General features: G+C 74.4%; 42 protein-coding genes. 19 read left to right on the forward strand and 23 right to left on the reverse strand.

Features of this window, described 5'->3' with window-relative positions; all coding sequences use genetic code 11:
* Window positions 1-509: 509 nt before the first annotated feature.
* Together ACZ4VL_RS29665 and ptsP are read left to right on the forward strand one after the other, a co-directional pair.
* Entirely contained in the window at window positions 510-959 is a 450-nt protein-coding gene (locus tag ACZ4VL_RS29665) for a PTS sugar transporter subunit IIA (RefSeq protein ID WP_468205911.1), read from the forward strand.
* Between the two features lie 78 nt (window positions 960-1,037).
* Window positions 1,038-2,708, forward strand: a complete 1,671-nt coding sequence (gene ptsP, locus ACZ4VL_RS29670; protein WP_468205914.1) for a phosphoenolpyruvate--protein phosphotransferase — start codon at window positions 1,038-1,040, stop codon at window positions 2,706-2,708.
* 110 nt (window positions 2,709-2,818) lie between these two features.
* On the opposite strand, the gene ACZ4VL_RS29675 is transcribed toward ptsP, so the two are convergent.
* Together ACZ4VL_RS29675 and ACZ4VL_RS29680 are read right to left on the reverse strand one after the other, a co-directional pair.
* A complete protein-coding gene (locus ACZ4VL_RS29675; RefSeq protein WP_468205916.1) occupies window positions 2,819-3,817 on the reverse strand; it encodes a hypothetical protein in 999 nt (332 codons plus the stop codon).
* 63 nt (window positions 3,818-3,880) lie between these two features.
* Window positions 3,881-5,875, reverse strand: coding sequence for an acetoacetate--CoA ligase (locus tag ACZ4VL_RS29680; RefSeq protein WP_468205918.1), 1,995 nt, complete (start codon window positions 5,873-5,875; stop codon window positions 3,881-3,883).
* A gap of 209 nt (window positions 5,876-6,084) precedes the next feature.
* Here ACZ4VL_RS29680 and ACZ4VL_RS29685 point away from each other — a divergent pair, with 209 nt between their 5' ends.
* Both ACZ4VL_RS29685 and ACZ4VL_RS29690 read left to right on the forward strand, forming a co-directional pair.
* Entirely contained in the window at window positions 6,085-8,568 is a 2,484-nt protein-coding gene (locus ACZ4VL_RS29685; RefSeq protein WP_468205921.1) for a glycoside hydrolase family 31 protein, read from the forward strand.
* A gap of 199 nt (window positions 8,569-8,767) precedes the next feature.
* Window positions 8,768-9,019: a hypothetical protein gene (locus ACZ4VL_RS29690; RefSeq protein ID WP_468205924.1), complete on the forward strand. Its 252-nt coding sequence runs from the start codon at window positions 8,768-8,770 to the stop codon at window positions 9,017-9,019.
* A 42-nt stretch (window positions 9,020-9,061) separates the two neighbouring features.
* On the opposite strand, the gene ACZ4VL_RS29695 is transcribed toward ACZ4VL_RS29690, so the two are convergent.
* Window positions 9,062-9,571, reverse strand: coding sequence for an NUDIX domain-containing protein (locus tag ACZ4VL_RS29695; protein WP_468205927.1), 510 nt, complete (start codon window positions 9,569-9,571; stop codon window positions 9,062-9,064).
* Window positions 9,572-9,600: 29 nt separating this feature from the next.
* Between ACZ4VL_RS29695 and ACZ4VL_RS29700 the strand changes: the two genes are divergently transcribed.
* From ACZ4VL_RS29700 to ACZ4VL_RS29710, 3 genes are read left to right on the forward strand one after another with little or no spacing between them, the layout of a single operon-like run.
* Window positions 9,601-10,290 carry a M15 family metallopeptidase gene (locus ACZ4VL_RS29700; RefSeq protein ID WP_468205929.1) on the forward strand — a complete coding sequence of 230 codons (690 nt, stop codon included), beginning with the start codon at window positions 9,601-9,603 and terminating at the stop codon, window positions 10,288-10,290.
* A 39-nt stretch (window positions 10,291-10,329) separates the two neighbouring features.
* Entirely contained in the window at window positions 10,330-10,845 is a 516-nt protein-coding gene (locus ACZ4VL_RS29705) for a Zn-ribbon domain-containing OB-fold protein (protein WP_468205932.1), read from the forward strand.
* Entirely contained in the window at window positions 10,842-12,038 is a 1,197-nt protein-coding gene (locus tag ACZ4VL_RS29710) for a lipid-transfer protein (RefSeq protein WP_468205935.1), read from the forward strand. The genes ACZ4VL_RS29705 and ACZ4VL_RS29710 overlap by 4 nt, the downstream gene beginning before the upstream one ends.
* Window positions 12,039-12,273: 235 nt before the next feature.
* Here ACZ4VL_RS29710 and ACZ4VL_RS29715 read toward each other — a convergent pair whose 3' ends face one another.
* The 4 genes from ACZ4VL_RS29715 to ACZ4VL_RS29730 all read right to left on the reverse strand — a co-directional run bounded on the left by ACZ4VL_RS29715 (window position 12,274) and on the right by ACZ4VL_RS29730 (window position 16,645).
* Entirely contained in the window at window positions 12,274-12,900 is a 627-nt protein-coding gene (locus ACZ4VL_RS29715; protein ID WP_361091207.1) for a GTP-binding protein, read from the reverse strand.
* Window positions 12,881-13,300 carry a DUF742 domain-containing protein gene (locus ACZ4VL_RS29720; protein WP_468206001.1) on the reverse strand — a complete coding sequence of 140 codons (420 nt, stop codon included), beginning with the start codon at window positions 13,298-13,300 and terminating at the stop codon, window positions 12,881-12,883. Before ACZ4VL_RS29720 ends, ACZ4VL_RS29715 begins: the two co-directional genes overlap by 20 nt.
* An 88-nt stretch (window positions 13,301-13,388) precedes the next feature.
* On the reverse strand, window positions 13,389-13,826 hold the full coding sequence (locus ACZ4VL_RS29725; RefSeq protein ID WP_468205937.1) for a roadblock/LC7 domain-containing protein: 438 nt from the start codon (window positions 13,824-13,826) through the stop codon (window positions 13,389-13,391).
* Window positions 13,823-16,645 carry a sensor histidine kinase gene (locus ACZ4VL_RS29730; RefSeq protein ID WP_468205940.1) on the reverse strand — a complete coding sequence of 941 codons (2,823 nt, stop codon included), beginning with the start codon at window positions 16,643-16,645 and terminating at the stop codon, window positions 13,823-13,825. Before ACZ4VL_RS29730 ends, ACZ4VL_RS29725 begins: the two co-directional genes overlap by 4 nt.
* A 419-nt stretch (window positions 16,646-17,064) precedes the next feature.
* On the opposite strand from ACZ4VL_RS29730, the gene ACZ4VL_RS29735 reads away from it, so the two are divergent.
* Window positions 17,065-17,544 carry a hypothetical protein gene (locus ACZ4VL_RS29735; RefSeq protein WP_468205943.1) on the forward strand — a complete coding sequence of 160 codons (480 nt, stop codon included), beginning with the start codon at window positions 17,065-17,067 and terminating at the stop codon, window positions 17,542-17,544.
* Window positions 17,545-17,599: 55 nt separating this feature from the next.
* Here the strand turns inward: ACZ4VL_RS29735 and ACZ4VL_RS29740 are convergent, their stop codons facing one another.
* From ACZ4VL_RS29740 to ACZ4VL_RS29755, 4 genes are all read right to left on the reverse strand, one after another.
* Window positions 17,600-22,285: a hypothetical protein gene (locus tag ACZ4VL_RS29740; protein WP_468205947.1), complete on the reverse strand. Its 4,686-nt coding sequence runs from the start codon at window positions 22,283-22,285 to the stop codon at window positions 17,600-17,602.
* 76 nt (window positions 22,286-22,361) lie between these two features.
* A complete protein-coding gene (locus ACZ4VL_RS29745; protein WP_468205950.1) occupies window positions 22,362-23,261 on the reverse strand; it encodes a hypothetical protein in 900 nt (299 codons plus the stop codon).
* Window positions 23,258-23,452 carry a hypothetical protein gene (locus ACZ4VL_RS29750; protein ID WP_468205952.1) on the reverse strand — a complete coding sequence of 65 codons (195 nt, stop codon included), beginning with the start codon at window positions 23,450-23,452 and terminating at the stop codon, window positions 23,258-23,260. Before ACZ4VL_RS29750 ends, ACZ4VL_RS29745 begins: the two co-directional genes overlap by 4 nt.
* Window positions 23,449-24,954: a hypothetical protein gene (locus ACZ4VL_RS29755; protein ID WP_468205955.1), complete on the reverse strand. Its 1,506-nt coding sequence runs from the start codon at window positions 24,952-24,954 to the stop codon at window positions 23,449-23,451. Before ACZ4VL_RS29755 ends, ACZ4VL_RS29750 begins: the two co-directional genes overlap by 4 nt.
* Window positions 24,955-25,089: 135 nt before the next feature.
* Between ACZ4VL_RS29755 and ACZ4VL_RS29760 the strand changes: the two genes are divergently transcribed.
* The 4 genes from ACZ4VL_RS29760 to ACZ4VL_RS29775 all read left to right on the forward strand — a co-directional run bounded on the left by ACZ4VL_RS29760 (window position 25,090) and on the right by ACZ4VL_RS29775 (window position 27,781).
* The gene (locus tag ACZ4VL_RS29760) at window positions 25,090-25,851 is read left to right on the forward strand and encodes a LamB/YcsF family protein (RefSeq protein WP_468206004.1); all 762 of its coding nucleotides are present in this window, start codon (window positions 25,090-25,092) and stop codon (window positions 25,849-25,851) included.
* Window positions 25,848-26,465, forward strand: coding sequence for a 5-oxoprolinase subunit B family protein (locus tag ACZ4VL_RS29765; RefSeq protein ID WP_468205958.1), 618 nt, complete (start codon window positions 25,848-25,850; stop codon window positions 26,463-26,465). The genes ACZ4VL_RS29760 and ACZ4VL_RS29765 overlap by 4 nt, the downstream gene beginning before the upstream one ends.
* Window positions 26,462-27,394 carry a 5-oxoprolinase subunit C family protein gene (locus ACZ4VL_RS29770; RefSeq protein ID WP_468205960.1) on the forward strand — a complete coding sequence of 311 codons (933 nt, stop codon included), beginning with the start codon at window positions 26,462-26,464 and terminating at the stop codon, window positions 27,392-27,394. Before ACZ4VL_RS29765 ends, ACZ4VL_RS29770 begins: the two co-directional genes overlap by 4 nt.
* Before the next feature lie 75 nt (window positions 27,395-27,469).
* A complete protein-coding gene (locus ACZ4VL_RS29775) occupies window positions 27,470-27,781 on the forward strand; it encodes an RNA polymerase sigma factor (protein WP_468205963.1) in 312 nt (103 codons plus the stop codon).
* Window positions 27,782-28,489: 708 nt separating this feature from the next.
* On the opposite strand, the gene ACZ4VL_RS29780 is transcribed toward ACZ4VL_RS29775, so the two are convergent.
* Entirely contained in the window at window positions 28,490-29,887 is a 1,398-nt protein-coding gene (locus tag ACZ4VL_RS29780) for a HEAT repeat domain-containing protein (RefSeq protein WP_468205964.1), read from the reverse strand.
* A 352-nt stretch (window positions 29,888-30,239) separates the two neighbouring features.
* Entirely contained in the window at window positions 30,240-30,662 is a 423-nt protein-coding gene (locus ACZ4VL_RS29785) for an ankyrin repeat domain-containing protein (protein ID WP_361091244.1), read from the reverse strand.
* Window positions 30,663-30,931: 269 nt separating this feature from the next.
* Between ACZ4VL_RS29785 and ACZ4VL_RS29790 the strand changes: the two genes are divergently transcribed.
* Window positions 30,932-31,126, forward strand: a complete 195-nt coding sequence (locus ACZ4VL_RS29790; RefSeq protein ID WP_030162614.1) for a hypothetical protein — start codon at window positions 30,932-30,934, stop codon at window positions 31,124-31,126.
* A 39-nt stretch (window positions 31,127-31,165) separates the two neighbouring features.
* Window positions 31,166-32,839 carry a P-loop NTPase family protein gene (locus ACZ4VL_RS29795; protein WP_468205967.1) on the forward strand — a complete coding sequence of 558 codons (1,674 nt, stop codon included), beginning with the start codon at window positions 31,166-31,168 and terminating at the stop codon, window positions 32,837-32,839.
* Window positions 32,840-32,843: 4 nt separating this feature from the next.
* On the opposite strand, the gene ACZ4VL_RS29800 is transcribed toward ACZ4VL_RS29795, so the two are convergent.
* Complete coding sequence (locus ACZ4VL_RS29800; RefSeq protein WP_468205968.1) at window positions 32,844-34,346, reverse strand: SCO1417 family PLP biosynthesis transcription factor; 1,503 nt, start codon at window positions 34,344-34,346, stop codon at window positions 32,844-32,846.
* Between the two features lie 254 nt (window positions 34,347-34,600).
* Between ACZ4VL_RS29800 and ACZ4VL_RS29805 the strand changes: the two genes are divergently transcribed.
* The 3 genes from ACZ4VL_RS29805 (at window position 34,601) to ACZ4VL_RS29815 (ending at window position 37,542) form a co-directional block, all read left to right on the forward strand.
* The gene (locus ACZ4VL_RS29805) at window positions 34,601-35,371 is read left to right on the forward strand and encodes a glycerophosphodiester phosphodiesterase family protein (RefSeq protein WP_468205971.1); all 771 of its coding nucleotides are present in this window, start codon (window positions 34,601-34,603) and stop codon (window positions 35,369-35,371) included.
* Between the two features lie 67 nt (window positions 35,372-35,438).
* Window positions 35,439-36,821: an MFS transporter gene (locus ACZ4VL_RS29810; protein WP_468205974.1), complete on the forward strand. Its 1,383-nt coding sequence runs from the start codon at window positions 35,439-35,441 to the stop codon at window positions 36,819-36,821.
* Between the two features lie 346 nt (window positions 36,822-37,167).
* Window positions 37,168-37,542 (forward strand): RNA polymerase-binding protein RbpA, encoded by a 375-nt coding sequence (locus ACZ4VL_RS29815; protein ID WP_007262928.1) that lies wholly within the window; start codon window positions 37,168-37,170, stop codon window positions 37,540-37,542.
* Window positions 37,543-37,741: 199 nt separating this feature from the next.
* On the opposite strand, the gene fxsA is transcribed toward ACZ4VL_RS29815, so the two are convergent.
* The 4 genes from fxsA to ACZ4VL_RS29835 form a co-directional block, all read right to left on the reverse strand.
* Complete coding sequence (gene fxsA, locus ACZ4VL_RS29820; RefSeq protein WP_468205976.1) at window positions 37,742-38,326, reverse strand: FxsA family membrane protein; 585 nt, start codon at window positions 38,324-38,326, stop codon at window positions 37,742-37,744.
* Between the two features lie 115 nt (window positions 38,327-38,441).
* Window positions 38,442-39,233 carry a polyprenol monophosphomannose synthase gene (locus ACZ4VL_RS29825; RefSeq protein WP_468205979.1) on the reverse strand — a complete coding sequence of 264 codons (792 nt, stop codon included), beginning with the start codon at window positions 39,231-39,233 and terminating at the stop codon, window positions 38,442-38,444.
* A gap of 296 nt (window positions 39,234-39,529) precedes the next feature.
* Complete coding sequence (locus tag ACZ4VL_RS29830) at window positions 39,530-41,179, reverse strand: amidohydrolase (RefSeq protein ID WP_468205982.1); 1,650 nt, start codon at window positions 41,177-41,179, stop codon at window positions 39,530-39,532.
* Window positions 41,180-41,347: 168 nt separating this feature from the next.
* Complete coding sequence (locus ACZ4VL_RS29835) at window positions 41,348-41,788, reverse strand: Lrp/AsnC family transcriptional regulator (RefSeq protein WP_179178588.1); 441 nt, start codon at window positions 41,786-41,788, stop codon at window positions 41,348-41,350.
* A gap of 218 nt (window positions 41,789-42,006) precedes the next feature.
* On the opposite strand from ACZ4VL_RS29835, the gene ACZ4VL_RS29840 reads away from it, so the two are divergent.
* On the forward strand, window positions 42,007-42,444 hold the full coding sequence (locus ACZ4VL_RS29840) for a hypothetical protein (protein WP_468205985.1): 438 nt from the start codon (window positions 42,007-42,009) through the stop codon (window positions 42,442-42,444).
* A 72-nt stretch (window positions 42,445-42,516) separates the two neighbouring features.
* Here ACZ4VL_RS29840 and ACZ4VL_RS29845 read toward each other — a convergent pair whose 3' ends face one another.
* Complete coding sequence (locus ACZ4VL_RS29845; RefSeq protein WP_468205988.1) at window positions 42,517-43,626, reverse strand: phosphotransferase family protein; 1,110 nt, start codon at window positions 43,624-43,626, stop codon at window positions 42,517-42,519.
* A 35-nt stretch (window positions 43,627-43,661) separates the two neighbouring features.
* Entirely contained in the window at window positions 43,662-44,795 is a 1,134-nt protein-coding gene (locus ACZ4VL_RS29850) for an Rv3169 family protein (protein ID WP_468205990.1), read from the reverse strand.
* A gap of 219 nt (window positions 44,796-45,014) precedes the next feature.
* Between ACZ4VL_RS29850 and ACZ4VL_RS29855 the strand changes: the two genes are divergently transcribed.
* Window positions 45,015-45,242: a hypothetical protein gene (locus tag ACZ4VL_RS29855; RefSeq protein WP_468205993.1), complete on the forward strand. Its 228-nt coding sequence runs from the start codon at window positions 45,015-45,017 to the stop codon at window positions 45,240-45,242.
* A gap of 41 nt (window positions 45,243-45,283) precedes the next feature.
* Here the strand turns inward: ACZ4VL_RS29855 and ACZ4VL_RS29860 are convergent, their stop codons facing one another.
* The 3 genes from ACZ4VL_RS29860 to ACZ4VL_RS29870 form a co-directional block, all read right to left on the reverse strand.
* On the reverse strand, window positions 45,284-47,776 hold the full coding sequence (locus ACZ4VL_RS29860; protein ID WP_468205996.1) for a DUF6185 family protein: 2,493 nt from the start codon (window positions 47,774-47,776) through the stop codon (window positions 45,284-45,286).
* 165 nt (window positions 47,777-47,941) lie between these two features.
* Complete coding sequence (locus ACZ4VL_RS29865) at window positions 47,942-49,114, reverse strand: acyl-CoA dehydrogenase family protein (protein WP_468205998.1); 1,173 nt, start codon at window positions 49,112-49,114, stop codon at window positions 47,942-47,944.
* 429 nt (window positions 49,115-49,543) lie between these two features.
* Window positions 49,544-49,696 (reverse strand): SCO1431 family membrane protein, encoded by a 153-nt coding sequence (locus ACZ4VL_RS29870; RefSeq protein WP_404238706.1) that lies wholly within the window; start codon window positions 49,694-49,696, stop codon window positions 49,544-49,546.
* Between the last annotated feature and the right edge of the window lie 211 nt (window positions 49,697-49,907).

Consider the following 49,907-nt stretch of genomic DNA (forward strand, 5'->3'; position numbering starts at 1 on the left):
TGAGTTCTCAAGGAACGGACGCTTCCTTTGTACTCACCCTCTCGGGCTTTCCTCCGGGCTTTCGTTCTTGCGTTTCCCACTCTATCAGAGTGTTTTCCGCTCGCTTTCCGGGTGTTCGCTTTCGCGTTTTCCCTTTCGGCGATTCCGACCTTATCAGTGCCTTTCCCGTGCTCTGCAACTCGGCCGGTTCATCGCGATGACGCAACGGCAGAGCAAATGAGCTCAAGATCGGTAGTGAAGGTTGGTTCCCCGTCCATCGTCCGTTCGTGAGAAGTTCACGTGGGACGTCCTGGCGGGAGTCACGACAGTACAGGCCTGGTGGTTCACAGGCAAATCGAATCAGGCGTATGGTCTAGTCCACTAGGTTGTCGCGGAAGCGCATCACGGCCCTCAGCTGGAGGTTCGTTTCGCGCGAAGCCGGACATCTCATGACATACCCTTCGAAAGTGTGCCGTCGAGGACAGGCAGTGACGGCTGCGCTACGAAGCCCCACCCCCTGGGAGGCCCCCATGACCACCGTGACGTCCCCACTCGCCGGGCGCGCCATCGGACTCGCGGCTGTGCCGGATCCGGTGTTCTCCGGCGCGATGGTGGGTCCGGGTACCGCCATCGATCCGGTCCGTGAGCCCTCGGAGGCGGTGTCCCCCGTCGACGGCGTGGTCGTCTCCCTGCACCCGCACGCGTACGTGGTCGTCGACGCCGAAGGCCACGGCGTGCTCACCCACCTCGGCATCGACACCGTTCAGCTCAACGGCGAGGGCTTCGAGCTGCTCGTCAACAAGGGCGACACCGTGACCCGCGGCCAGGCCGTCATCCGATGGAACCCCGCTGCCGTGGAAGAGGCCGGCAAGTCTCCCGTCTGCCCCGTCGTGGCGCTGGAGGCTACCGCCGAGTCCCTCGGCTACGTCCGTGAGGACGGCGACGTCAAGGCCGGCGACCAGCTCTTCAGCTGGGCCTGACGCATCCGCCGGGGCGCCCCGGCGGTTCGGAGATCCATCGCGGCGGCCGGGGCCGCCGCTCAATCGGAGACGGGTGAAATGGAGACAACGCTGCGAGGCGTCGGCGTGAGCCACGGTGTGGCGATCGGCGAGGTGCGGCACATGGGCACGGCGGTCCTGGAGCCGCCGGCCAGGCAGATCACTGCGGGTGAGGCGGAGCGTGAACAGGGGCGCGCCCGCCAGGCCGTGAGCGCCGTTGCGGCCGACCTGATCGCGCGCGGTCAGCTGGCCGGGGGCGAGGCACAGCACGTGCTGGAGGCCCAGGCCATGATCGCCGAGGATCCGGAGCTCATGGAGGACGTCGACCGGCGGATCGCCGTCGGCAGCACCGCCGAGCGCGGGGTGTACGACGCGTTCGCCGCCTACCGCGACCTGCTCGCGGGGGCCGGGGAGTACATGGCCGGGCGGGTGGCCGACCTGGACGACGTGCGCAACCGCATCGTGGCGCGCCTGCTGGGCGTGCCGATGCCTGGGGTACCGGACAGCAACGAGCCCTACGTGCTGATCGCGCGGGACCTGGCACCCGCCGACACGGCGCTGCTCGACCCGTCGCTGGTGCTCGGCTTCGTCACCGAGGAGGGCGGCCCGACCAGCCACAGCGCCATCCTCGCGCGGGCGCTGGGCGTGCCCGCGGTCGTGGCGCTGCCGGGCGCCGGCGAGATCGCCGAGGGCACCGTGGTCGCCGTGGACGGTTCGACGGGTGAGGTCTTCGTCGAGCCGAGCGACGAGAAGAAGGCCGGGCTGGAGGCCGCGGCCGCCGAGCGCAAGGCCGCGCTGGCCGCCTCGTCCGGTCCGGGTGCGACGTCCGACGGCCACAAGGTGCCGCTGCTCGCCAACGTCGGCGGGCCGGCGGACGTCCCGGCCGCGGTCGAGGCCGGGGCGGAGGGCGTGGGTCTGTTCCGCACCGAGTTCCTCTTCCTGGACGACAGCAAGAAGGCGCCGTCCGAGGAGAAGCAGGTCGAGTCCTACCGCAAGGTGCTGGAGGCCTTCCCCGAGGGCCGGGTCGTCGTGCGCGTGCTGGACGCGGGCGCCGACAAGCCGCTGGACTTCCTGACGCCGGCCGACGAGCCGAACCCGGCGCTGGGCGTGCGCGGCCTGCGCACCCTGCTGGACCACCCGGAGGTGCTGCGGACCCAGCTGACCGCGCTGGCCAAGGCGGCCGACGGCCTGCCGGTCCACCTGGAGGTCATGGCGCCGATGGTGGCCGACCGGGCCGACGCGAAGGCGTTCGCCGACGCCTGCCGTGCGGCCGGGCTGCAGGCGAAGTTCGGGGCGATGGTGGAGATCCCCTCCGCTGCGCTGCGGGCGCGCTCGATCCTGCAGGAGGTCGAGTTCCTGTCGCTGGGCACCAACGACCTGGCGCAGTACACCTTCGCCGCCGACCGGCAGGTCGGTGCGGTGTCGCGGCTCCAGGACCCGTGGCAGCCGGCGCTGCTCGACCTCGTCGCCATGGCGGCCGAGGCCGCCCGGGCCGAGGGGAAGAGCTGCGGTGTCTGCGGTGAGGCCGCTTCCGACCCGCTGCTGGCCTGTGTGCTGACGGGTCTGGGGGTCACCTCCCTGTCGATGGGTGCTGCTTCGATCCCGTACGTGCGGGCGGCGCTCGCCAAGCACACGCTGGCCCAGTGCCGGCGGGCCGCGGCCGCGGCGCGTGCGGCGGACAGTGCCGAGGAGGCGCGGGTCGCCGCGCAGGCGGTGCTGTCCGGCGAGTAGCCGCCTGGTGCATCCGGTTTCCCGGCGTCGGCGTGACGGCGCCGGTCCGGTCGAGGGGCCTTCGCCGTGCCGGCGGGGGCCCCTCGACCGTTCGGTCCGGGTCCGGCCGGCTACCTCGGCCCGTGGTGCGGGTCGGGGCCGTCCACCTCGTATCCCGGGCAGTATTCGACGCCGTGCTCCGGGGCCACGGGTTCCCCGGTGTCGGCGTCGGTGCAGTACGCGTTGAAGACCGCGGCCGCGGAGAGCGCCACCAGGCGGCCGCGGTCGAGGCGCCATCCGTGGACGCGGTCGCCGGAGCCGGCGCCGGTGGTGCGCAGCACCAGTCCCCCGGGGCCGACGAGGGCGAGGCCGGCGGCCAGCACGGTCACGAAGTCGAGGCTCTCGCGTCCGTCGAACCAGGGCGTGGGGTCCGCGTCGTCCCGGCCGCCCGGTGCGTCCGGGCCGGGGACGGTGACCGGTGGGTGCCCGGGCGGGGGTGGAGGCGTCTCGGTGTGGAGCACCGCCACGAGCTGCTGGTCCTGGGTGGGGATGCTGCAGACGAGGTGGTGGTGGCCCGGTCCGGCTCCCCGGACGAGCCGGGTGAGCACGTCGGCGGCCCGATCGAAGGAGGAGCGGCCGATGTCCTCGCCGCAGTCGGCGCAGGTGCCGACGTCGGAGAGGAGCGTGGTGGCGTACTCCCAGGTGGCCTGGCGGACGGCCTCGTCCATCAGGAGCGGGACGATCTCCTCGATGGGACGGCCCGTGTAGGGCAGGCCGGGTCCGGTGCCGGCGAGTTCGGCGGTGAAGCGGCTGCGGGATGCGGGGCTGTCCGGGTCGAGGCGCTGCTCGGCGCAGAACTCGGCGTACGCCGCGGGGTCGAAGAGGGCCACGGTCGTGTGGATGCCCTGGGCGGCGAGGGACCTGAGGAGGTCGTCGACGTGGCGCAGGTAGTCCTGGTGGTCGTCGAAGACGAAGCTGCCGTAGCGGCGCATGGCCGCGAAGTCCCCGGGGTCGGCGAGGAGGCCGACGGTGCCGGGGATCTCGCGGCGGAGCATGCGGCGCTTGGCCGGGCCGCTGGAGCGGTCAGTGGTGGTGTCGTCGCTGGTGGTGGTGTGGTGCGTGCCGGACATGCTTTCCCCCTGGATGCGCAGTCAATTGCTCACCCAGGGTAATCATCGCCACTGACAGTGACCTCAGGACCCGTTGCGGGCGCCGCTGCGGCTGCGGGCCAGCTCCTCGTAGAAGTGGAGGAGGTCGAGGTCGTCGACCGAGCCCGGGTTGACGGCCTTCTCCATGGGCGTGCCCTGGAGCAGGCGCTTGACCGGGACCTCGATGCGCTTGCCGGTGAGGGTGTGCGGGATGCCCGGCACCTCGATGACCTCGTCGGGCACGTGCCGCGGGGAGAGCTCCTCGCGGATCGTGGCCTTGATGCGGCCGCGCAGGTCGTCGTCGAGGGTGGCGCCCGGCGCGAGGTGTACGAACAGCGGCATCCAGTAGCCGCCGTTCGGCTCCTCCAGGCCGATGACCAGCGACTCCTTGATCTCGGGGAGGCGTTCGACGGCCTCGTAGATGTCGGCCGAGCCCATCCGGACGCCCTGCCGGTTGAGGGTGGAGTCGGAGCGGCCGTGGATCACCACCGAGCCGTGGTCCGTGAGGGTGATCCAGTCGCCGTGCCGCCAGACGCCCGGGAACATCTCGAAGTAGCTGTCGCGGTAGCGGCTGCCGTCCGGGTCGTTCCAGAAGTAGATCGGCATGGAGGGCATGGGGTTGGTGACGACGAGCTCGCCGACCTCCCCGGTGAGCGGCTTGCCGGACGGGTCCCACGACTGCAGGTCCGTGCCCAGGCAGGGGGCCTGGAGCTCGCCGATGTGGACCGGGAGGGTGGGGACGGCGCCGGCGAAGCAGCTGCAGACGTCCGTGCCGCCGCTGACGGAGGCGATCCAGAGGTCTTCGGCGACCTCGTCGTGCAGCCAGCGGAAGCCGTCGGGCGGCAGCGGCGAGCCCGTGGTCGCGACGCACTTCACGGCGGACAGGTCGTGGTCGCGCGAGGGGTGGACCCCGGCCTTGCGGCAGGCCATGACGTAGGCGGCCGAGGTGCCGTACAGGGTGGCCCGGGTCCGCTCGGCGATGCTCCACTGGGCGCCGGTGTCGGGGTAGCCGGGGCTGCCGTCGTACAGGACCACGGTGGTGCCCGTGAGCAGGCCGGAGACGAGGAAGTTCCACATCATCCAGCCGGTGGAGGTGTACCAGAAGAACCGGTCCTCCGGCCCGAGGTCGCAGTGCAGGCCCAGCTGCTTGAGGTGCTCCAGGAGGATGCCGCCCTGCGACTGCACGATCGCCTTGGGCAGGCCGGTGGTGCCGGAGGAGTACAGCACCCACAGGGGGTGGTCGAAGGGGACCGGCTCGAACACCGGCTCGGTGCGGGCGGAGGTCAGGTCCGCCCAGGCCAGGGCGCCGTCGGGGGTCGGCGTGCCGAGCAGCGGGATGTGCACGACGGCGCGCAGCGAGGGCAGGTCCGCGCGGAGCTCGGTGACGGTGTCGCGGCGGTCGTGCTCCTTGCCGCCGTAGCGGTAGCCGTCGACGGTGAACAGGACGACCGGCTCGACCTGCTGGAAGCGGTCGAGCACGCTGCGGGCGCCGAAGTCGGGCGCGCAGGAGGTCCAGACCCCGCCGACCGCGGCGGTGGCGAGGAGCGCGACGACGGCCTCGGGGATGTTGGGCAGGTAGCCGCTGACCCGGTCGCCGGGGCGCACGCCGAGGGCGCGCAGCTCGGCGGCGAGCGCGCCGACCTGGCCGCGGAGCTCGGCCCAGGTGACGGGGGTGGCCTCGTGGGTCTCGTCCACGTACAGCAGGGCGGCGTCCTCGGCGCGCGCCGGGTCCTCGGCGGCGCGCAGGGCGTGCTCGGCGTAGTTGAGGGTGGCGCCGGTGAACCAGCGCGCGCCCGGCATGGACCGGTCCGCGAGGACGGATGCGTACGGGGTGGTGAACCGTACGTCGAACCACTCGGCGACGGCCTGCCAGAAGGTGTCGAGCTCGGCGACGGACCAGGCGTGCAGCGCGGGGTAGCCGCCGTCCGCGGGGGCCCCGTGGCGCTCGGCCGCCCACGCCTGGAAGGCGGTGACGCGGGCCCCGGCGATCCGGTCGGGCCCCGGGGACCAGAGGGGTTCCGGCTGGGTGGTCGAGGTCATGGGTCGGCTCCCGGTCAGTCTGCGGCTCGCGCGGGTGCGCGCGGGGTGTGCGTACCGTGCCATCGCGCGGTGGGTGTGTGCGCGGCGGCACACAGGGACGATGCCATGTGATCCACCTCCGCACCAGAGGTGCCGGGGAGCTCGATGGACAGGTGAACGGAAGTTGAACGCAGCCCGCTGGGTCGGCGGCCGGTGGCAGGGTGATCAGCATGAACGGTCGCGAACTGGTGCGTGCGGTGAAAGAGATCGGTACGGAGCGCGGGCGGCGCGCCTGGCGTTCGGCGCTGCGCCACCGGCGCGCGGACGCGGTGGGGCTGCCGCGGCGGGGGCCGGAGCGGGCGCGCGTGCCGGGCCTGCTGACGGGTACGGAGGCGAGGCCGGGCGGCGGGGTCCTGCGGTTCGCCCGTTCGGAGCTGCTCGTGCGGATCGCGGCGGGCGGGGTCGTGTTCTGGAGCTGGGACGGGGCCGCGGCGACGCCCTCGTACGCCGTGGTCGGCGACGGGCCGGAGCCCGATCCCCGGGCGGTGCTGGAGCCGGACACCGGCGGCGGGTGGCGGGTGGTGTCGGAGCGGGTCACGGTGGCCGTGTCCCGGCACGGCGCGGTGGAGGTGCGCACACCGGGCGGGGTGGTGCTGCGACGGGAGCGGCCGCCGCGGTGGTGGGAGGCGGAGGGCGCCGCCGGCGGTGGGGCGCGGTGGGCCGTGCGGGCCGAGGTGCCGGCCGACGCCCGGTTCTTCGGACTCGGCGGGCGGGCCTCGGGGCCGCGGCTGCGCGACGGCGCGTACCGGCTGTGGAACACCGACCCCAAGGGCGGCTTCGGCCCCGGCGACGACCCCCTGTACATCACCATGCCGGTGCAGATGGTCGTCGCGGACGCGGGCACCCACCTGGTCTTCCACGACAACCCCTGGGACGGGCGGGTGGTGCTGCGGGAGGGTGCGGAGGGCGCCGGCTCCGGTCCCGACCGGCCGGGGACGTGCGAGCTGCGCATGGGCGGCGGGCCGCTGCGGTGCTGGGTGCTGGTGGGCGCCCCGGCCCGGGTCCTGCAGGGCTGGTCGGCCCTGACCGGCGCCCCCGCCGTGCCGCCCGCCTGGGCGCTGGGCTACCAGCACGCGCGGTGGGGGTTCGGCAGCGCGGAGGAGGTGCGGCGCGTGGTGGCCGGATACCGGGAGCGCGGGCTCGCACTGTCGGCCGTGCACCTGGACATCGACCACTACGCGCAGCACCGGGTGTTCACCGTGGACGGCGAGCGGTTCCCGGACCTGCCCGGGCTGGCGCGGGAGTTGCGGGAGCAGGGCGTACGGCTCGTGTCGATCATCGACCCCGCGGTGAAGGTCGGCGACCCGGTGCACACCGCCGGCCGGGCGGTGGGGCCGGCCGGGGCGTTCGTACGGGATGCCCGCGGGGAGGAGGTACGGGGGGAGGTCTGGCCGGGCGAGTGCGCGTACCCGGACTTCACCGATCCGGCGGTGCGCGAGTGGTGGGGCGGGCTGTACGAGGAGCGGCTGGCGCAGGGGTTCTCCGGGGTGTGGCACGACATGAACGAGCCCGTGTCCTTCGCCCCGTTCGGGGACGCGACGCTGCCCAGGTCGGCCCGGCACGCCATGGACGGGGCCGGCGGGGACCACCGGTCCGGGCACAACGTGTACGCACTGGGCATGGCCCGGGCCGGGTGGGAGGGCCTGGTCCGGCTGCGGCCGGACGAGCGGCCGTTCCTGTTCTCCCGGTCCGGGTGGGCGGGCATGCAGCGGTACGGGGGCACCTGGTCGGGGGACGTGGAGACCGGCTGGGCGGGGCTGCGGGCCTCGCTGGCGCTGGTGCTGGGACTGGGACTGTGCGGGGTGCCGTACTCGGGGCCGGACGTGGGCGGGTTCGGCGGTTCGCCGTCGCCGGAGCTGTACCTGCGGTGGCTGCAGCTGGGCGCCTACCTGCCGCTGTTCCGGACCCACTCGGCGATCTGGGCGGGGCGGCGGGAGCCGTGGGAGTTCGGGCCCGAGGTGGAGCGGAGCGCCGGGGCCGTGCTGGCGGAGCGGGAGCGGCTGCGGCCGTACTTCCTGACGCTGGCGCAGCTCGCGCGGCGGACCGGGGCCCCGTACGTGCGGCCGCTGTGGTGGGGGGCGCCCGAGGACCGGGCCCTACGCGACTGCGAGGACGCGTTCCTGCTGGGCGACGCCCTGCTGGTGGCGCCGGTGCTGGAACCCGGCGCCGACCGGCGGGCCGTCCGGCTGCCGCGGGGGCGCTGGTACGACACCGCGACCGGGACGGCGTACGAGGGCCCGGGCCGGATCCTGCTCGACGCCCCGCCGGACCGTATCCCGGTGCTGGCGCGGGCGGGCGCCGTCCTCCCGGTCCGCGGGCCGGGGGGCGAGGGGGTGGCCCTGGAGGCGTGGGCCCCGGAGCGCGGGCGGACGGGGGGCGGGGTGCTGATCCGGGACCCGGGGCCGGGCTTCGAGCCGGGCGAGGTGGAGCGGTACGCGGTGCGGTGGGCCGGGGACGCCGTGGTGGTGGAGGACGGGAGCGGGGGGCGGGTCGCGGGGGCTGTGGTGCGGGGGGCCGGCGCGGGTGCCCAGGGTGGGGTGGGGGCGGGTGCGGGTGCAGGAGTTGGTGCGGGTGCGGGCGTTGGCACTGGCGCGGATGCGACCGGTGCTCTCGCGTACGAGCCCGACTCCGCGGACGATGTGGGTCCGCTATAGGCGCTCGGGGGAACCTGCCCGAGCGCGGCGGACCGGCCGTGCCGCCGTGGAGCGGCCGTACGAGCAGGTCGTCGAACACGTCGATCAGGGGTCGGTCATGGTCTTGGCGAGCCCGGCGAGGCCTGCGCGACCGTACGCCCCTCGGCTGCGGGCGTTACAGGGCCCGCGCCGGTGGGACATGGCGCCGGGAGCGGAGGTCGTGGGCGCGTGCCAGCTGCTCGGGGCGTGGGCGCTGGTCGTCGTCGCGACGCAGCAGGCGGCGCCGGTCAGATCCGCGGTGCTGCTCGGGGTGGGATCGGTGGCGGCCGGGGCGGTGGGCTTCCTGCACGGAGTGCTGCTCGTCAAGCCGTTGGCGGTACTGGGCCGGCTGACGGCCCGGCTCACGGCGTGGCCGGAGCCGGAGCCGGTGGCGGTGGCGATGGCGATGGCGATGGCGATGGCGCCGGTGTAGGCGGCGGGAGAACGGCGAGGCCCTGCTCCGCCGCGCCCCCGCTCAGGTGTACGTGCCCGCGAACCAGGCTGCGGCTGCGCGCGTGTGGAGGGGGAAGGCCAGTTCCGCCGGGGTGCGCAGAATGTGCCAGCCCTCGGTTTCGGCCGTGGGCGTCGACGGGGGCAGGGTCGTCACCGGGCGCGGCGGGAGGAGGCCGAAGACCAGCAGGTGGCCGCCCGGGGAGCTCATGGCGTCGGCGAGGGTGACGTCCTCGGCGCGGGCGTGGACGCCGGTCTCCTCGTGCAGTTCGCGGACGACCGCCTCGTGCCAGTCCTCGCCGAAGTCCATGAAGCCGCCCGGGAGGGCGATGCCGCCCAGGGCGGGTTCGATGGTGCGGGTGATCACCAGCAGGCCGGTGCCGGAGGCGTCCTCGACGGGCAGCAGGGCGACCGCCACCGGGAGCGGGTTGCGGTAGGTGACGGCCCCGCAGGCGCCGCACGTACGGGGCCAGTCGGCGGTGTCGAACAGTGCTCCGCACGTGGAGCAGTGCGAGTCCCTCAGGTGTGGCGGCATCCCGCGATGGTATGCCAAGGGGCATGCGGATGGCGGTGGTTGCGGGGTGCGTGGCGGTGCTGGCCGGCGGGTCGGGGGCGCCGGGGTTCGCGGTGCTGGCGGATGTGGATCCGACCATCGGCCAGGACGTCCGGTACGCCACCCCGCACAATTTCACGGGCCGCGTCGTCGACGGCTACGAGGAACCGGCGTGCCTGTTGGCCCGGCCGGCGGCCGAGGCGTTGCGCAGGGCCCAGCGGGCGTTGCTGGTACGGGGGTACTCGCTGCTGGTGTACGACTGCTACCGGCCGCAGCGGGCCGTCGACCGGTTCGTGCAGTGGGCCGCCGACCCGGAAGACCAGGGGACGAAGGCCGAGTTCTACCCGCGGGTCGACAAGGCGCGGCTGATCCCGGACGGGTACATCGCCGAGCGGTCCGGGCACAGCCGTGGGAGCACGGTGGACGTGACGCTGGTGCGGCTGCCGCTGCGGCGCACGGTGGACATGGGGACGCCGTTCGACCTCTTCGACCCGCTGTCGCACACCGACGACCCCCGGGTTCCGGCCGCCGCCCGGGCCAACCGGCAGGTGCTGAAACGGGTCCTCGGGGCCGAGGGGTTCGTGAACCTGCCCGAGGAGTGGTGGCACCTCACGTTCGAGCCGGAGGCGTTTCCCGACACCTACTTCGACTTCCCGGTCGCTGTGCGTTCCGTGCGCGGCGTGGCAGACTCTGGATCCTGACGATCCGTCAGATAGTTCTGTGGCAGCTCGGGAGGGGTCTTGGAACGCACAGCTGCACCCGTCGTGGACGGGTGGTTCACCGACACCGGAGCGGAGGGCGGCTTCCGGCTGCTCGGCACCCGGTGCTCCGCCTGCGCCGCGGTGTTCTTCCCGCGCGAGGACGCGCACTGCCGCAACCCCCGCTGCCCCGGCGACGGCGTACTGGCCGAGGTGCCGCTGTCGCCGCGGGGCCGGGTGTGGTCGTACACCGACGGGCGCTACCGGCCTCCCGCACCGTACGTGTCGGACCCGGACGTGCCCTGGGAGCCGTACACCCTGGTCGCGGTGGAGCTGGAGGCCGAGGGAATGGTCGTGCTCGGGCAGGGGGCGCCCGGGGTCACGGTCGCCGATCTGGCGGTGGGGATGGAGGTCGAGGTCGTCGGCGGGGTGTTGGAAGGCGACGGTCGGGGCGACGGTCCGGGCGACGGCCGGGGCGGCGGGGTACGGGGTCCGTACACCACCTGGTGGTTCCGGCCCGTCGCCGCAGCCGCAGCCGCAGCGGGCGGTGCCTCGTGAGCGGAGCCGTCGATGTCGCCGTGCTCGGGGCCGGGATGCATCCGTGGGGCAAGTGGGGCCGCAGCTTCGTCGCCTACGGGCGGGTGGCCGCTCGGGCGGCGCTCGCCGACGCCGGGCTGGACTGGACCGACGTCCGGTCCGTCGTGGGGGCGGACACGGTGCGCTCCGGCTACCCCGGTTACGTGGCCGGCGCGACCTTCGCCCGGGCACTGGGCTGGCAGGGCGCGCGGGTGACCAGCGTGTACGCGGCGTGCGCCTCGGGGGCCCAGGCCATCGGTGCGGCCCGGGCGCAAATCCTCGCGGGGCTCGCGGACGTGGTGCTGGTGGTCGGGGCGGACGCGGCGCCGAAAGGGTTCTTCGCCCCGGCGGGCGGGGACCGGCCGGACGATCCGGACTGGCTGCGGTTCCGGCTGCTGGGCGCCACCAACCCGGCTTATTTCGCGTTGTACGCCCGCCGCAGGATGGCCCTGTACGGGGACACGCCGGAGGACTTCGCCCGGGTCAAGGTCAAGAACGCGGCGGCGGGCGCCCTCAACCCCCTCGCCCGCTACCGCAAGGCGGTGACCGCCGGGGAGGTTGCGGCGTCGGCGGTGGTGGCCGATCCGCTGCGGCTGCTCGACATCTGCGCGACGTCGGACGGGGGCGCGGCGCTGGTGCTGAGCAGCATGGACTTCGCGCGTGCGCGCGGGGTGGCGGACCCGGTGCGGATCCGGGCGGTGTCGACGGTGACCCCGGTGTACCCGCGGACGGTCCTGGACCTGCCGGACATCGCCACCGACGCGCGGACGGGTGCGACGCCGGCGCCGGACTCGTTCCGGGCGTCCATCGCCCGGGCCGCGTACGAGGAGGCCGGTATCGGGCCGGAGGACCTCTCGCTCGCCGAGGTGTACGACCTGTCCACCGCGCTGGAACTGCAGTGGTACGAGGACATCGGCCTGTGCGGGGAGGGCGAGGGGGCGGCGCTGCTGCGCAAGGGGGTGACCGCGCCGGGCGGCCGGGTGCCGGTCAACTCCAGTGGCGGGCTGGCCTCCTTCGGGGAGGCGGTGCCGGCACAGGCGATCGCGCAGGTGTGCGAGCTGACGTGGCAGTTGCGGGGTACGGCCGGGGAGCGGCAGGTGCCGGGGGCGCGGGTCGGGATCACCGCGAACCAGGGGCTGTTCGGGCACGGGTCGGCGGTCGTCGCCGTACGGTGACGGACCCCGCCGTACGGTGACCGACCTCTCGGCGGAGGGCCCGGAGGGTCGGTGCAGGACCGTCCGAAACGAGTGCTGCGCTCGTGCTTGACGGCCCCCGGCGGCGGGTTCACACTCGCTCCACGGTCTCGCGCGCAGGCCCGGATCCTCCCATGAGAGCCGCGGCCCGTACCCCAGTCGGCGGGGGTACGGGCCGCCTGCGTGCGCGGCGGGCGGCCCCGGAGGAGCCGTGCGCTCACGTGCCGGCGGGCAGGCTCCGGCGGCGGGCGCGCGCCAGCGACATCGCGTGCTCCACGACCCCGACCAGGACGTCCTTGACGGACTCCCGGTCGCGTGCGTCGCACAGCAGCACCGGTACCCCGGGGTCGAGGTCGAGCGCCTCGCGCACGGACACGACCGGGTGGCGGTCGGCGCCGTCGAAGCAGTTGACGGCGACCGTGAAGGGGATCTCGCGGCGTTCGAAGTAGTCGACGGCCGCGAAGCAGTCGGCGAGGCGGCGGGTGTCGGCGAGGACGACCGCGCCGAGCGCGCCCTGGGCCAGTTCGTCCCAGAGGAACCAGAAGCGGTCCTGGCCGGGGGTGCCGAAGAGGTACAGGACCAGGTCCTCGCGCAGCGTGATGCGCCCGAAGTCCATGGCCACGGTGGTCGTGCTCTTGCTCTCCACTCCCCCGGTGTCGTCGATGCCGACGCCGGGCTCGGACAGGTCCTCCTCGGTCCGCAGCGGTCTGATCTCGCTGATGGCGCCGACCAGGGTGGTCTTGCCGACCCCGAAGCCGCCCGCGACGAGGATCTTCAGGGTCAGTGGCTCGACCGGGGACACGGCGTGCATGGCACCAGTGCGGCTAGAGCGCCCGAAGGCCATCGATCACCTCACGCAGAATGGATTCATCGGGCAGTTCGGCCGGCGGTACCGGCCGGGTCACGTGGACCAGTTCCTCGTCGGCCAGGTCCCCGATCAGGACCCGTACGACGCCGACCGCGAGGTCGAGTTCGGCCGCGAGCTCGGCGACCGACTGCGGCCGCTCGCGGCACAGGTCGAGGATGTGGGCGTGCTCCGGGGACAGGTTCATCTCCCAGACCGGATCGTCGGCCGCCGGTTCGGCGACGACGAGCGCGATCAGGTCGAGGCGGTGCTGGCCGGCGTGGCTGGTCCGGCCGCGGGTCATCGCGTACGGGCGGACGACCGGGCCGGCTTCGTCGTCGAACCAGTGGGTGTGGGCTGGGTCCGGTGCGGCACCCGCACCGGGGCCCCCGTGATCCATGTAGTCCCCGTGGTTGCTGTGGTTCCCGTGGTCCGGCTGGTCCCGGTAGTCCGGGTGGTCCTGGCCTGGATCGCTCATACGGTCCGTTTCACCCCCCGGCTGGCAGCCCGGAGCGCGGTGCGGTCGCCAGGTGGTCGCCCACCCGCTTGACCATCAAGGTCATCTCGTACGCGACCTGCCCCACGTCGGAGTCGGCGTCGGAGAGCACGGCCAGGCAGCTGCCCTCCCCGGCGGCCATGACGAAGAGGAAGGCCTCGTCCAGCTCGACCACGGTCTGGCGGACGCTGCCGGAGTCGAAGTGCCGGCCGACGCCCTTGGCCAGGCTGTGGAAGCCGGAGGCCACGGCGGCCAGGTGCTCGCTGTCCTCGCGGGTCAGGTCCTTGGAGCTGCCGGTGGGCAGACCGTCCCCGGAGAGGACCACTGCCTTTCGGATGCTGCCGACCCGGTCGACGAGTTCGTCGAGCAGCCAGTTGAGCTGACCGGAGCCGCGGCTCCGGGTGTCGTTTCCGGTCTGCGGTGCGGTCATCGACCGTCCCCCTCGTTCTCGTTCTCGCTCTGGTGCGCAGGACCGGTGGCGGAGCTGGTCCCCGTCCCGGCCTCGGACTGCTGCTGGGCCTGCTGTTCGCGGCCCGCCGTCCAGCCTCGCTGGAGTGCGGACATGCGCTTGCGTACTTCCTCGGCGTCCCGGTCGGTCACCGGGTCCGCGGCGGCTTCGGCGGGTGCCGTGCCCCGGTCCTTCCTCAGCTGGGGCGCCAGGCTGGCCTGGCGGATGCGCTTGGGCAGTACGCCGGGGCCTCCGGCTGCCCGGGGCGGCTGGGCAGGTGCCTGTCGGGGGGCCTGCCCGGGCTCGCCCGCGGGCCGCGGAGCCGGCTGGACCGCGGAGACCGGGCGGGGCTCCACCCGGCGACCGTGCTCGGCGACGAGCGTCGGAGTGGGGCGGCGGCGCGGCAGCGGTACGGGACCGGAGCCCCGGGCGCCGTCGGGGCGGGAGCCGCGCAGCGGGTCGGAGCGGTGGCTGTCGAGCCGGACCGGGCCGGTGGGGGACAGCGGCTCCCGTTCGCGGTCCCGGCCCGTCCCCCGGTCGGGGTGCGCCCGGTCGGCGGGGTGGAGTCCCAGCAGGGCGCTGCGCGGGGTGCCGCGGGGCGGGGTCTCGTCGTCGAGGGTGGCCATGGCGGGGCTGCCGCCGGCGCCGTTGAGCCCGCCGATGCCGGGGGGCGTTCCGTCCAGGGCGGCGGGATCGTCGAGGCCGTCGAGGTCGAGCGCGCCGAGGGGGGCCTCCAGCTCGACGGGGCGGCGGCGTTCCCCGGAGCGCAGGGGCCGGCCGGCGGCGGGGGCGTGCCGCAGGGCCGTCGGGGCGGTGCGGGCGGGCCGCTTGCCGCCGGCACCGGGCGCGGAGCCGGGCCTGCCGTGCTTGGCGTCGCCGACGCGCAGGCCGGTGCCGTTGGTGTCGGGGGCGTCGGTCAGCACGGCGGCGGGGAGGAAGACCACGGCGGTGGTGCCCCCGTACGGGCTGGGCTGGAGGACGACCTTGATGCCGTGGCGCTGGGCGAGGCGGCTGACGACGAAGAGGCCGAGGCGGTCGGTGTCGGACAGCTCGAACTCGGGGGTCTCGGCGAGCCGGAGGTTCGCGTCGAGCAGGGCTTCGGGGTTCATGCCGAGGCCGCGGTCGTGGATCTCCAGGGTGAAGCCGTTGGCGACGTGCTCGCCGTGGACCTGGACGGCGGTGTGCGGGGGCGAGAAGACGGTGGCGTTCTCGAGGAGTTCGGCGACGAGGTGGGTGACGTCGGCGACGGCGGGGCCGGCGATGCCGAGGCGCGGCAGGCGGCGTACCTCGATGCGCTCGTAGTCCTCCACCTCGGCGACGGCGGCCCGGACGACGTCCATGAGCTGGACGGGCTTGCGCCACTGCCGGGACGGGGCGGCGCCGGAGAGGATGACGAGGCCCTCGGCGTGGCGGCGCATGCGGGTGGTCATGTGGTCGAGGCGGAAGAGGTCGGCGAGCTCTTCGGCGTCCTCCGTGCGCCGTTCCATGGTGTCGAGCAGGGTGAGCTGGCGGTGCAGGAGCACCTGGTTGCGGCGGGCGAGGTTGACGAAGACCTCGGAGACGCCCTTGCGGAGCTCGGCCTGTTTGACGGCGGCCTCGACGGCCGCGCGCTGGAGGGTGTTGAGGGCCTGGCCGACCTGGCCGACCTCGTCCTTCTCGTATTCGAGGCGGGGGGCCTCGGTCTCCACGTCGACGTGTTCGCCGGCGGCGAGGCGGCGCATCACGGCGGGCAGCCGGACGCCGGAGACCTCGTGGGCCTCCTTGCGCAGCCGGGACAGGTCGCGGACGAGGTCGCGGCCGATGCGCACGGAGAGGACGACGGAGACGAGGAGGGCGAGGAAGCCGATGATACCGGCGACGGCCGCCTGGAGGAGGACGGTCTTGGCGACGGGCTCGACGCGCTCCTGGTAGCGGTCGCCGGCGGCCGTGCCCATGGTGGCGAGGTCGTCGAGGACCTTGTTCGCGGCCTCGTCCCACTGGGCCGGGGTGATGCTGCGCGGGTTCTTGCCGGCGCCGCCGGCGAGGAAGCGTTCCTCCGCGTCGCGCAGGGGCTTGGTCTGGGGGCCGCTCCAGTACTGCTCGAAGATCTCCCGGTCGGCGGCGGGGAGGATGGCGAGGTTGAAGCCGTAGAGCAGGTTCCGGTTGGCGGCGAAGTCCGAGACGTGCCGGAGGTCGGCGGTGGCGACGTTGCGGGCGGCGAGGGCGGAGGCGATGACGGCGTCCTCGCGGGAGAGCGTCTCGCGGGCGCGGGTGATGCCGACGAGGGCGCGGCCCTGCTTGTCCATCTCCACGTTCTCCAGGGCGTGGAGGTTCATGAGGAAGTCGTAGCAGGGGTCGACCAGACGGCTGTAGAGCTCCAACGCCTGGTTGGGGTCGAGGGTGTTCTGGTCGACGGAGCGGCGCAGTGCGCCGATGCCGTGGAAGGCGTCGAGGATGGAGTTCAGCCGCTGGGCGGCCGGGGTGGAGAGTTCCTCGGAGACCTCGGGGTCCTTGGCGTTCTTGCTGATGCGGTCGACGAGTTCGTCGGTGGCGGCGCGCCGCTTGGCCAGTTCGGCGGTGGCGGCGGAGGCGCGGGGGTCGCCGATGACGACCAGGGTCTGGCGGCGTTCCTTCTGCAGGACGCGGACGACGTCCTCGATGGGGTAGCCGACCTTGTCGATGACGTAGGCGACGTCGAGGAGTTGGAGCGCCTCGCGGCCGGTGACGACGGTGGAGAAGCTCCAGAGCGCGGTGAGCGAGACGAGCGGCACGAGCAGCAGCGCCACGATCTTCCGGCGGATGGACTTCCCGCGAAGCCGCATGGCCTCCCCAGCCTCCCCCAGCTCAATCCCGCGCAGGGGATTGGTGTTCCGTCGTACAAACGGCGTGAGCCTACTACTGCCGGGTGCAGCCTTCGAAGACATGTCCGGACGTTTTCGGCCTGACGCCCGGGCGAAGATCACGAGTTGTCCGATACTTCCGGTCAAGTGCGGCCCGTTATGTGGCAGATGACACTTCGTGGGGTCTCGATCCCACCGATGGGACGGATGGCTGGAACTCTTCGTTCCGGCGTCTCGACAGGGGGTGGCGGGGGGCGGCGGAGCGGGAGGAACCACGCGATGCGGGAATCTCCCGGCGTCCTCGTACGTCTACCTGTTCGAGGGGATTCGTCGGGCGGGGGTCGTTCGGCCGGGGGCGGCCGGGTAGACATGACCGGCAGTGCGGAGGGGAGGGCGCGGTCATGGGGATCTACGGGGACAGGGACGCGGAAGTGGGAACGGCGGCCGGAGCGGACGGGCCGAGGAAGCCGCTGTGGCAGGAGGAGCCGGTCGGCCGGCGACGACTGCCGGATCCGGTGCGGGAGTCGGCGGTGCGGGCGGTGCTGATCGTGGCCGTCACCCTGACGGGGGCGACGATCACGTTCTTCCTCACGCTCACCGGCTCCTGGCTGGCCTTTCCGATGGCGCTGGTGTCGATAGCCGGGACCGTCGTGGCCACCTGGTCCGTGCTGGACGTGCTGATCACCCGGCAGATGTGGAACCAGCGGTACGGGGTGCTGTCGGAGCCGAGCAGTACGGTGCGCAGCACGCGGCGGGAGGCGCGCCGGGCCCGGCGGGAGGCCCGGTCGGCGGGGCGAATACCGCGGAACGGCAGGCCGCCGGCCGCGTGGCCGTCGGCGGCCGGCGACTCCCGCTTCGGGGCGCCCTCGGGCCGGGGCTGAGCCGCCGCCCCGCCGCGGACCGGGGAGGCCGGTCCGCGGGCGGGAGCGGGAGCGGTCAGGACGCCGCGGCGCTGCGGCGGAACATGCGGGTCGCCGTGATCTCGCCGTGGATCGTCTCGCCCTCGGCGGACGGCTGCGGCAGGCCGGGGCGCAGGTGCTCCTCGACGCTGATGTACTTCAGGCCGGCCCGCAGGTCCGCGTCGTTGCGCAGCCGGATGACCAGCGGGAACTCGGCGAGGGCCGTCGTGTCGAACAGGCCGGTGGTGTACAGCAGCTGGACGCCGAGCGCGTCGGAGACGGCCCGCTGGAGTTCCAGCAGGTAGGTGGCGTTGGCGCGGCCGATGGGGTTGTCGAGGAACAAGGTGCCCGCGTGGCGGTGCTTGTCGCGGCCGCGGTCGTTGCTCCTCAGGGCCGCCATGGTGCAGTAGAGCGCGATCGCGGCGGTCAGCAGCTGGCCGCCGGAGAAGACGTCGCCCATCTGGCCGACGGGGACGCGCTCGGCGCGCAGCACGGCGTCCGGCTTGAGGATCTCCACCGCGATGCCCTTGGGCTCCAGGGCTGCCTGGACGCCGCGCAGCAGCAGGGACATGCCGTCGCGGCGGCCCTCGCCGAACGCGGCGTTCTTCTTGACCGCCGAGCGGGTGGCGTCGTCGATGACCTCGCCGAGGCGTTCGACGAGGGTGGCCTGGTCGGGTTCCTCGAAGCGGATGCGCAGGAACTCCTGGCCGGACCATTCGCCGAGGCCCTCGGGGAGCCGGGAGAGGCGCTGCGCGGAGCGCAGGGTCGCCAGGGCGGACTCCACCAGTCCGCGGAGCCGGTCGACGATGCTGTCGCGGTTGCGTTCCAGCTGGGCGAGCTCGTCGGTGAGGACGCGCAGGCGGGGCGCGAAGGCGGCCGCCCAGGCCGCTGCGTGCTCGGGCAGGGCGGAGGCGGGCAGTTCGCGGATCTGCTGGCGCGCGGGGGTGCGTACCTGCTCGTAGCGGTTCGCGTTGGCGTGCCGGACGAGGATGTCGCTCGACTCGCGGACGGCGGCCTCGGCTGCGGAGAGGTCGGCGGCCGCGGCGCGCAGGGCGCGACGGGTCTCGGCGGCCGACTGCCGGGCCTCTTCCAGGGTGCCGGTGTGTGCGGTCGGCTCCTGCTCGTCCTCGTGCGGGGTGTGGTCGCGCAGCTGGTCCCGCAGGAGGGCGGCGGTCTCGTCGAAGCCGCCGGCGCCGTCCTCGGCGGCGCGGTGGGCGCGCAGCAGGTCGGCGTGGGCGGCGCGGGCGGCCTCCACCGCGGCGGTGTGGGCGGCGAGCTGGGCGGTGGCGGTGCGCAGCAGGACCTGGGCCTGTTCGACGTCCTCGGGGACCATCTCCTCGGGCAGGTCGGTGTGGGCGCCGCCGTCGGCGGGGGCGTGCCGTTCGGCTTCGCCGCGGAGCCGGCCGAGCTGCTCGCTGGCCGCGGAGGCGCGGCCCTCCAGCATCTGGACGAGGGCCTCGGCGCGGGCGGCGGCCGCCTGGCGGGAGGGGCCGTCGGCGCCGTCGGTGCCTTCGAGGAGCTGTGCGGCGCGGGTGCGGACCTTGTTGGTGAGGCGGTCGAGTTCGGCGAGGGCGGCGCTCTCGTCGCCCTCGGCGCGGGCCTGTTCGGCGCGCAGGTCGGCGCCGACGCCGACCTTCTCGTAGAGCTGGGAGGCGGCCCGGTAGGCCTCGCGGAGGTCGGGCAGCGGGCGGTGCCCGTCCGGGGCGGCGGTCTCGTCCTCGGGGAGGGTTTCGGGGGCACCGGCGATCTCGGCGCGTTCGGCGCGCAGGGCGCGGGCGGTGCGGCGGGCGTCGTCGGCGGCGCGCTGGGCGGCGCGGCGGTCCTCGTCGGCGGCGCGGGCCCGGTCGAGGCAGATCTCGGCGCGGGCCTCGCACTCGGCGGCCTCGTCGGCGAGTTCGCGGGCCTTGGCCTGCCAGCCGGCGCGTTCGCGCAGGCGGAACGCGAGGCCGGCGAGGGCGTCGGCGGCGCGGCGGGCGCGCTGGGCGGCGTCCTGGCGCTCGTCGCGGACGCGGGCGGCCTCGGCGGAGACCTCCTCGGCCTCGGCGCGGGCGGTGCGGGCCTCGGCGAGTTCGGCGTCGGCCTCCTCGGCGAAGGCGCGGGCGGCGGTGGCCTGCTCGGCGAGCTCGGTGAGGCGGCCGGGCGGGCAGCCGGTGCGCCAGGAGGCGAGCCGGGCGGCGAGTTCCCGGTCCCCGGCGAGACGGGCGGCGAGGTCGCGGATCTCGGTGTCGCGGGCGGTGGCGCGGGCGCGCAGGGCCTGGCGTTCCTCGTCGGCGGCGTGCTCGTCGTGCATGGCCGGGTTCGGCGGGACGATGAAGATGCCGGAGGCGTCCGCGGCGGGGTCGCCGCCGGCCGGGGGAACGGGGGCGAGGAGGGCCGCGGCCGTGCCGACGGCGACGGTGGAGCGGGGCAGCAGGGCGGCGCCGCCGAGGACCTCGCGGGCCCGGGTGTGGGTGTCGGGGTCGGTGATGATGACGCCGTCGACGAGTTCGGGGCGGGCCGTGAGGACGGCGGCGTGGTCGGCGGGGTCGACGGACTGGGCGAGGTAGCGCCAGCCGGGCAGGGCCGGGATGCCGTGCTCACCGAGGTACTCGACGGTGGCGAGGACGTCGGGGCCGGGCGGCAGGAGGCCGCCGTCACCGAGGGCGCCGAGGATGCGGGCGTCGTCGGCGGCTGCGGTGCGCAGGTCGAAGAGCTGGCGTTCGGCGGAGGTGACGGCGTCCCCGAGGAGGGCGCGCAGGTCCTCGGCGTTCCGGTCGAGGTCGGCGGCGGAGAGTCCGCCGGCGGCCGGGTCGTGGGCCGGATCGGCGTCGGGGGCGGTGGTGGCGGCCGGAGCGCCGTCGGCGCCGCGCGGGCGGGGGACGGTGGCGGGCCGGGCGGCGGACGGGAGGCCGAGGAGTTCGGCGAGGCGGGGGGCTTCGGCCAGGGAGGCGGCGGCCAGCCGTTCGGCGGCGTGGGCGGCCTCGGCGGCGTCGGCGGCGTCCGCGGCGCGGGCGGCGGTGAGTTCGGCGCGGGATTCCGCGGCGGCGGCTTCCCGGGCGGTGGCGGCGGCGGTGCGGGCGGCGTCCCGGGCTTCGTCCCACGCGGCGACGGCGACGGTTTCGGCATCGCTGGCGGCGAGGGCGGCGCGGGCCGGGTCGGCGTCGGGGGCGGAGTCGTCGAGCCAGCCGGCGCGGACGGCCTCGGCGGTCTCCTGCTGGACCTCGGCGAGCCGGGCCCGCAGGTGCTCGGCCTCGCTGCGGGCGCGCTGGGCGGCGGTGGCGGCGGCGGTGGCGTCGCGGTGGGCGGCCTCACCGGCGGCCTGGAGGGTGGCGGAGCGCTCCTCCTCCTCGTTGGCGAGCTCCTCGCCCTGTTCGGCGGCGGTGTGCAGGGCCCGTACGAGGGCGGCGGCGGCCGAGGCGCGGGCGGCGAGGGCCGGGGCGGCGTCCCGCTCGGCCTCCAGGATGGCGGCGGCGACGCGGGCGGAGCGGTCGGCGGCGGCGCGGTGGCGCAGCACGGTCTCGGCGGCCTGCCAGGCGGCGTGCAGGGTGCGGGCCTCGAGGAGTTCGCGGCGCTGGGCGGCGGCGGCCCTGTCGGCGACGGTGAGGGCCAGCGAGGCGTGCCGGTAGGCGAGTTCGGCGGCGATGGCGGCGCTGCGGTCGCGGGCGGCCTCGGCGGCGGTGACTCCGTGGGCGGCGCCGGTGACGCGCTGGGCGAGGTCGGCGGCGCGGCCGCGTTCCTGGGCGGCGCGCGCGGACAGCCGGCGGGCGAGGGTGCGGGTGCGGCGCTCGGCCCCGGCGTGGACGTCGCGGAGCCGGGAGCGGGTCTCCGCGGCCTCGACGATCTTGGTGAGGAGGTCCACGGAGCCGGCGGTGAAGTCCCGTTCGGCCATCAGCTCGGCACGGCGGCCCAGCTTGTTGCCGAAGCCGTGGACGAGGTCGGCGAGGCCGTCGGTGTCGCGGGTGTCGGTGACGGCGCGCAGCAGGAGGTCGGTGAAGTCGGAGTCCTTCTTGACCGCGAAGAGGCCCGCGGCCTCGCCCTCGTCGGCGTTCATCTCGCGCTGGTAGCGGAAGAGCTCGGGGTCGAGGCCGAGCTCGGTGAGGTGCTCGTTCCAGCGGTCGTGGATCTCCTCGAAGTACACCTCGAGGTGCGGGTACGTCTTGCCGGCCTCGGTGAGGGCGTCGCGGAAGCCCTTCATCGTGCGGCGGCGGCCCTGGGCTCCGGAGGCGCCCTCGACGGGCGGGCGGACGGCGGTGGCCTCGGCGACGGGCAGGTTGTCCAGGCTGAGGCCCGGGCCGGGGCGGAAGGAGTACCAGGCCTCGGCGAACTTGCGGGGGTCGTTGGAGACCTGGCGGCCGCGCCATTCGCTGACCTTGCCGACGACGACGCATTCGCCGGTCTGGGTGTGCTGCCATTCCAGGGCGACGTGGCCGCAGTCGTCGGCGAGCAGGAACTTGCGCAGCACGCCGGAGCTGGCGCCACCGAGGGTGTTGCGGTGGCCGGGCAGCATCACCGAGAAGATCAGCTTGAGCAGGACGGACTTGCCGCCGCCGTTCTCCAGGAAGAGCACGCCGGCGGGCGCGGGGCGGCGCGGCGGGCCGGTGGGCTCGTCCTCGAAGAACTCCGCCTGGGTGGGTGCCGGGTGGGGCACCGGCTCGCCGACTCCGCGCAGGTCGAGCACGGTGTCGGCGTAGCGTGCGCCGGCGGGCCCGATGGAGTAGAGGCGGATCCGGGACAGCTCGTACATGGCGGCGGGCTCTCGTGGTGTCTGGTGGGTGGTACGGGACGTGCGGTGGGGGCGCGGGGCCCGGCGAGCGCGGGGCTCAGGCGTGGAAGGGCAGGCCCGCGTCGGGGGCGAGCTCCAGGTCGTCGCCCTCGGGCGGCGGGAGGAGGCTGGCGGTGCCGTCGCCGACGCGGACCACTCCGAGTTCGAGGAGTTCGGCCATGGCCGCGCTGCCCGCCATGTCGCGGACCTGGAGCTGGTAGCGGGGGGTGGTGCGGTAGGTGCCGCCGGCGTCGTCACCGGTGCGCTGGAGGAAGCCGGAGTCGGTGAGGAAGGCGGCGGCCTTGCCGACGATGCCGGTGGTGGAGCCGGCGAGGCGCCGGGCGTCCTTGGTGGCGCCGGTGGCGCTGCGGCGGGCGTAGACGCGCCAGGCGGCCTCCAGGCCGGGGGCGTCGCTGGCCGGGTCGGTGTTCTCGCCGGTCTCCTCGGCCCGCTCCTCCAGACGGCGGCAGGCCTGGCGGACGAAGGCGTCGACGCCGTTGACGGTGACGCGGCCGATGTAGCCGTCGTCGGCGAGGTCCTCGGGCCGGGGGAAGGCGAGGGCGGCGAGGGCGAGGTGGGCGAGGCCGTGCAGGAAGCGGTCGCCGGAGTCGGCGGTGGTGCGGCGGGCGTAGTCGCCCATCCGGACGGCGAAGACGGAGTCCTCGCCGGCGGCGACGGCCATGCCGGCGCGCGGGGACACTTCCAGGACGACGAGCCCGAGGCCGGTGGCGACGGCGTCGGCGAGGCGGCCGAAGGCGGGGTCCTCGCGGTAGCGGCGCAGCAGGTCGGCGTACTCGGCGTCGCGGGCGGGCAGCAGCTTGGGCTGGAGGCCGAAGGCGACGAGCCGGGCCGCGTCCGCGGCGTCGGCGGGGGTCACGGGTGAGCCGGCCGGGGCGGACGGCGCCGTCGGGGCGTCGGCCTCGCTCCACGCGGGGTGCTCGGCGTGGTGGTCGCTCACGGGTACTGCCTCTCGTGGTGTGCGGTGGTGGTGCGGGGGCGCGCGGCGGCCGGGTGGGCGGCGTGCGGCCGGGTCGGGTGCGGGGCGGCGGCGGACGGGGGGCCGGCGCGGAACGGGGCGCCGGGGTGGCGCCCGGTGCCGGCGCGGGACCGGATGCCGGCGCGGGACCGGGTGCTGGCGCGGCGGGTCATGCGGCCTCCGTACGGTCCGCGGTCATCGCGGCGGCGTCGAGCAGGGCGGTGCCGACGATCAGGTCGGCGCCGCCGAATTCGGGATCGTCGAGCCCGGTGCCGTCGTCCACCGCGAACAGCAGCTGCTCCTCGCCCTGCCGGTACGCCGTGCCGACGGCCGGGCTGGCGGCGTGGACGGCCAGCAGCGCCACCAGGTACGGCAGCTCCGGGTCGGTGCGGCGGGCCTCGGCGAGCAGCCCGGACAGCCGGCGCGGCGCGTCGTGCGGCAGCGTCAGGAGCTCCTTCGCGGCGGCGAGCTGCTCCTCGCTGAAGCGGCTGTCGTCGGGGGTGGCGATGAGGTCCGGCTCGGGCATCTCCGCGCCGAGGTGTTCCCGTTCGACGGGCGGGGTCAGCAGGATGTCGACCAGGTCGGTGACGCGGACGGAGACGGGGGTGCGCAGGCCGGTGCCGGAGGCGAAGAAGGCGTCGGTGACGCGGGTCGCCTCGGCCACGGGGAGCGACAGCAGGGGGGCCACCAGCTGCCCGTACAGGTCGATCCCGGAGGTCGGCGCGGGAGCGGCGAAGGCCTGCCGGTCCTGTTCGGCGCGGAACAGCGGGCCGGCTTCGAGCAGCCGTGACTGGAGCTGGGTGTGGCGGCGGATGCAGTCCTTGACGATGTCGACGAGTTCGGCGGCGCGCCGCTTGTTCTCCGGCTCCTCCGCCTCGTCGCGGACCTTGCGGATGTTCGTCAGGATGGCGTTCTCGTGCCGGTAGCGGTCGGCGACGTGGTCGAGGGCCTCGTCGATCATGTCGGGTACGGACTGCAGCCAGTCGACGGCGCGGACGTTGCGCCGGGTCGCCTCCAGGGTGCGGCGCAGGGTCTCGGCGTACTGGACGGTGCGGTAGCGGGCCTGCTCGGCGGCGAGCTGGGCGTCGGCGAGGCGGCCGCGGCTGACCAGGACCTCCAGCTTGACCTCGGCGGCGATCTGGGCGCTGGTGACGTCGGTGTCGAGGGCGCCGACGAGGACGTTGACGGCCTCGTCGGTGGTGCGCAGGTAGACGGCGCCGCCGTAGCCGGGGACCTCTTCGAGGAGTTTGAAGTCGTAGTCGCGGCGGACGTACACGCCGTCGGGGCCGAAGGTGCCGTAGATCGCACGGAAGCCGCGGTCGACGCTGCCGACGTTGATCAGGTTCTCGAGGACCCAGCGGGCCACGCGCTCGTGCTCGGCCGTCGGCCGGTCCGGGGCCTGGGCGGCGATGCGCGGCAGCAGCCGGGCCACTATCTGGTCGTGGTCGGCCCCGGTGTCGAAGTCCATGTGGAGGGTGACCAGGTCGATCGCGGCGAGGGCTACTTCGGCCATCGCGTAGATCCCGTACTCGCCGGCGAGGTTGGCCTTGCGCACGTCGAGGTCGTGGAGGGGGGCGGTGCAGGCGAGCGCGCGCAGCCGCCGGGCCAGGCCCTCGTCGGCGGCCGGGCCCGGCGCCGGGGACGGAAGGGTCTTCGCCGGGGCAGGGAGAGTCACGGACAAAGATTAGGCGCTGACAGGGACAACAGCCCAAACGGCACGGTTCGGCCCGATCGGTCCGGCGCGCGGAGGGGCCGCCGGACCGGGCGGTCACGGCACTAGGCTCACGCCATGGCTTCCATGATCACACCTCTGATCGATCTCAATGCCGACCTGGGTGAGGGTTTCGGGCGCTGGACGCTCACGGACGACGAGGCCCTGCTGTCTGTCGTGACCAGTGCGAACGTCGCCTGCGGCTTCCATGCCGGGGACCCGTCCATCATGCGGCGGGTGTGCGAGCTCGCCGCGCAGCGGGGGGTGCGGATCGGCGCGCAGGTGTCGTACCGCGATCTGGCGGGCTTCGGGCGGCGCGCGATGGACGTGCCGGCGGACGAGCTGGCGGACGAGGTCGCCTACCAGATCGGGGCGCTGGAGGTGTTCGCGCGGGCGGCCGGCTCCCGGGTGTCGTACGTGAAACCGCACGGTGCGCTGTACAACCGCACCGTGCACGACGCGGGGCAGGCGGCCGCGGTCGTCGCCGGTGTCCGCACGGCGGCCGGACCGGACCGCGATCTGCCGGTGCTGGGCCTGCCCGGGTCGCTGCTGCTGGAAGCGGCGGAGACGGCCGGGCTGACGCCCGTCCCGGAGGCGTTCGCGGACCGGGCGTACACGCCGGCCGGGACGCTGGTGCCGCGCGGGGAGCCGGGGGCGGTGCTGCACGACCCGGACGCGGTGGTCGCGCGGGCGGTGGCCATGGCCGCCGACGGCGCGGTCGAGGCCGCCGACGGGTCGCGGATCGCGGTGCCGGCGCGCTCGCTGTGCCTGCACGGGGACACCCCGGGCGCGGCCGGCCTCGCGCGGCGCGTGCGGCAGGCCCTGGACGCGGCGGGCGTACGGGTGGAGGCCTTCGCGTGAGGGCCCTGGTGGTGGGCGGCGGGGCGGTGCTGGTCGAGCTGGACTCGGCGGCGGAGGTGGCCGCGCTCCACGCCGAGGTGCTGCGCCGGCGCGCCGCGGGCGCGCTGGGGCCCGTACGGGACGTCGTGCCGGCCGCGCGGACGGTACTGCTGGACGGGGTGCGGGAACCGCGGGCGCTGGCGGAGCGGATCGTGCACTGGGAGGTGCCGCCGCTCGCGGAGGCGGAGGGGCCGCTGGTCACCGTCCCGGTCCGGTACGACGGGCCGGACCTGGCGGAGGTGGCCGGGCGGTGGCGGATGCGGGAGCGGGAGGTGGCGCAGGTCGTCGGGTCGGTGGTGTTCCGGGTGGCGTTCTGCGGGTTCGCGCCCGGCTTCGGGTACCTGACCGGGCTGCCTGAGCGCTTCCACCTGCCCCGGCGGGACACGCCGCGCACCGCGGTCCCCGCGGGTTCGCTGGCGCTGGCGGGCGAGTACGCCGGGGTGTACCCGCGCTCCTCCCCCGGCGGCTGGCAGCTGATCGGGACCACGGACGCGGTGGTGTGGGATCCGGCGCGGGAGCCCGCGGCCCTGTTCGCGCCGGGGGTGCGGGTGCGGTTCGAGGAGGTGGCCGGGTGAGCGGGGCGGAGCCGGAGCCGGGGGCGAGGGCGAGGGCGAGGGCGCTGGAGGTGGTCCGGCCGGGGGCGCTGACCACGCTCCAGGACGCGGGCCGGCCCGGGTACGCGCACCTGGGGGTGCCGCGGTCGGGTGCGCTGGACGCGGCCGCGTACGCGCTGGCCAACCGGCTGGTGGGCAATCCGCCGGACGCGGCGGTCCTGGAGACCACCCTGGACGGGGTGGGGCTGCGGGCCGGCTCCGCGGGCGCGGTCACGGTGGCGGTCACCGGCGCGCCCTGCGCGGTACGGGTGGCGGGTCGCCCGGTGGCCTGGGGGGCGCCGGTCCGGGTCCCGGCGGGTGCGGAGCTGGAGGTGGGCCGGGCGGAGTCGGGGGTGCGCAGCTACCTGGCGGTGCGGGGAGGCTTCGCCGTGCCGCCGGTGCTGGGCAGTCGCTCGACGGACCTGCTGTCGGGGCTGGGGCCGGCCGTGCCGGAGGCCGGGAGCGTCCTGCCGGTGGGGCCGGCCGGGCCGGATCCGCTGGGCGGGGCGGACGTACTGCCGGTGGCGGGGGCTCCGGCAGAACTGGTGCTCCCGCTCGGGCCGGGCCCGCGGGCGGACTGGTTCGAGCCTGCTTCGCTCACCGCGCTGTGGCGTTCGGTGTTCCGGGTGTCGGCGCGGTCGAACCGGATCGGCCTGCGCACCGAGGCGGGCACCCCGCTGGTCCGCTCCCGCGGTGGGGAGCTGCCGAGCGAGGGCATGGTGCTGGGGGCCGTACAGGTGCCGCCGGACGGGCTCCCGGTGGTGTTCCTGGCGGACCATCCGGTGACCGGCGGCTACCCGGTGGTGGGCGTGGTCCCGCCGGGCCCGGCCCTGGACGCCGCGGCGCAGGCCCGGCCGGGTGTCGCGGTGCGCTTCCTGCCGGGCCGGCGGGGCGCGGGCGGCGGTCGGTGAAACGTTCCGGACGGCTTCGGCCAGGAAAGGGGTGAGAGGGGGCCCGAGGGGCGCCGCGGAAGAGGAGGGTGCCGGGTGGGCAGCCCACGAAGGGAGGCCGGGCCACCGGAGCTCACCCCGCACGAGGGGTTCGGCGCGTTCTACGAGGAGCACGTCGACGACGTGCTCCGGTTCGTGACCCGCCGGGTCGCCGACCCGCACCTCGCGGCGGACCTGACGGCGGACGTGTTCCTCGCCGCCGTGGGCTCGGCCGCCGCCTACCGGCCCGGCCGGGCCGCACCGGCGGCCTGGCTGTTCGGCATAGCCCGCAAGGTGCTGGCCGGGCCCGCGAGAGCGGCGCGCTGGCGCGGCTCAGCGGGCGCCGGCTGCTCGATGCGGAGGACGTGACCGCGCTGGAGGAGCGGATCGACGCCGAACGGGCCTTCCGGGCCCTGGCCGAGAGCCACGCGGCGCTGTCCGAACCGCTGCGCGCGGCCCTGGACCTGGTGGTCGTCGACGAACTGACCGCGGCCGAGGCCGCGCAGGCCCTCGGCGTCACCCGTTCGAGGAGAAGCGCAAGGCGGCGCTGCTGGCAAGGATGGAGACGCCCGGACCGAGCCCGGACCGTTCGTTGGTCCGGCGGTACGGCGTACCGCTCGCGATCGGTGTGGCGACGGCCGTGGCGGCCGGGCTGGTGGTGGTCCCGCCCGGTTCCGGGCGGGACGGCTCGCTGCCCGCCCCGCTGCCCTCGGCGCCCGCGCCGTCGGTTTCTTCCCCTGCGACGGGCTCCGCCGCGGGCGCGCTGCCCCGCCCGTCCTCTCGGCGGACCCGGCCCCACCCGGACCCGGGATCTCGCCCGCGCCGACGAGGGACGGCAGCGGGAGCATCACGATCGGCCTGCCGCAGCACAGCCGGATACCGGGACCGGTGGAGCAGCTCCGGGTCGGCGTGAAGGAGACGTCGAAGCTGACACCGTGCGAGATCGACGCCTCCCCGGAACGGCACCCCGTGTCCCCGACCGGCGCGCCGGCGCCGGAGTAACGGGCGGGGAGCGTGCGTGTGGGCCCGACCCCGGAGGGGGCCGGGCCCACGGCGTCGTCTGCGTGCGGTCGGGTCCTAGACGGCCGACTCGGGGGCGATCCGGCTGCGGACGGCGGACTGGACGTCCTCCTCCTCCGCCGGATCCGACGCCAGGCGGCGCAGCCTCGGGGCGACGCGGACGTCGGCGGTCTCGGCGTGGCGGGCGGCCACCTCGCGGGTGGTCTCCTCGCAGTCCCACAGGCACTCCACCGCGAAGCCCGACGCGAACGTGGGGTCGGTGCCCGCGAGGGCCCGGGCGGCGCGGCCGCGCAGGTGGGAGGAGGCCGTCTCGCGGTAGACGTGCCGCAGGACGGGCGCCGCGCAGCCGATGGCGAGCCGGCCGGCGCCGTCGACGAGGGCGTACAGGCGGGCGGAGTCGGGGCCGGAGCCGCGGACGGTGGAGCGGAGGGCGCCGAGGACCAGGTGTGCGTCCCCGGCTTCGCCGTGGGTGGCGAGGAGGGCGGCGGCGGCCTCGCCGAGGGCGTCGGGCCGCTGGACCCAGCTGCGGGCCCGGTCGAGGGCGGTGGGGCCGGTCATGCGTTCGTAGGCGGCGACGGCGGGTTCGTCGGCGGCGGCCTCGATGAGGTCCAGGACGACCGGGTTCTCCGGTTCGGCGAGGACCAGGTGGTGCAGGGCGGTGGCCCGGGCGGCGTCGCCGGCGGCGCCGGCGGCCGCGGCGAGGATGGTGCCGCGGTCCTCGGGGGAGGCCACGGCGGCGAGACAGCGTGCGGCGGGCACGTGCAAGGGGGTGCCGCGGCGCAGGCCCTCGGCGGCCCAGTCGAAGACGGCCTGGACGCCCCAGCCGGGCCGGGGGCCGTTGGGGGTGAGTTGGCGCTGCCAGCGGTCGAAGGAGCCCTGGCGGCGTGCCGCGCCGAGGCGGGCGCCGTACCGGGCGGTCTCCTCCCACAGGCACCAGGGGCGGGGCTCGTAGGCGTCGCGGACGGCGGCGGCCAGCCGCGCCTCGCCCTCCGCCGTGGCGGGGAAGCGGCCGAGCACGGGCTCGGCCAGGGACAGCAGTCCCTCGTCGTCGTCGCGCAGGGCGAGCTCGTCGAGGGCCCAGGCCCAGTTGGCGCCGGAGGCGGCGTACCGGCGCAGCAGGATGAGTGCGTCGTCGCGCCCGTACGAGGCCAGGTGGCCCAGGACGGACAGGGCGAGGCCGGTCCGGTGGTCGCTGTCGTCGACGAGGTCGTCGGCGCTGAAGAGGTGGGTCTCGATCTCACCCAGGGGACCGTCGAGGTCCAGGTACAGGCGGGCGTAGTACAGGGAGCGGTTCTCCACCTGCCAGTCCTGGCGCGGGTCACGGAGCACGCACTGGTTGAGGGCCTGGAGGGCCTCGGCCCGGGGGGCCGCGAGTGCGTGGAGGGTGCCGTCGCCGCGGCCCCGCTGGAGGAGCCCGAGCAGGGTGCCGCTTGGCGCTATGACTGGTTCGAACATGGGAATGGCCTCAAATCAAGCTGGGGACGCAACCGGGAAACAGGGTTCACAGGGCCGCGTAACAGCATGTGAGGACGTCCGCCGTCGTCTTGTTCCGCTCGATGTAGACCATTGCCTTCTCACTCTCGTCGGTGCTTCGCGACCAGGGCCGGCCGGGGGGGTACGCAGGAGGTGGCCGGGACACGGTCCGTCGTGTCCTGCCCCCTCCTGCCCGTCCGTCGTGTTCGCGAATCGAATCCGACGCCATGATGACCCAGCCGGTTTGTGCGCCGCGACCACATTTACGGCCGCCGTGACCAAGCCGTGAGCTCGGCGCCGGGTCACACCATGCCAGGTCACGCCCCGAAGCGGACTACTTGACTCCGAAGAGCTCGAGAAGGTCCGCCTTGGCGAACATGCGGGCGGTGTCCACGGCCGAGGGGGTCCCGGCGTGCGGGTCGGCGCCGGCGGCGAGGAGGGCGCGGATGACGGCCTCCTCGCCCTTGAAGACCGCTCCGGCGAGCGGGGTCTGGCCCCGGTCGTTGGCGCGGTCGGCCTCGGCCCCGCGCTGGAGCAGGGCCGTGACGGTCTCGGCGTGGCCGTGGTAGGCGGCCAGCATGACGAGGGTGTCGCCGCGGTCGTTGGTGAGGTTGGCCGGGACGCCGGCGTCGACGTAGGCGGCGAGCACGGCGGTCTCGCCCTGGCGTGCGAGGTCGAAGACCTTGGTGGCCAGCTCGATGACGTCCGCGTCGGGGGCGTCCTCGGATCCCCTGTCGGTGGGCTGGTGCTCGCTCATCGGTCGCGTTCCGCCTTCCACTCGTGCGCGTCCATTCGGGTGAATCGCCAGGGTAGCGCCCCGACCTGCACCGACGGGGTCCGCGTCCACGGCGCGGGCGCCCTCGGGCCGACAGTGGGGCCCGGCGGCGGTCCGGCCGGCCGCCCGGGCTGAGCCGGTCAAGTGAAAGAACCGGAAATTCACCCGTACGCACCTTTTATCGCATTGATACTTCCTGTGAGCTTGGCACAACTGATGGTGACTGTCCCCACCCACCAGGAGAAAACCTCATGATCCTCTCCATCTCAGGCGTCGTCCTGCTCGGCATCATCGCCTTCCTCTTCTTCAAGAAGGACGGGATGAAGCTCAGCCACGCCTTCGTCTGCGCACTGTTCGGCTTCTTCCTCGCAGGTTCCGCCATCGCCCCGAGCATCACGGCGAGTACGGCGAGCCTCGCGAGCCTGCTCGGCGGGATCAAGCTCTAGCCCCCCGCCCCCACCGCACCGCACCTCCAGGAGACGCCCGTGGCCCGGCGCCCACTCCCCCGCCTCCGCGCCAGCGGCATCCTGTCGCCCGCCCGGGGACGCGAGCTCGCCCGAACGGCCGCCGACGGTGCCACGGACGTCCTCCATCCGCTGCTGGTCATCGCGCGCGGCCTGCGCCTCCTGGCCGCGGCCGCCCGACGCCGGTGGGCCGCCACCCCCAAGGACAGGCGCGGTCCCGCCCTGTTCCTGGGGGCCGCCGTCGTCCTCGTCCTCGCGCTCGCCCCCTACGGTCCCCTCCTCGCCATGGCCGCCCTCATGGCGGCCGCGGCCTGGCAGGGCCGCGAGCGCACCCCCGTCAAGACGGGGCCGAGCGAGGCGGAGCTCGAACGGCTCGCCTCCCTGTACGAGGCGCTCGTGCCCTACTTCGCCGTCCCGGAGGACCCCAGCCCGCTCTTCGCGCACGGCGGGGAGTGGCAGCGGGCCTTCAGCGACCACGCCTTCGACGGAGCGGGTCGGATCACCCGGCTCCGGATCCGCTACCCGGCGTACTTCACGGACGGCGAGCCCGCTTCCCGGGCCCGGATCGAGGCACTGCTGCACGCAAAGTCCGGGCGCGGCCGCGAGTACCTCTTCGACTGGGACGAGGAGGGCAACCGGCTGGACCTGCGGGTCCTGGACCCCCTGCCGACGGACACCGCCGTCCAGCCGTTCGTCACCTCGCCCACCGAGACCGTGCTGGGCTTCACCGACGCGGACGGCGTGCAGCGCACCCTGCCCGTGGCGGAGGACGGCGGGCAGCGCGACGCGCCGCCGGTGATCTGGCGCACCGGGCCGCGGTCCGCCGAACCGCACCTGCTGGCCGTCGGCCACCCGGGCAGCGGTACGTCCACCCTGCTGCGCTCGATCGCCCTGCAGGCGCTGCGGCACGGCGGCGAGGTCCTGGTCGTCGAGGGCGGCGGCAGCGGCGAGTTCTCCTGCCTGTCGGGCCGCAGCGGCGTACCGGCCGTGGAGTGCGGGCCGGCCGGGGCGCTGGCCGCCCTGGACTGGGCGGCGCACGAGACCGAGCGCCGCCTCGTCGCCACGCTCCGGGCCCGCGAGGCCGGACGTCCCGTCCCCGAGGACGCCCGGCGGCCGCTGTGGATCCTGCTGGACCGGCCCGGCGTGCTCGCCCACGTCGCGGCGGCCGAGGGGGCTCCCGACCCGTTCGGTCGGCTGCAGGTGCCCCTGCGGCACGGCCGCGCCGCGCACGTCACGGTGGTGGTGGCCGAGCAGTTCGACGAGCTGGAGCTCCTGGGCGACGCGGTCTGGCAGCACACGCGGGCCCGTGTCGTGCTCGGACCCGCCTCGGCCCGGCAGATCGGCGACGTGCTGGGGCTGCCGCCGCACACCACGCCGACCACGCACGTGCCGCCGGGCCGCGGGTACGCCCGGATCGGCTCCGGGCCGGTGCACCGCCTCCAGGTGCCCGCGGCGCCGGACCCGTACGACGAGGACGCGGAGCCGGCGCACCGGCAGGCGGTGCTGGAGCTGCTGCCGGCCCGCGTACAGCCGGGCCCGGGCGGCGGTGGCCAGGGCGGCAGGGGCCCGGCCGGCGGGCCCGGCGGCCGGGCCCCCGCGGCCAAGTCGCTGCACGTCCAGCCCCCGGCGCAGGGTCAGGGGCCGCAGACCGGCACCGCGGACCGGAATCCGGAGGTCCCGGCGGAGGCGCCCTGAGGCGCTACGCCACGAAGGTGCGTGGGGGCTCCGCGCCGCTGCCCCCCGCGCCCGTGCCGACCAGCCGGGCGGCCGCCGCGAGTCGGACCGCGGCCTCGTCGGCCACCGGCCCGCCGACGGTGAAGGGCAGCCGGACGTAGCCCTCGAAGGCCCCGTCCACGCCGAACCGCGGGCCCGAGGGGACCCGTACGCCGACCCGCTCCCCCACCTCGGCCAGCCGCGAGCCGGAGAGGCCGCCGGCCCGGGCCCACAGGGTCAGCCCGCCCTGCGGGACCTCGAACTCCCAGTCGGGCAGCTCCCGGCGCACCGCGGCGACCAGCGCGTCCCTGTTCTCCCGGGCCTGTTCCCGGCGCAGCTTCACGGCCTCCTGCCAGCCGCCGGTCCGCATCAGCCAGTTCAGGGCCAGCTGTTCCAGCACCGGGGTGCCGAGGTCGGCGTAGGCGCGGGCCGCGACGAGGCTGCGGATCACGTCGGGGGCGGCACGGACCCAGCCGATCCGCAGGCCGGCCCAGAAGGCCTTGCTGGCGGAACCGACGGTGATGACGGTGGAGCCGGCCGGGTCGAAGGAGCAGACGGGGCGGGGCATGTCCAGGTCGGGGTCGAGCCGGAGGTCGGCCATGGTCTCGTCGACGACCAGGACGGTGCCGGCGGAGCGCGCGGCCTCGACCATGGCGCGGCGCTGGTCCGCGGAGGCGAGGGCGCCGGTCGGGTTGTGGAAGTCGGCGACGACGTAGGCGAGGCGGGGGGCGGCGTCGCGCAGCACCTGCCGCCAGACGGACAGGTCCCAGCCGGCCAGCCCGTCGGCCATGGCGACCGGTACGAGCCGGAGGCCGGCGGCGCGCATCAGCTGGAGGATGTTGGCGTAGGAGGGGGACTCGACGGCGACCCGCTCGCCGCGGCCGGCGAAGAGGCTGCAGATGGCGTCCATGGCGCCCATGGCCCCGGTGGTCACCATGATCTGTTCGGGCATGGTGGGGATGCCGCGCTCGGTGTACCGGTCGGCGAGCATCCGCCGCAGGGCGGGCAGTCCGGCGGGGTAGTCGCCATGGGTGTGCGCGTACGGGGGCAGTTCCTCCAGGGCGCCCTGTACGGCCTTGGTGAGCCAGGGCTCGGGGGCCGGGAGCGCGGCGCAGCCGAGGTCGATCATCGAGCCGAGGGACTCGGGCGGCAGCGGTTCCAGACCGCGGGCGGGCAGCGGGTTGCCGGCCGGTACGGCGGTCCAGCTGCCGGCGCCGCGGCGGGACTCGAGGAAGCCCTCGCCGCGCAGGGCCTCGTAGGCGGCGGCGACGGTGGTGCGGGAGACGGACAGGGCGACGGCGAGCTCGCGCTCGGCGGGCAGCCGGGCCGCGACCGGAACGCGTCCTTCGAGGACGAGCAGCCGGATCCCGTCGGCCAGGGAGCGGTAAGCGGGCGGCTTGCGCGCGCCGGGGACGCCGGGCCGCTGGTTTTGGGAGGTGATGAGCCGCGCGAGCTGCGCGGCCCCCACTGCCGAGGTCCACTCCGCCATCGCGTCCGGTCCACCTTCCTCGGATTGGCCCCTCCGGGTGCCGACCGGGCCCCGGATTGGATTGCCTTCGAAGGCCCAGAGTGCCACGGCCGCACCGCTCGGGCCAGGGCGGGGTGCCGGTGCGGTGCGGCACGCGCCCGCGCGCCCGCGGGTCGGGCACTGGGGCGCGCCGCTCCCGGACGCCGCCCCCGGCGTTCACCGGGGCTCCACGAGGAGGCTGCCGGAGAGCCGTGAGGAGGGGGCATACTGCGGCGGTGACGCACGCAAGCCTTCGCCATCCGTACCTGGACCACCCCGCGCCGATCGCCTTCGCCCACCGGGGCGGGGCCGCGGACGGGCTGGAGAACACCGCCGCCGCCTTCCGGCAGGCCGCCGAGGCCGGGTACCGGTACTTCGAGACCGACGTGCACGCCACGGCCGACGGCAAGCTGGTCGCCTTCCACGACGCGACGCTGGACCGGGTGACCGACGGCCGGGGCCGGATCCGCGAGCAGCAGTGGAAGGCACTGCGGCAGGTCCGGGTGGGGGGCAGTGAGCCGCTCGCGCTGTTCGAGGAACTGCTGGAGGAGTTCCCGGACGCCCGGTGGAACGTCGACATCAAGGCGGAGTCGGCGCTGCACCCGCTGGTCAACCTGATCGCCCGGGCGCAGGTGTGGGACCGGGTGTGCGTGGGCTCGTTCTCGGAGAGCCGGGTGGCGCGGGCCCACAAGGTCGCCGGGCCGCGGCTGGCGACCTCGTACGGCGTGCGCGGGGTCCTCGGGCTGCGGCTGCGCTCGTTCGCGATCCCGGCTGCGCTGCGGGCGGGCGCGGTGGCGGCGCAGGTGCCCGAGAAGCAGGGCGGGATCCGGGTGGTCGACCGCCGGTTCGTGCGCGCCGCGCACGAGCGGGGGCTGCAGGTCCACGTGTGGACCGTGAACGAACCGGAACGTATGGAGGCTCTCCTCGACCTGGGAGTCGATGGCATCATGACCGACCGGATCGACATCTTGCGCACGGTGCTGGAGCGGCGCGGGGCCTGGGCCTGAGAGGGCTGCGGGGCCGCCGCGCGGTATCCGGAATACCGCGCGACACCGGAACCGCAAGGGGGCACGCATGAGTGCGCAGACGACGGACGAGGCGGGGACCGGCTCCGAGGACGGCAGACCGGCCGCTGCGGCGGCGGCCTCGCGCAAACGCGAACAGCAGGGGTGGTACTTCTACGACTTCGCCGTGTCGGTGTATTCGGCGAGCGTGCTGACGCTGTTCCTGGGGCCGTACCTGACGTCCGTGGCGAAGGCGGCCGCGGACCCCGAGGGGTTCGTGCACCCGCTGGGGATCCCGGTGCGGGCCGGTTCGTACTTCGCGTACGCGGTGTCGGCGTCGGTGGTCCTGGCCGTGCTGCTCATGCCGCTGGTGGGGGCGCTCGCGGACCGGACCGGCCGGAAGAAGCCGCTGCTGGCGGTGGCCGCGTACGTGGGCGCGGCGGCCACGACGGGCATGTTCTTCCTCCAGGGCGACCGCTACCTGCTGGGCGGGCTGCTCCTGGTCGTCGCGAACGCCGCGCTGTCGGTGTCGATGGTGCTCTACAACGCGTACCTGCCGCAGATCTCCACTCCGGACGAGCGCGACACCGTCTCCTCGCGGGGCTGGGCCTTCGGCTACACCGCGGGCTCGTTGATGCTGGTCGTGAACCTCGCGCTCTACCTGGGCCACGACACCTTCGGGATGTCCGAGGGCATGGCGGTGCGGATCTGCCTCGCCTCGGCGGGCCTGTGGTGGGGCGCGTTCGCGCTGATCCCGCTGCGCCGGCTCCGGGACCGGGCGGTCGTGCCCGAACCGGGTGCGGCGCCGGCCGTCAGCGGCTGGAAGCAGCTCGTCGCCACGCTGAAGGACATGCGGCGCTACCCGCTGACCCTGTCCTTCCTGCTGGCGTACCTGATCTACAACGACGGCGTGCAGACGGTGATCTCGCAGGCCTCGGTCTACGGCGCGGAGGAGCTGGAGCTCGAACAGTCCACGCTGATCTCCGCGGTGCTGCTGGTGCAGGTCCTGGCGGTGGTGGGGGCCCTGGCGATGGGCCGGCTCGCGGGCCGGTACGGGGCCAAGCGCACGATCCTGGGTTCGCTCGCCGCGTGGGCGCTGACCCTGGGGGCCGGTTACTTCCTGCCGGCGCGGACCCCGATGTGGTTCTTCGCACTCGCCGCGATGATCGGGCTGGTCCTGGGCGGCAGCCAGGCGCTGTCGCGGTCGCTGTTCTCGCACCTGGTCCCGGCGGGCAAGGAGGCCGAGTACTTCTCCGCGTACGAGATGAGCGACCGCGGCCTGAGCTGGGTCGGACCGCTGGTGTTCGGCCTGACGTACCAGGTCACGGGCAGCTACCGGGACGCGATCATCTCGCTGGTGGTCTTCTTCGCACTGGGTTTCGTGCTGCTGGCGCGGGTGCCGGTGCGGCGCGCGGTGGAGGCGGCGGGCAATCCTGTTCCGGAGCGGATCTGACGGCGGGCCCGGCCGTGATCAGGACACGGCCGGGGCCCGTCCGGCGGGCGGTCGGAGGCCGGATTTCCATGCGATTTCCGAACGGATTTCGACGTCGAAGCAAAGGGCCGGTAGTGTACGCCTTTGGCCTGCCAGGCGGACCGTTACTGCGTGCTGAAGAAGTGAAGACGTTGGGTGACATCTGCTGCCAGATGTGACAAAACGGGCAGTGGTGGGTACAACAAGGGGCGGCACGACGGGCGACGCATCACCCGGAGCGGGAATCTATACCGCCGACCGGACGTTGACCGGATGACGACGACAGCGACACCTGTCCTGTGGGCGACAAGCCCGGGAGGCACGATTCATGAGTGAGCGAGCTCTCCGCGGTACGCGGCTCGTGGTTACCAGCTACGAGACGGACCGCGGTATCGATCTGGCCCCGCGCCAGGCGGTGGAGTACGCATGCCAGAACGGACATCGATTCGAGATGCCGTTCTCGGTTGAGGCAGAGATTCCGCCGGAGTGGGAGTGCAAGGCGTGCGGCGCCATGGCACTCCTGGTCGACGGGGACGGGCCCGAGGAGAAGAAGGGCAAGCCCGCGCGAACGCACTGGGACATGCTCATGGAGCGGCGTACCCGCGAGGAGCTCGAGGAGGTGCTGGCCGAGAGGCTGGCGGTCCTGCGCTCCGGTGCCATGAACATTGCCGTGCACCCGCGGGACAGCCGCAAGTCCGCCTGACGGTCGGACGACACGTCCACCCGAGGGTCGGACGAGGAGAACAAGCCGAGGGCCCCCGCCACATTCCGTGGCGGGGGCCCTCGGCTTGTCCCGTGCGGCTCGGACTCGTCCCGTGCGGGGACTCGCTCGCGTACCGCCGGACTCGTCCTCGTACGGCCGGACCCGCCCTCCTACGGCCGGACTCGGCCTCGTACGCGGATCAGGGCGCCAGCGGCGGCCGGTACCCGGCGTCGGAGCCCGGGCGGTCCTGCGGCTCCGGCCGGTCCTCGCGGATGACCTCGCCCTGGACGACCTTCCCGTCGGGCTGGTGGATGCGGGCCTGCTGGAAGGCGCCGGCGAAGCTCCCTGCCCGGGCCGCGGACATCCTGCGCTCCAGGAGGCTGCCGGCGCGGCGGCCCATCCAGGCCCGGACCGGCGGGATCAGGCACAGCAGGCCCGCCACGTCGGAGAGCAGGCCCGGCAGGATCAGGAGCAGGCCGGCCAGCATGGTGAGGGCGTTGCCCGTGCCCGGCTGACGCGCGGCGGGCGGCTGCCCCTGCTGGGCCTGCTGGATCGTGTCGGTGAGGTTCTTGAAGGCGCGGCGGCCGGCCCGCTTGATGACCACGGCGCCGAGCACGATTCCGCCGATGATCAGTGCGGCGACGGTGAGGCCGCCCGCCGCGTCGGCGACCAGGCTGAGCAGCCAGATCTCCAGGATCACCCAGGCGGCGACCGCCAGGGGCAGGAACGTGCGGGCAGGCGAGCGCCGCCGGTGGGCCGTCGAAGTGGGTGCGCCGGTCGTCATGTCATCCAGTGTGCCCGGGCCCGGATAAAAGCGGGCTCAGCCGGAGGTACCGGGCATCCCCTAGGGGTTTGCCCGGCGGCCGGCCCGCCCGTGCCGACCCAGGCGGGCGGGAGCGTCAGGCCCCGCCCTTGCCCCGGGAGCGGTGCTTGTCCAGGCCGGCCAGCTTGGCCGCGTGCGACTGCAGGCCCCACTGGGTGACCCGCCACAGGGCCTCGACCACGATGTCCCGGCTCATCTTGCTGTCGCCGAACTCCCGCTCGACGAAGGTGATCGGCACCTCCACGACCCGGAAGCCCGCGCGCACGGCCCGGCGGGCCAGGTCCACCTGGAAGCAGTACCCGGCGGAGGCGACCTGCTCCAGGCCCAGCCCCTCCAGGGTCTCGCGACGGAAGGCGCGGTAGCCGCCGGTGACGTCGCGGATCGGGACGTCGAGCATCAGCCGGGAGTAGGTCGAGCCGCCGCGCGAGAGGAACTCGCGGCTCTTGGGCCAGTTCACCACCCGGCCGCCCGGCACCCAGCGCGAGCCGAGCACCAGGTCCGCGCCGGCCAGCGCGGTGAGCAGGCGCGGCAGCTCCTCCGGCTGGTGGGAGCCGTCCGCGTCCATCTCGACGAGCACGCCGAAGTCGCGCTCCAGGCCCCAGGTGAAGCCGGCGAGGTAGGCGGCGCCCAGCCCCTCCTTGCCCTTGCGGTGCAGGACGTGCACGTGGTCGTCGGCGGCCGCCAGCTCGTCGGCGAGCTTGCCGGTGCCGTCGGGGCTGTTGTCGTCCGCGACGAGGACGTGCGCCTCGGGCACGGCCGAGCGCACGCGGGCGACGATCGGCCCGATGTTCTCCGCCTCGTTGTAGGTCGGGATGATCACCAAGGTCGTGCCGAGCGGTCCGTGGGCTCGCTGTCCGCCGTCGCTCACTGGGTCCGCCTTCGTGTTCTCGTACGTCCTGTCACAGGGAATGACTTTAGAACAGTGGTCGGGGCCCGCGGTCCTTCGGGCCGGTACGGCTCCCGCCGGATGCGGGCGGACGTGACCGTTGTCTACTGGACCACGGGTCCCCGGCACGGGCCACCTGCCGCCCGGCGAAACCTTCCGCCGCCCCCGAGGCACGGGCGCGTGGGGCGGACGGATCCGCCCGGTACGGACGTCCGGTGGTGGACCCGGCCGAACCTATCCGGGCGGGGCGGCGGGCGCCGAACCCGGGCCCCGGCGGATCACCCCTGTGGCCGTACGAACACCTCCCGGCCGCCGACCACGGTCGCGAGGCACGCCGGGAGGTCCCGGCCGGGGGTCAGGTCGGGCAGTCCGGGGGTGCCCGAGCGGGGGTCGGTGGACCAGCGGGCGACCCGGTCGTCGGGGGCCTGGACGATCAGTTCGTCGGTCTCCCAGAGGACGTAGTCGGCGGGGGCGCCGGGCACCAGCACGCCCGCACCGTCGCGGCCGAGCGCCCGCCAGCCGCCACGGGTGTGGGCGGTGAAGGCGGCCCGGACGGAGATGCGGTGCTCGGGGGTGCGGTGGAAGGCGGCGGCCCGGACGGTGCCCCAGGGGTCGAAGGGGGTGACGGGGGCGTCGGAGCCGAAGGCCAGCGGCACCCCGGCCTTGAGCAGGGCGGCGAACGGGTTGAGCGTACGGGCCCGCTCGGCGCCGAGCCGGTCCGCGTACATGCCGTCCTCGCCGCCCCAGGCGGCGTCGAACGCGGGCTGCACGGAGGCGGTCAGGCCCAGCTCCGCGAACGCGGCGATGGTCTGCGGGGTCATCATCTCGGCGTGCTCGATGCGGTGCCGGGCGGCGCGGACGCGGGCGAGGCCGAGCCGGTCGGCCGCCGTGCGGAAGCCCTCGACGACGGCGGTGAGGGCGGCGTCGCCGATGGCGTGGAACCCGGCCTGGAGGCCCGCCTCCGTGCACGCGGTGACGTGCTCGGCGATCTCGGCCGCGTCGAGGTAGCCGGTGCCGGTGGAGTGCGCGGCGTCGGCGTACGGGGCGTGCAGGCAGGCCGTGTGGGAGCCGAGGGCACCGTCCGCGAAGAGGTCGCCGGCGGCGCCGATGGCACCGAGGGCCTTGGCCTGCTCCAGGTCGCGGTCCGCCCAGTAGCCGAAGACCCGCGGGCCGGGCCGCTCCCGGGCGAGGTTCAGCAGGTCGGCGAAGTCCTCGGCGGAGGAGATGTCGGGGCCTCCGCACTCGTGGACGGAGCCGATGCCGAGGGAGGCGGCGTGGTCGAGGGCGGCCCGCTGGGCCTCGGCGCGCTGCACGGGGGTGACGGCGGCGAGGGCGGCCTTGCGGACGGCGTGGTGGTCGTCGCGGGTCAGCGGCTCGTCGCCGCGGACGGTGACGGCGGGCACGAGGTCCAGCAGGGCGGTGGTGACCACGGCGGAGTGGACGTCGATGCGGCTGAGGTAGAGCGGGCGGCCGCCGGCGGCCTCGTCGAGCTCGGCGCGACGGGGGGCGCGGCGCTCGGGCCAGCGGGCGGCGTCCCAGCCGTGGCCCAACAGGACGCGGTCGCCGGGACGGCGGGCGGCATAGGCGCGGACCAGCTGGAGGGCCTCGGTGAGCGAGGCGGCGCCGGAGAGGTCCAGCCCGGTCAGGGCGAGGCCGGCGGAGGTGGTGTGGACGTGCGCGTCGGTGAACGCGGGGGTGACGAGCGCTCCGTCGAGGTCGACGACCTCGTCCACGCCCTGCGCGAAGGCGTCGGCGGCGCCCTCGGAGCCGACCCAGGCGATGTGGCCGCGTTCGACGACCATCGCGGTGGCGAACGGGTCCGCGGGGCTGTGTACCTCGCCGCCGCGCAGGAGGACGGTCCGGTCGGGGGCCGAGGCGGATGCGATTGCTCCGGCGTCGTCGGCGGCGGGGGCGGTGCGGTCAGTCATGCGCACCAGTCTCCCGGTTCGCGGGGGCCGGTTCGACCGCGCCCCCCGTGTTTCCCGCCCCGTCCCGGCCCGCGCCCGCCTGCGTTCCCGCCCGCGCCCGCCTGCGTTCCGGCCCCCTCCCCCGCTGCGTTCCGGCCCGCTCCCGTCGGCGGGCCGCCGGCCGCGGCGTCAGATGCGGGGCGGTCGGGCCTCGTAAGGGGTGGACAGGACGACGGTGGTGCGGGTGGAGACGTGGGCGAGGGCGCGCAGCCGGCCGAGGAGGTCCTCCAGTTCGAGCGGGGTGGCGACCCTGACCTTGAGGATGTAGTTCTCGTCGCCTGCGACGCTGTGGCAGGCCTCGATCTCCGGTACGCCGGCGAGCCGGTCCGCGATGTCGTCGGGGGCGCTGGGGTCGAAGGGCTTGACCGAGATGAAGGCCGTCAGGGGCAGGCCGACGGCCTCGGGGTCGACCACGGCCGCGTAGCCGCGGATCACGCCGCGCTGCTCCAGGCGGCGTACCCGCTGGTGGACCGCCGACGTGGACAGTCCCGTGGCCTTGCCCAGGTCCGTATAGCTCATCCGCCCGTCCCGCACCAGCAGATCCACGATCTGGCGGTCCAGTTCCTCCATAGCGCTCATAGCCGCTCAACCTACGGCCCAAAAGCGGTCCGGGCACAGTGCTGTCCGCCCACAAGTGGCACCTGCGGCGGGCATGTGACCAAAGCCACAAGGGTATGCCCTACTGCGCCGGCTTGTTGTGGTTACTCGTGCCGCGCGACGGGAAGTGCTTGCTGTGGCCGAGGCCGAAGAACATCGCCCGCCCGGCCCACCCAAGGGGGAGTACATCCATGCAGAACACCAAGCGCACCGGTCGCACCGAACCGGAGCCCCTGGATCCCGGCGCGGTCGACCACGCCGACGACGCCGACTACCTCGATGACGGCGAGGGGTTCGAGATCCGCCACGCGATCTGCCCCGACTGCGGCCAGCCGATCGCCCTCGTCGCGAACGAGGAGTACCTGCCGGAGCACGCGCTCTGCCCGAGCCCGTGGAACCCGTTCGGGCTGACGGTGTGCGCGGGCACGGGCCGTACGGCCGCCGACGCGCTGCCCGCCGCGGACGCGGACGCGGACTCCCAGGAGCTGGAGGTCGTCATGCTGACGCTGCCCCAGGGCCTGGACTGGCGCACCCAGCCGTTCTCCCACGTGGGCGGGCCCGGCTCGCGTCCGGTACGGCTCGCGGCCGCTGTCCCGCTGCAGCGGAGCCGGCACGCGCAGGCCGCCTGACCTGGGCGGAAGGGCCCGGCCGCGGGGTCGCGGCGGGCCGATGACCGGGCCCGGGCCGACGCGGCCCGGGCCTCAGCCGTACGGCTCCCAGTACGTGCCGCGCACCATGGCGTCGAGGGTGGCGTGGTGCAGGATCAGCCGGTCGGGGTCGGCCGGGACCTCCACCTCCCCGAAGTGCGCCTGCCGGTAGGCGATGCGGAGCATGACGATCCCGTGCCGCAGGGCGGCGTAGAGGGTGTGGAACTCCATGTCGCGCGGGGTGTGTCCGGTGAGTTCGGCGTAGCGTCGTTCGAGGTCCTCGCGGCGCAGGAAGCCGGGCAGGCCGCTCTGGCCGAAGCCGGTGGTCAGGTCCTGGAAGAAGCGGTGCAGGTAGACGGTCCAGCCCAGGTCGACCTCGCGCGGGGCGAAGGCGGCCATCTCCCAGTCCAGGACGGCCACGGGTGCGAAGCCGTCGTAGACGACGTTCCCGATGCGGGCGTCGCCCCAGTTGAGGACGGCGGGGCCCTCGTCGGCGGGCCACAGTGCTTCGAGGCGGTCGAAGCAGCGCTCCAGCAGCGGGGACGGGGCGAGTCCGTCCACCACCCAGGCGTAGTAGGCGCGTTGGGCTTCGACGTGCCGGCGCAGCGGGCTGCCCGGTCCGCCGGGGAGGAGGAACTCGGCTTCCCCGGCGGGGAACTGGTCGTGCAGGCGGGCCAGGAGGGAGATGCTCGCCTCCTGGAGTGCGGCGCGTTCGGCGTCGGTGGCGTCGTACAGCCAGTTGCCCTCGTAGGTGTAGGGCATGACGTCGGGCGGGACCCGGCCTTCGGCGCGGGCCATGACGAAGAAGGGGGCGCCGAGCGGCCCGGGGTCCTCCTCCAGCCAGTGCACGCGCGGGACGGGTACGTCGGTGTGGGCGGCGACCAGGCTCATGACCCGGTGCTGGCGGGGCATGTCGTAGGCGGGGAAGACGGTGTAGGCGGCCGGGTCCGCGGCGAGGCGCAGGGCGCAGGCGCGGACCGGGGTGTCGGGGTGCTCGATGTCGAAGAGCAGGGTCTCGCTGGACATGCCGTTGGAGGCGGGGACGCGGACGCCGGACACGCGGGCGCCGGGGAGGCGGCCGTCGAGCCAGGCGGTCAGGCGCCGGGCGAGCTCTTCGGGTGCCCGGGTGGAGGTGCGGGGACGTGGTGCCGGTGCTGCTGCCATGACTGCCCCTCTTCCTGTGTGCGGTCGACCGTCCGTTACGGGGCGACGGAGGCGAAGTCGGTGAAGCCGCTGGGGTCGTGGCGGCCGAAGGTGCCGTGTTCGAAGATGCCGTGGCCGGTGCGCCCGTCGAGGGTGAAACGGGCCGAGTGGTCGGTGACGCCGTAGGCGGCCATGGGGTGGGCGGCGGGGTCGGAGAGGTCGAGGACGCGGCGGTCGGTCCAGCCGCGGCCCTGCCAGGTGCCGTGCTGCCAGTCGGCGGCGGGCGGGTAGCCGGCGCCGACGGCGAGCGGGGAGGAGCCGAGGACCTGCACGCCGAGTTCGAGGGGCTTGCGGGCGGGGTCGGCGAGGTGGACGACGGCGCTCTCGGGGTGCCGGGTGCCGGGGCGGTAGCGGATGTCCGTGTGGGGCCAGCCGAGTTGGACGTCGGGGCGGCCGCTGCCCTCGGGGAAGACCTGGACGGCTTCGTTGAGGGTGCGGTGGCCGTCGGCGTCCTCCTGGACGATGACCATGACGAACCGGTCCGGGAAGCGAACGGGGATCCAGAGCCAGTGGAAGCCCTCGGTCCGGTGTTCCTCGGCGGCGCGGCCGCCGTCCTCGCCGGGGATGGGGCGGACGCCCCAGCTGCGGTCGCGGGTGCCGGTCCACGCGTCGGGGGTGAGGGTGTGCTCCTCGCCGTCGGCGCGCAGGGTGCCGGTGACGTGGCCGGCCTGGACGAAGCGGCGGCCTTCGAGGATGAGCCGGTCGCCGCGCCGCTGGGTGTGGTGCGGTTCCCAGACGGCGGGGAACTCGGCGGTCCAGGTGAGGTCGAAGGAGAGGCCGTCGGGGTCGGCGGGGTCGGGGTCGCAGCGCAGGGTGATCCGCTTCAGGGGTTCCTCGACGGTGAGGCGCAGCGGGCCGACGGCGAGGTTCATGCGGTCGTCGGTGAGGGCGTCGGAAGCACGGACGGCGAGGAGCCGGTCCCCGGTGCGGAGGGTGGCGTAGGCGTCGATGACCCCGGTGTTGGGGTAGACGCCGAGGCCGGCGATGAGGACGGCCCGGCCGGCGTGGTCGAAGACGTGGAAGATGCAGCGGTCGTAGGCGTTGCGGTCGCCGGTGACGACGTGCTTCATCGACAGCGGGGCCTGGTGGATGGGGTACTCGTCCAGGGGGATGGGGCGGTCCGCGGGCATGGCGCAGCTCCAGGGGCACGGGGGCGGTGCGGGCGCGGTGCATGATGCGGATCTGACGGTACGTCAGAGATGGGCGCCGCGGCCACACCTCTGACCATCCCTGACACCCCGGCACACCGGGCTGTCCGAGCACGACCGGGCGCCGCCCGGGGACACCTCGAACGGAAACCCGGTGGGCGGGCGCGGTTACCCGCCGGTCGGGCGCGCGTTGCTCCGGATATGACCGCACTCGACACCCCGGCACCGAGAACGGGCCGACGCCGCCGCCCGGCGCCGCACACTGCCGAAGAATCGGTTCGCCACCGGCAGTCCGACCCGCCGATCTACCGCGCACTGCTGGCCCGCTGGGCCGACGACGGCCGCACCCTGCCGGGCCACCGCGACCCGGAGTGGTCCCGCGTCGCAACGTCCCCGATCTGGCCGACGGGACCCCTGTTCGAGAGCTGATGCCACAGCGCCCGCGGTTCCCCGCACACGGCACGCCGGCCTCAGCGGGGAGGCGCTGTGGGACCGCCCTCCTTGAACGTCTTCCAGATCGTGACCAGCGCCAGGACCTGAGCCAGGAAGAACGCCACCGAGGCGATGCGCATCTGGTAGACGTACGAGACCAGTCCGGCGCTGGTGGGCCAGTACCGCCGCTCGCTCTCGAACGTCTGCACGTCCATGACCAGGCCGGTCAGCGTGGTCACCGACGCGAAGGCTGCGACGATTCCCACCGTGCCCGGGATGCTCTGCCCGATGGCCGCGGAGACGACGTGCTCGACCCCGGCCGGAATGGCGAAGCCGAGCGTCACGCAGAACGCCTTCGTCGGGCCGTTGCGCCCCGGAAGGTCGCGCCACAGAGCCCCGAGGAAGAACCCTCCGGCCACCCAGGTCGTCTGCCAGTAGAGGATCTCCGTGAGGATCGAGACGAACCCGGCGGAGTACTGCGTCCACAGGGCCCAGGAGTCACCCTGGACCGCCCGGACCCAGTACATGAACCCCGTCGCCGGGATACCCGTGAAGCAGGCGATGACCGCACCGGTACAGGCGTTTTCCCACCACGATTCCTTAGGCCCGCACGCGAACGGCAGGTCAACGGGCCTGACCCCTTCCGGCAAGGACCGGTCCATCCTGTCGATCTCGTTCTCGATCGCCAGTTTGGCGGCATCACGGTCGGGTGAGGGCTCGGAGCCGAGATGCTGGCGCCGGGCCTGGAGCTCCCTGAAGTGCCGCGCCAGACGCAGCAGGTCCGAGCGGTCCGTGCGCGACACGATCCTTCCCAATGGGGCATTGTCCTTCGATGGTTGCTCCAGGACGGACCTGGAGCGCCCCAGGGCGAGCAGGCCCCCTGCGGTGAGCAGGCCGAGCATCAGGGTGAGGGAGTAGCCCGGGAACCCGTAGGGCCAGGCTTGACTGGTCACGACGCCAGTGGCGAAGAAAACCATGAAAACGAACTTCTCGGCCTGGTTCGGTGTGAACGAGTCCGCTTGGTGCTGCTCCGCCCTGCAGACCCGGAGCACTCCCACGAGGGCGAGGAGCGTCAGGAGTGAGACGATGTCCAGCAGCGAGGGCAGGGCATCGGCCGGAAACCACGCCCACCACACGTGGTATTGCGTCACCCATTCGTCCCGGTAGGGCAGCCAGCCGGGGTCGGCGAGCCAGCTCACGCGCTCCCAGTGGCGCTCGAAGGCAAGGCGGGCCCACAGCACGGTCATGGCGGATGCCGCGAGGGAGACGGACACGACCGCCCATGCGGGCCATCTCGAATCGCTCAGGAGCAGGGCCCGCCGCCCGGCGGCGATCATCCCGAAGTAGATGATGAAAAGCACGACCAGGCACACGACCACCGTGATCCAGTACCCGCCGGGAGAGAGCACCACGTCGCTCGTGGGCACCAACGGGACTTCCGCCAGTTCCGCACCGATGTATAGGGCCGTCAGGCAGACGGCTGCTGTGCCCACCACGATGGACAGCTCCTTCCGCACGTTTCCGAAGAGGCACAGCGCGACACCCAAGCAGAGCGTGGAGACGAACCAAAGGGTCTGCTGGTAGTCCCAACTCCATGTCATTCGACGGTCGACGAGCCGATAGAGGTCGTCGCCCATGTAGACGACAAGACCGAGAAGCCCCTGCAGAAGGGCCCACGACCTCAGCATCCGCAGCGCCACCGCTTCCCGCGGGCGGATTCCGCTCCCGAGACTCCGCCGGAGCCGCCGCACGCAAACGAGCAGCAAGCCACCTGTCGCCAGGAACCACAGGGCACCGGAAGCGCCGTCCGCCCCCAGGACTGCCCATGCGCGGCCGGCCGATGAGGTGAGGGCGTTCCATTGCTGCGCTTCCGGCGGGGTGAACTCGACGGTGGGGATCTCGTACCGCCCCTTCCGACCCCACTCCAGCACGGTGCCCTTCTCGCCGAAATTCGGCGCAGGACTGGCCAGCATCGCCCCGGGACCCCCCAGACGGACGCGCACGTCCTCCCACACGGCCGCCGCGAGGCTGGCTGGGGGATCCAGCTGGATCTTCCAGACGTCATCGCCGGCCTCCAACCGCCACGGGCCGACGCGGTAAGAAGTGAGCGCCTCGATCCATACGACGGCTTCGTAGTGGACGGCAACCGTTTTCCCGATGGCTTTGACGGAGACCGGCTTCAAACGCCATTCGTCGTAGGCGGCTAGTGCCTCCTCCATGTCCTTCCCCAGCAAGCAGCGCAGCGCTGAGCGGTATCCCACCGATCGCGTATCGAGGAGGAGGTCCGGGGCGCGATCCCAATCAGCTGGAATGCTGACGTGCAAGGTGCTGGTCAGCATGCTGAAGTCGCGGCCCCGGTGGTCGAACTCCGCCGTCGCCTTGACCTTTGCCGCGGTGAGCTGGTCGGCTCGGCAGGGGTCGGCCCAGGGAGGCTCCGCGGGGGCCGCGAACGCCGCGCCCACCGGCACCGCGAGGAACAGCAGCAGAAGGCCGTGCAGCAGGATCAGCGCGGGGCGTCTGGGCTGGATCACCGCGCCAGGATCTTCCCCGTCGGACCGGGGCGGGCCCGCGCGACGCGGCGGAGCGCGTGCGGGTCCACCTCGACGGCTCAGGCCCGCTCACCCGATGGGCCGAGTCGCGGGCGCGCCTGCACGGCGCGGCAGGCCCGGCCGGGCGGGCCGGACCTGCGCGCCGCGTCAGCGGGATTCCGGGCCGGCCAGGTGGCGGGCGATGACCATGCGCTGGATCTGGTTGGTGCCCTCGACGATCTGGAGCACCTTGGCCTCGCGCATCAGGCGCTCCACCGGGAAGTCCTGGGTGTAGCCGTAGCCGCCGAGGATCTGGACCGCGTCCGTGGTGACGGCCATGGCGGCGTCCGTGCAGAACAGCTTGGCCATCGCGGCCTGCCGGGAGAACGGCTTGCCCGCGTCGCGCAGCCGCGCCGCCGCCAGGTACAGGGACCGGCCCGCCTCGATCCGGGTCGCCATGTCGGCGAGCATGAAGCGCAGGCCCTGGAAGTCGGCGATGGGGCGGCCGAACTGCGTACGGCCCTGCGCGTAGGCCAGGGACTCGTCCAGGGCGGCCTGGGCGATGCCGATGGCGCAGGCGGCGATGCCGAGGCGGCCGGCGTCCAGGGCGGCCAGGGCGATGGTGAAGCCCTGCCCCTCCTCGCCGATGCGCCGGGCGTCGGGGACGCGGACGCCGTCGAAGTGCAGCTGGGCGGTGGGCGAGCCCTTCATGCCCATCTTCTTCTCGGGGACGGCCGCGGAGAGGCCCTCGGCGTCGCCCGGCACGAGGAAGGCCGTGATGCCCTTGGGGCCCTCGCCGCCGGTGCGGGCGAGGACGGTGTAGAAGTCGGCGACCCCGCCGTGGGTGATCCACGCCTTGGTGCCGTTGATGATCCAGTCGTCGCCGTCGCGGACGGCCTTGGTGGCGAGCGAGGCGGCGTCGGAGCCGGCGGCCGGCTCGGAGAGGCAGTAGGCGCCGAGCAGTCCGCCGCCGAGCATGGCGGGCAGGTGGGCGGCCCGCTGCTCCTTGGTGCCGTAGCCGGCCAGGCCGTGGCAGGCCAGGGAGTGCACGCTGACGCCGAGGCCGACGGTCAGGCGGGCCGCGGCGAGCTCCTCCAGGACCTGGAGGTAGACCTCGTAGGGCTGGTCGCCGCCGCCGTACTCGCTGTCGTACGGCAGACCCAGCAGGCCGGACTCGGACAACAGGGTGAAGACCTCGCGCGGGAAGTGCCCGGCCTCCTCCTCTTCGGCGGCCCGCGGGCTAATCTCCCGCTGGGTGATCTCACGTACGAGCGCGAGGAGGTCCCGGGACTCCTCGGTGGGCAGCTGACGGTCCACCGGCTGCGGGGCGCGGTCGATCATGGCGGCGCTCTCCTCCCTCGTGGGCACGGCGGCGACGCGTGAGGTGTGGGACGCGCCGCCGGGTAACGGTGCTCTTACAGCCGATACTGCCCTCCCGGATCACGGAAGGGGCAGTTCAGAGGCTGCGGCGGCATGAGTATGCCCGATCAGGAGCTTCCCGTCACCGGGGCAAGATCACGAGTGAATGCGCAGGCGGAGGGCGGTTGCGGACACTCCGGGACGAACCCTCGGCGGCCGTCCGCGGCGCCGGGCGGGGCGGCGGCCGCATCCGCCGAACGGGCGGGCCGGGGCCGTTGACGTGCGCACGAGGGCCGGGCACGGGGGTGCGGACACCCAACGGGCCTGCGCCGGGCGGGAGTTCGACTCAACCCGCCGCGGACACGGGGTTCCGAGGAGGGCGGCCGGGGAGCCCGCGGGGCCCGGCGGTGGTCAGATCCAGCCGAGCTGGGTGACGAACATGGCGACGACCACCACGAGGGTCCAGCCGAGCACGTGCTCCAGCCAGGAGGAATCGTCCGTGGGGCCTCCGGTGCGGACCCGGGTCCGGGCGGGGGCGGTGGGGGCGGCGCTGTGTGCGGTCATGCCGTCCAATGTGCCAGCGTTCGCGGCTTTCGCGGTAGAGACGAGGGTCACTGGTGGCGCGCCTCACGTCGTGCGGCGCGCCGCCGGGGCCCGGGCGTCGTGCGGACGGGGGCCGGGGTGTCGGGGGGCCCGTGCGGGTCGCCCTTCCCCCGGGCCCGAGGGGTCCGTCGCCGGGGAGGGGAGGGTCAGGCGCGGGTGTGGTCCGTCCCGC

Source organism: Streptomyces sp. NPDC029014, assembly GCF_055564695.1.

Bases quoted from the DNA above. Each gene is read 5' to 3' on its own strand.
- ACZ4VL_RS29665 (WP_468205911.1), top strand. From the start codon at position 510: ATGACCACCGTGACGTCCCCACTCGCCGGGCGCGCCATCGGACTCGCG.
- ptsP (WP_468205914.1), top strand. From the start codon at position 1,038: ATGGAGACAACGCTGCGAGGCGTCGGCGTGAGCCACGGTGTGGCGATC.
- ACZ4VL_RS29675 (WP_468205916.1), bottom strand. From the start codon at position 3,817: ATGTCCGGCACGCACCACACCACCACCAGCGACGACACCACCACTGAC.
- ACZ4VL_RS29680 (WP_468205918.1), bottom strand. From the start codon at position 5,875: ATGACCTCGACCACCCAGCCGGAACCCCTCTGGTCCCCGGGGCCCGAC.
- ACZ4VL_RS29685 (WP_468205921.1), top strand. From the start codon at position 6,085: ATGAACGGTCGCGAACTGGTGCGTGCGGTGAAAGAGATCGGTACGGAG.
- ACZ4VL_RS29695 (WP_468205927.1), bottom strand. From the start codon at position 9,571: ATGCCGCCACACCTGAGGGACTCGCACTGCTCCACGTGCGGAGCACTG.
- ACZ4VL_RS29700 (WP_468205929.1), top strand. From the start codon at position 9,601: ATGGCGGTGGTTGCGGGGTGCGTGGCGGTGCTGGCCGGCGGGTCGGGG.
- ACZ4VL_RS29715 (WP_361091207.1), bottom strand. From the start codon at position 12,900: ATGGCCTTCGGGCGCTCTAGCCGCACTGGTGCCATGCACGCCGTGTCC.
- ACZ4VL_RS29720 (WP_468206001.1), bottom strand. From the start codon at position 13,300: ATGGATCACGGGGGCCCCGGTGCGGGTGCCGCACCGGACCCAGCCCAC.
- ACZ4VL_RS29725 (WP_468205937.1), bottom strand. From the start codon at position 13,826: ATGACCGCACCGCAGACCGGAAACGACACCCGGAGCCGCGGCTCCGGT.
- ACZ4VL_RS29730 (WP_468205940.1), bottom strand. From the start codon at position 16,645: ATGCGGCTTCGCGGGAAGTCCATCCGCCGGAAGATCGTGGCGCTGCTG.
- ACZ4VL_RS29735 (WP_468205943.1), top strand. From the start codon at position 17,065: ATGGGGATCTACGGGGACAGGGACGCGGAAGTGGGAACGGCGGCCGGA.
- ACZ4VL_RS29740 (WP_468205947.1), bottom strand. From the start codon at position 22,285: ATGTACGAGCTGTCCCGGATCCGCCTCTACTCCATCGGGCCCGCCGGC.
- ACZ4VL_RS29750 (WP_468205952.1), bottom strand. From the start codon at position 23,452: ATGACCCGCCGCGCCAGCACCCGGTCCCGCGCCGGCATCCGGTCCCGC.
- ACZ4VL_RS29780 (WP_468205964.1), bottom strand. From the start codon at position 29,887: ATGTTCGAACCAGTCATAGCGCCAAGCGGCACCCTGCTCGGGCTCCTC.
- ACZ4VL_RS29785 (WP_361091244.1), bottom strand. From the start codon at position 30,662: ATGAGCGAGCACCAGCCCACCGACAGGGGATCCGAGGACGCCCCCGAC.
- ACZ4VL_RS29790 (WP_030162614.1), top strand. From the start codon at position 30,932: ATGATCCTCTCCATCTCAGGCGTCGTCCTGCTCGGCATCATCGCCTTC.
- ACZ4VL_RS29800 (WP_468205968.1), bottom strand. From the start codon at position 34,346: ATGGCGGAGTGGACCTCGGCAGTGGGGGCCGCGCAGCTCGCGCGGCTC.
- ACZ4VL_RS29810 (WP_468205974.1), top strand. From the start codon at position 35,439: ATGAGTGCGCAGACGACGGACGAGGCGGGGACCGGCTCCGAGGACGGC.
- ACZ4VL_RS29815 (WP_007262928.1), top strand. From the start codon at position 37,168: ATGAGTGAGCGAGCTCTCCGCGGTACGCGGCTCGTGGTTACCAGCTAC.
- fxsA (WP_468205976.1), bottom strand. From the start codon at position 38,326: ATGACGACCGGCGCACCCACTTCGACGGCCCACCGGCGGCGCTCGCCT.
- ACZ4VL_RS29830 (WP_468205982.1), bottom strand. From the start codon at position 41,179: ATGACTGACCGCACCGCCCCCGCCGCCGACGACGCCGGAGCAATCGCA.
- ACZ4VL_RS29835 (WP_179178588.1), bottom strand. From the start codon at position 41,788: ATGGAGGAACTGGACCGCCAGATCGTGGATCTGCTGGTGCGGGACGGG.
- ACZ4VL_RS29840 (WP_468205985.1), top strand. From the start codon at position 42,007: ATGCAGAACACCAAGCGCACCGGTCGCACCGAACCGGAGCCCCTGGAT.
- ACZ4VL_RS29845 (WP_468205988.1), bottom strand. From the start codon at position 43,626: ATGGCAGCAGCACCGGCACCACGTCCCCGCACCTCCACCCGGGCACCC.
- ACZ4VL_RS29850 (WP_468205990.1), bottom strand. From the start codon at position 44,795: ATGCCCGCGGACCGCCCCATCCCCCTGGACGAGTACCCCATCCACCAG.
- ACZ4VL_RS29855 (WP_468205993.1), top strand. From the start codon at position 45,015: ATGACCGCACTCGACACCCCGGCACCGAGAACGGGCCGACGCCGCCGC.
- ACZ4VL_RS29865 (WP_468205998.1), bottom strand. From the start codon at position 49,114: ATGATCGACCGCGCCCCGCAGCCGGTGGACCGTCAGCTGCCCACCGAG.
- ACZ4VL_RS29870 (WP_404238706.1), bottom strand. From the start codon at position 49,696: ATGACCGCACACAGCGCCGCCCCCACCGCCCCCGCCCGGACCCGGGTC.